Annotated in this window: 54 protein-coding genes and 2 tRNA genes (1 of these 56 running past the window's edge); 20 read left to right on the top strand and 36 right to left on the bottom strand. The window is 66.8% G+C overall.

Annotated elements, in window-relative coordinates; translation table 11 throughout:
* The 7 genes from DIE04_RS07505 to DIE04_RS07475 form a co-directional block, all read right to left on the bottom strand.
* On the bottom strand, positions 1–1,339 hold a 1,339-nt coding region (locus tag DIE04_RS07505; RefSeq protein WP_148091646.1), incomplete at its 3' end, for a sugar ABC transporter ATP-binding protein.
* A 145-nt stretch (positions 1,340–1,484) separates the two neighbouring features.
* On the bottom strand, positions 1,485–2,435 hold the full coding sequence (locus DIE04_RS07500; RefSeq protein WP_044843604.1) for a sugar ABC transporter substrate-binding protein: 951 nt from the start codon (positions 2,433–2,435) through the stop codon (positions 1,485–1,487).
* 519 nt (positions 2,436–2,954) lie between these two features.
* The gene (locus DIE04_RS07495) at positions 2,955–3,881 is read right to left on the bottom strand and encodes a CysB family HTH-type transcriptional regulator (protein ID WP_044843605.1); all 927 of its coding nucleotides are present in this window, start codon (positions 3,879–3,881) and stop codon (positions 2,955–2,957) included.
* 80 nt (positions 3,882–3,961) lie between these two features.
* Entirely contained in the window at positions 3,962–5,020 is a 1,059-nt protein-coding gene (locus tag DIE04_RS07490) for a sulfate/molybdate ABC transporter ATP-binding protein (RefSeq protein WP_044843606.1), read from the bottom strand.
* A 13-nt stretch (positions 5,021–5,033) separates the two neighbouring features.
* Positions 5,034–5,981, bottom strand: coding sequence for a sulfate ABC transporter permease subunit CysW (gene cysW / locus DIE04_RS07485; RefSeq protein ID WP_044843607.1), 948 nt, complete (start codon positions 5,979–5,981; stop codon positions 5,034–5,036).
* Positions 5,978–6,877 (bottom strand): sulfate ABC transporter permease subunit CysT, encoded by a 900-nt coding sequence (gene cysT, locus DIE04_RS07480; protein WP_044843608.1) that lies wholly within the window; start codon positions 6,875–6,877, stop codon positions 5,978–5,980. The genes cysW and cysT overlap by 4 nt, the downstream gene beginning before the upstream one ends.
* 137 nt (positions 6,878–7,014) lie before the next feature.
* Complete coding sequence (locus tag DIE04_RS07475) at positions 7,015–8,052, bottom strand: sulfate ABC transporter substrate-binding protein (RefSeq protein ID WP_124485540.1); 1,038 nt, start codon at positions 8,050–8,052, stop codon at positions 7,015–7,017.
* A gap of 264 nt (positions 8,053–8,316) precedes the next feature.
* On the opposite strand from DIE04_RS07475, the gene lexA reads away from it, so the two are divergent.
* From lexA to DIE04_RS07455, 3 genes are read left to right on the top strand one after another with little or no spacing between them, the layout of a single operon-like run.
* Entirely contained in the window at positions 8,317–8,964 is a 648-nt protein-coding gene (lexA, locus tag DIE04_RS07465; protein WP_006754655.1) for a transcriptional repressor LexA, read from the top strand.
* Between the two features lie 26 nt (positions 8,965–8,990).
* Positions 8,991–9,329 (top strand): hypothetical protein, encoded by a 339-nt coding sequence (locus DIE04_RS07460; protein WP_044843610.1) that lies wholly within the window; start codon positions 8,991–8,993, stop codon positions 9,327–9,329.
* 29 nt (positions 9,330–9,358) lie between these two features.
* On the top strand, positions 9,359–10,051 hold the full coding sequence (locus DIE04_RS07455) for a DUF2939 domain-containing protein (RefSeq protein ID WP_124485541.1): 693 nt from the start codon (positions 9,359–9,361) through the stop codon (positions 10,049–10,051).
* 95 nt (positions 10,052–10,146) lie between these two features.
* Here DIE04_RS07455 and DIE04_RS07450 read toward each other — a convergent pair whose 3' ends face one another.
* The gene (locus DIE04_RS07450; protein ID WP_044843612.1) at positions 10,147–10,644 is read right to left on the bottom strand and encodes a universal stress protein; all 498 of its coding nucleotides are present in this window, start codon (positions 10,642–10,644) and stop codon (positions 10,147–10,149) included.
* On the opposite strand from DIE04_RS07450, the gene DIE04_RS29690 reads away from it, so the two are divergent.
* The 3 genes from DIE04_RS29690 (at position 10,643) to DIE04_RS07440 (ending at position 12,726) form a co-directional block, all read left to right on the top strand.
* On the top strand, positions 10,643–10,807 hold the full coding sequence (locus DIE04_RS29690) for a hypothetical protein (RefSeq protein ID WP_185500322.1): 165 nt from the start codon (positions 10,643–10,645) through the stop codon (positions 10,805–10,807). The two genes, DIE04_RS07450 and DIE04_RS29690, sit on opposite strands and share 2 nt — an antisense overlap.
* Before the next feature lie 164 nt (positions 10,808–10,971).
* Entirely contained in the window at positions 10,972–11,886 is a 915-nt protein-coding gene (nodI, locus tag DIE04_RS07445; protein WP_044843613.1) for a nodulation factor ABC transporter ATP-binding protein NodI, read from the top strand.
* Between the two features lie 6 nt (positions 11,887–11,892).
* A complete protein-coding gene (locus DIE04_RS07440) occupies positions 11,893–12,726 on the top strand; it encodes an ABC transporter permease (RefSeq protein WP_044843614.1) in 834 nt (277 codons plus the stop codon).
* A 50-nt stretch (positions 12,727–12,776) separates the two neighbouring features.
* Here DIE04_RS07440 and DIE04_RS07435 read toward each other — a convergent pair whose 3' ends face one another.
* The 4 genes from DIE04_RS07435 to DIE04_RS07420 all read right to left on the bottom strand — a co-directional run bounded on the left by DIE04_RS07435 (position 12,777) and on the right by DIE04_RS07420 (position 16,624).
* Positions 12,777–13,199: a hypothetical protein gene (locus DIE04_RS07435; RefSeq protein ID WP_044843615.1), complete on the bottom strand. Its 423-nt coding sequence runs from the start codon at positions 13,197–13,199 to the stop codon at positions 12,777–12,779.
* 224 nt (positions 13,200–13,423) lie between these two features.
* A complete protein-coding gene (locus DIE04_RS07430; protein WP_044843616.1) occupies positions 13,424–14,482 on the bottom strand; it encodes a permease in 1,059 nt (352 codons plus the stop codon).
* Positions 14,479–15,606, bottom strand: coding sequence for a tRNA 2-selenouridine(34) synthase MnmH (gene mnmH / locus DIE04_RS07425; protein WP_124522211.1), 1,128 nt, complete (start codon positions 15,604–15,606; stop codon positions 14,479–14,481). The genes DIE04_RS07430 and mnmH overlap by 4 nt, the downstream gene beginning before the upstream one ends.
* 64 nt (positions 15,607–15,670) lie before the next feature.
* Positions 15,671–16,624, bottom strand: a complete 954-nt coding sequence (locus DIE04_RS07420) for a LysR family transcriptional regulator (RefSeq protein WP_124485544.1) — start codon at positions 16,622–16,624, stop codon at positions 15,671–15,673.
* A 164-nt stretch (positions 16,625–16,788) separates the two neighbouring features.
* On the opposite strand from DIE04_RS07420, the gene DIE04_RS07415 reads away from it, so the two are divergent.
* Both DIE04_RS07415 and DIE04_RS07410 read left to right on the top strand, forming a co-directional pair.
* Positions 16,789–18,210 carry a M20 family metallopeptidase gene (locus tag DIE04_RS07415; protein ID WP_124522213.1) on the top strand — a complete coding sequence of 474 codons (1,422 nt, stop codon included), beginning with the start codon at positions 16,789–16,791 and terminating at the stop codon, positions 18,208–18,210.
* Between the two features lie 35 nt (positions 18,211–18,245).
* Positions 18,246–19,532 carry an MFS transporter gene (locus DIE04_RS07410; RefSeq protein WP_124572973.1) on the top strand — a complete coding sequence of 429 codons (1,287 nt, stop codon included), beginning with the start codon at positions 18,246–18,248 and terminating at the stop codon, positions 19,530–19,532.
* Positions 19,533–19,592: 60 nt separating this feature from the next.
* On the opposite strand, the gene DIE04_RS07405 is transcribed toward DIE04_RS07410, so the two are convergent.
* Positions 19,593–20,645 carry an NADP(H)-dependent aldo-keto reductase gene (locus tag DIE04_RS07405; protein WP_044845042.1) on the bottom strand — a complete coding sequence of 351 codons (1,053 nt, stop codon included), beginning with the start codon at positions 20,643–20,645 and terminating at the stop codon, positions 19,593–19,595.
* A 198-nt stretch (positions 20,646–20,843) separates the two neighbouring features.
* Positions 20,844–21,281 carry a PaaI family thioesterase gene (locus DIE04_RS07400; protein WP_124485548.1) on the bottom strand — a complete coding sequence of 146 codons (438 nt, stop codon included), beginning with the start codon at positions 21,279–21,281 and terminating at the stop codon, positions 20,844–20,846.
* 169 nt (positions 21,282–21,450) lie between these two features.
* On the opposite strand from DIE04_RS07400, the gene DIE04_RS07395 reads away from it, so the two are divergent.
* Positions 21,451–21,933, top strand: a complete 483-nt coding sequence (locus tag DIE04_RS07395) for a helix-turn-helix domain-containing protein (protein ID WP_044845044.1) — start codon at positions 21,451–21,453, stop codon at positions 21,931–21,933.
* Positions 21,934–22,351: 418 nt separating this feature from the next.
* Positions 22,352–22,975: a phospholipase D family protein gene (locus DIE04_RS07390; protein WP_124522217.1), complete on the top strand. Its 624-nt coding sequence runs from the start codon at positions 22,352–22,354 to the stop codon at positions 22,973–22,975.
* Positions 22,976–23,153: 178 nt separating this feature from the next.
* Here DIE04_RS07390 and DIE04_RS07385 read toward each other — a convergent pair whose 3' ends face one another.
* From DIE04_RS07385 to DIE04_RS07375, 3 genes are all read right to left on the bottom strand, one after another.
* Positions 23,154–23,372: a hypothetical protein gene (locus DIE04_RS07385; RefSeq protein WP_124485550.1), complete on the bottom strand. Its 219-nt coding sequence runs from the start codon at positions 23,370–23,372 to the stop codon at positions 23,154–23,156.
* A gap of 434 nt (positions 23,373–23,806) precedes the next feature.
* Positions 23,807–24,280, bottom strand: coding sequence for a VOC family protein (locus DIE04_RS07380; protein WP_124522219.1), 474 nt, complete (start codon positions 24,278–24,280; stop codon positions 23,807–23,809).
* Positions 24,281–24,541: 261 nt separating this feature from the next.
* Complete coding sequence (locus DIE04_RS07375; protein ID WP_124522221.1) at positions 24,542–24,850, bottom strand: phosphatidylserine/phosphatidylglycerophosphate/cardiolipin synthase; 309 nt, start codon at positions 24,848–24,850, stop codon at positions 24,542–24,544.
* A 201-nt stretch (positions 24,851–25,051) separates the two neighbouring features.
* On the opposite strand from DIE04_RS07375, the gene DIE04_RS07370 reads away from it, so the two are divergent.
* Positions 25,052–25,795 (top strand): DUF695 domain-containing protein, encoded by a 744-nt coding sequence (locus DIE04_RS07370; protein ID WP_044845048.1) that lies wholly within the window; start codon positions 25,052–25,054, stop codon positions 25,793–25,795.
* Positions 25,796–26,213: 418 nt separating this feature from the next.
* Here DIE04_RS07370 and DIE04_RS07365 read toward each other — a convergent pair whose 3' ends face one another.
* A complete protein-coding gene (locus DIE04_RS07365) occupies positions 26,214–26,834 on the bottom strand; it encodes a hypothetical protein (protein WP_185500320.1) in 621 nt (206 codons plus the stop codon).
* Positions 26,835–27,033: 199 nt separating this feature from the next.
* Complete coding sequence (locus tag DIE04_RS07360) at positions 27,034–27,450, bottom strand: hypothetical protein (protein WP_124522223.1); 417 nt, start codon at positions 27,448–27,450, stop codon at positions 27,034–27,036.
* A 338-nt stretch (positions 27,451–27,788) separates the two neighbouring features.
* On the opposite strand from DIE04_RS07360, the gene DIE04_RS07355 reads away from it, so the two are divergent.
* Entirely contained in the window at positions 27,789–28,253 is a 465-nt protein-coding gene (locus tag DIE04_RS07355; protein ID WP_044845051.1) for a plasmid fertility inhibition factor family protein, read from the top strand.
* 19 nt (positions 28,254–28,272) lie between these two features.
* Here DIE04_RS07355 and DIE04_RS07350 read toward each other — a convergent pair whose 3' ends face one another.
* The 9 genes from DIE04_RS07350 to ssuD all read right to left on the bottom strand — a co-directional run bounded on the left by DIE04_RS07350 (position 28,273) and on the right by ssuD (position 34,522).
* The gene (locus tag DIE04_RS07350) at positions 28,273–28,833 is read right to left on the bottom strand and encodes a GNAT family N-acetyltransferase (RefSeq protein ID WP_124485553.1); all 561 of its coding nucleotides are present in this window, start codon (positions 28,831–28,833) and stop codon (positions 28,273–28,275) included.
* Between the two features lie 576 nt (positions 28,834–29,409).
* A tRNA-His gene (locus DIE04_RS07345) sits at positions 29,410–29,485 on the bottom strand.
* A 59-nt stretch (positions 29,486–29,544) separates the two neighbouring features.
* Positions 29,545–30,531 (bottom strand): tRNA dihydrouridine(20/20a) synthase DusA, encoded by a 987-nt coding sequence (dusA, locus tag DIE04_RS07340; RefSeq protein WP_044845062.1) that lies wholly within the window; start codon positions 30,529–30,531, stop codon positions 29,545–29,547.
* 126 nt (positions 30,532–30,657) lie between these two features.
* Complete coding sequence (locus DIE04_RS07335; protein ID WP_124485687.1) at positions 30,658–30,912, bottom strand: hypothetical protein; 255 nt, start codon at positions 30,910–30,912, stop codon at positions 30,658–30,660.
* Positions 30,913–30,967: 55 nt separating this feature from the next.
* Positions 30,968–31,165 (bottom strand): hypothetical protein, encoded by a 198-nt coding sequence (locus DIE04_RS07330; RefSeq protein WP_044845064.1) that lies wholly within the window; start codon positions 31,163–31,165, stop codon positions 30,968–30,970.
* A gap of 141 nt (positions 31,166–31,306) precedes the next feature.
* On the bottom strand, positions 31,307–31,522 hold the full coding sequence (locus tag DIE04_RS07325; RefSeq protein ID WP_006400187.1) for a molybdopterin-binding protein: 216 nt from the start codon (positions 31,520–31,522) through the stop codon (positions 31,307–31,309).
* Between the two features lie 57 nt (positions 31,523–31,579).
* The gene (locus tag DIE04_RS07320) at positions 31,580–32,539 is read right to left on the bottom strand and encodes an ATP-binding cassette domain-containing protein (RefSeq protein WP_124522225.1); all 960 of its coding nucleotides are present in this window, start codon (positions 32,537–32,539) and stop codon (positions 31,580–31,582) included.
* Entirely contained in the window at positions 32,536–33,348 is an 813-nt protein-coding gene (ssuC, locus tag DIE04_RS07315; RefSeq protein WP_124522233.1) for an aliphatic sulfonate ABC transporter permease SsuC, read from the bottom strand. The genes DIE04_RS07320 and ssuC overlap by 4 nt, the downstream gene beginning before the upstream one ends.
* Before the next feature lie 16 nt (positions 33,349–33,364).
* The gene (gene ssuD, locus DIE04_RS07310) at positions 33,365–34,522 is read right to left on the bottom strand and encodes an FMNH2-dependent alkanesulfonate monooxygenase (protein ID WP_124522235.1); all 1,158 of its coding nucleotides are present in this window, start codon (positions 34,520–34,522) and stop codon (positions 33,365–33,367) included.
* Positions 34,523–34,863: 341 nt separating this feature from the next.
* Here ssuD and DIE04_RS07305 point away from each other — a divergent pair, with 341 nt between their 5' ends.
* A complete protein-coding gene (locus DIE04_RS07305; protein WP_044845068.1) occupies positions 34,864–35,292 on the top strand; it encodes a hypothetical protein in 429 nt (142 codons plus the stop codon).
* A gap of 117 nt (positions 35,293–35,409) precedes the next feature.
* Here the strand turns inward: DIE04_RS07305 and DIE04_RS07300 are convergent, their stop codons facing one another.
* Genes DIE04_RS07300 through DIE04_RS07290 form a run of 3 tightly spaced genes read right to left on the bottom strand, consistent with a single transcriptional unit; the run spans position 35,410 to position 37,429 of the window.
* Complete coding sequence (locus DIE04_RS07300) at positions 35,410–36,558, bottom strand: enoyl-CoA hydratase/isomerase family protein (RefSeq protein ID WP_124522237.1); 1,149 nt, start codon at positions 36,556–36,558, stop codon at positions 35,410–35,412.
* A 31-nt stretch (positions 36,559–36,589) separates the two neighbouring features.
* Entirely contained in the window at positions 36,590–36,928 is a 339-nt protein-coding gene (locus tag DIE04_RS07295) for a multidrug efflux SMR transporter (protein ID WP_044845070.1), read from the bottom strand.
* A gap of 3 nt (positions 36,929–36,931) precedes the next feature.
* Positions 36,932–37,429, bottom strand: coding sequence for a heme-degrading domain-containing protein (locus DIE04_RS07290; RefSeq protein WP_124522239.1), 498 nt, complete (start codon positions 37,427–37,429; stop codon positions 36,932–36,934).
* A gap of 216 nt (positions 37,430–37,645) precedes the next feature.
* On the opposite strand from DIE04_RS07290, the gene DIE04_RS07285 reads away from it, so the two are divergent.
* The 7 genes from DIE04_RS07285 to DIE04_RS07255 all read left to right on the top strand — a co-directional run bounded on the left by DIE04_RS07285 (position 37,646) and on the right by DIE04_RS07255 (position 43,005).
* Positions 37,646–37,722 (top strand) — tRNA-Met (locus tag DIE04_RS07285).
* Positions 37,723–37,894: 172 nt separating this feature from the next.
* Complete coding sequence (locus DIE04_RS07280) at positions 37,895–38,440, top strand: NUDIX hydrolase (RefSeq protein WP_040144100.1); 546 nt, start codon at positions 37,895–37,897, stop codon at positions 38,438–38,440.
* Between the two features lie 11 nt (positions 38,441–38,451).
* On the top strand, positions 38,452–39,216 hold the full coding sequence (gene aat / locus DIE04_RS07275; protein ID WP_124485690.1) for a leucyl/phenylalanyl-tRNA--protein transferase: 765 nt from the start codon (positions 38,452–38,454) through the stop codon (positions 39,214–39,216).
* A gap of 33 nt (positions 39,217–39,249) precedes the next feature.
* Entirely contained in the window at positions 39,250–40,080 is an 831-nt protein-coding gene (locus DIE04_RS07270) for an arginyltransferase (RefSeq protein ID WP_124522241.1), read from the top strand.
* A 178-nt stretch (positions 40,081–40,258) separates the two neighbouring features.
* Positions 40,259–41,296 (top strand): quinone-dependent dihydroorotate dehydrogenase, encoded by a 1,038-nt coding sequence (locus DIE04_RS07265; RefSeq protein WP_124485691.1) that lies wholly within the window; start codon positions 40,259–40,261, stop codon positions 41,294–41,296.
* 102 nt (positions 41,297–41,398) lie between these two features.
* Positions 41,399–42,190 (top strand): cystine ABC transporter substrate-binding protein, encoded by a 792-nt coding sequence (locus DIE04_RS07260; RefSeq protein WP_124485692.1) that lies wholly within the window; start codon positions 41,399–41,401, stop codon positions 42,188–42,190.
* A gap of 122 nt (positions 42,191–42,312) precedes the next feature.
* Positions 42,313–43,005, top strand: coding sequence for an amino acid ABC transporter permease (locus DIE04_RS07255; protein ID WP_044845076.1), 693 nt, complete (start codon positions 42,313–42,315; stop codon positions 43,003–43,005).
* Between the two features lie 55 nt (positions 43,006–43,060).
* On the opposite strand, the gene DIE04_RS07250 is transcribed toward DIE04_RS07255, so the two are convergent.
* The 5 genes from DIE04_RS07250 to rlmB form a co-directional block, all read right to left on the bottom strand.
* Positions 43,061–44,047 (bottom strand): Gfo/Idh/MocA family protein, encoded by a 987-nt coding sequence (locus tag DIE04_RS07250; RefSeq protein WP_124485693.1) that lies wholly within the window; start codon positions 44,045–44,047, stop codon positions 43,061–43,063.
* A 101-nt stretch (positions 44,048–44,148) separates the two neighbouring features.
* On the bottom strand, positions 44,149–44,865 hold the full coding sequence (locus tag DIE04_RS07245; protein ID WP_044845078.1) for a FadR/GntR family transcriptional regulator: 717 nt from the start codon (positions 44,863–44,865) through the stop codon (positions 44,149–44,151).
* A 284-nt stretch (positions 44,866–45,149) separates the two neighbouring features.
* Entirely contained in the window at positions 45,150–45,842 is a 693-nt protein-coding gene (gene rpiA / locus DIE04_RS07240) for a ribose-5-phosphate isomerase RpiA (protein ID WP_044845079.1), read from the bottom strand.
* Positions 45,843–45,957: 115 nt separating this feature from the next.
* Positions 45,958–46,830, bottom strand: a complete 873-nt coding sequence (locus DIE04_RS07235) for an N-acetylmuramoyl-L-alanine amidase (RefSeq protein ID WP_124572971.1) — start codon at positions 46,828–46,830, stop codon at positions 45,958–45,960.
* 104 nt (positions 46,831–46,934) lie between these two features.
* Positions 46,935–47,343, bottom strand: partial view of a 23S rRNA (guanosine(2251)-2'-O)-methyltransferase RlmB gene (gene rlmB, locus DIE04_RS07230; RefSeq protein WP_044845081.1) — the 3' portion only. 335 nt of this gene lie beyond the right edge of the window; the window shows 409 of its 744 coding nt (coding positions 336–744); the start codon falls outside the window, past its right edge — the gene reads right to left on this strand; its stop codon occupies positions 46,935–46,937.

The raw sequence follows: 47,343 nt of genomic DNA, 5'->3' as shown, positions 1-47,343 counted from the left end.
TGTAGATCTCGAATTTGGCGCCGACGTCGATCCCGCGGGTCGGTTCGTCGAACAGCAGCACGCCCATGTCGCGCGCGAGCCAGCGGCCGATCACGACCTTCTGCTGGTTGCCGCCCGACAGTTCGCCGACCGCCTGCGCGGCGCCGTGGGTGCGGATCCGCAGCGCGTCGATCTGCTGCTCGGCGAGCGCCGTCTCGCGCGCCGTATCGACGATGCCGCCGCGCGCGAGCCGGTCGAGCTGGCCGAGCGACACGTTCGACGTGACCGACTGCGACAGCAGCAGCCCTTCGCCCTTGCGGTCCTCGGTGATCAGCGCGATGCCGTGCTTCACCGCGTCGACGGGCGAGCCGATGCGCGCCGGCTTCAGCGGATCGCCGACCGCGATCATCCCGGCGTCCGGCGTGTCCGCGCCGTAGATCAGCCGCAGCAATTCGGTGCGCCCGGCACCGATCAGCCCCGAGATGCCGAAGATTTCGCCCGAGCGCACTTCGAGCGACACGTCCTGCACGGCCGTGCCGCGCGTCATGCCCGACACGACGAGGCGCGGCGCGCCGATGCGGCGCGCGCCGAGGTCGATGTGCTCGCCGACCTCGCGCCCGACCATCAGCGTGACGAGCCCGTCGGACGTCGTCGCGGCCATGTCGCCGACGTGCACGAGCCGGCCGTCGCGCAGCACCGCGACACGCTCGGCGACCCGCGCGAGTTCCTCGAGCCGGTGCGAGATGTAGACGATCGCCACGCCGCGCGCCTTCAGCCGGTCGATCTGCTCGAACAGCAGTTCGACCTCGCGCGCGGTCAGCATCGCGGTCGGTTCGTCGAGGATCAGCACACGGCAGTCGCCGATCAGGTTGCGCGCGATCTCGACCATCTGCTGGTGGCCGATGCCGAGTGCGCCGACCGGCGTATCGGGATCGACCGCGTCGAGCCCGACCTGCGCCATCGCGGCACGCGCATCGTCGCGCAGCCGCGCGCGATCGATGATGCCGAAGCGCCGCGGCAGACGGTTCAGGAACAGGTTCTCGGCGACCGTCAGCGTCGGCAGCAGGTTCAGCTCCTGCATCACCATGCGCACGCCGAGCGCCTCGGCCTGCGTGCGGCTCGCCGGCGCGTAGGCCTGGCCGCCGAGTTGCATCGTGCCGGCGGTCGGGTCGACGAGGCCGCCGATGATCTTCGACAGCGTGCTCTTGCCGGCGCCGTTCTCGCCCGTCAGCGCGAGCGCTTCACCCGGCACGAGCGTCAACGTGACGTCGGCGAGCACCGGTTCGGCGTAGGTCTTGCCCACACCGGAGACGGACAGCACGGGAACGGCTGAACGGGAGGGTTGGAAGGTCGGTTCCATCGCGATCCTGGTTGCGGCCGCGCGCACGCGGCGCGCGGGTGTGACGCTCACAAGTGCATGTGCATGCAGTGGCCGTGATCGCGCTCACTCCGTATAACGGCCGCCGGGCCCGCTTCTTGAGGCCGGCGGCCGCGACGGGGCGGCGTTACTTCGTCACGAGATCCACCGGCGTCTCGACCACGCCGGACATGTCGGCCTGCTTGCGATGCTCGGCGATCGCCTTGAGCGCCGTGTCGATGCCGAACACGGCCTGCTTCGCCGCGTACTGGTCGGCGGTCGCGAGCACGCGGCCGTCCTTCAGCATCGGCCTGATCGCATTGATGTTGTCGTAGCCGACCACGAACACCTTGCCCTGCTTGCCCGCCGCGCGCACGGCCGACACGGCGCCGATCGCCATGTTGTCGTTGCCGCACAGCAACGCGCGCAGGTTCGGGTATTCGTTGAGCATCGCGGACGCGACCGCATTGCCCTTGTCGATCTCCCATTCGCCCGACTGCACCGACACGACCTTCATCCCGCCCGCCTTCATCGCGTCCTCGAAGCCGGCCGTGCGCTGCTGCGCGTTGGTCGTCGTCGACACGCCTTCGAGGATGCCGACCTGGTCGCCCGCCTTCAGCCGCTTCGCGAGGTAGTCGCCGATCTTGCGCGCGCCCTTGCGGTTGTCGGGGCCGACGAACGGCACGTTCAGGTTCTTCGACTTGAGCACGTCCGGGTCGAGCCGGTTGTCGATGTTCACGACGGTGATGCCCGCGTCGACCGCCTTCTTCACGACGGGCACGAGCGCCTTCGAATCGGCCGGCGCGAGCACGATCGCATCGACCTTCGACACGATCATCTGCTCGACGATGCGGATCTGGTTCGCGGTGTCGGTCTCGTCCTTGATGCCGTTCGTGATCAGGTCGAACTGGCCGGCGTTGTGCTTCTGGTATTCCTTCGCGCCGTTTTCCATCGTCAGGAAGAACTCGTTGGCGAGCGACTTCATCACGAGCGCGACCTTCGGCTTGGCCGCGGCCTGCGCATGGACGGCCGGTGCGGCAGCAACCGCGACGGCGGCAAGTGCGGCGGTCAGGAAGCGACGGCGAAAGAGGACATTCATACACATCTCCTGGCGACTGGCCCGACGGGCCAGATTATTGTTTGACTGTTGTTTTAATGAGAGCAAACGTTTGCGCTACACTTCCCGGGCATCGGCCATCGATGCTGCTTGTCGGTACCACGGAATGGAAGCGAGGCAGACGGCCGACTGCCTGGCGCGTGCTGTCGTGACGCGCCACCGCCGGCGGGACGCCGGCGGAGTGGAAGCTATGCTGTACCGTTTCGGTTCGACGCGCAACCCGTCTGATCAATATTTAAGGGTTTATTCGGAGCGCGCGGTTGCACGCGCCGATTGCGGCGCGTTACATGATCGAAGCGAGGCACGCGCATGCGCCCTCTTGTTTTTCTGTTGACCGGCGATTAGTTGACGGCCGCCGCTCACGGCAACCCGGCTTGTGAGCGACAGCTTCGATCGAAGGACCGACGCGTCGGCACGCCCTGAAATGGCGGATGCAGCATCGGCGCCCGATGCAACGCGTCCGAAGGGCGCCTGCCGCGCCCCCGGAACATCGTCCCGCCGTCAGACCGCTTCGCGCAGCAGCCCGGCGATTTCCGCTTCGTTAAGATGCGGCGCGAACATCTCGATCAGCCGGTACGCATACGCGCGCAGGAATGCGCCCTTGCGCAACCCGACCCGCGTCGTGCTCGCCTCGAACAGGTGCTGCGTGTCGAGCGCGACGAGCCCGGTGTCGCGCTGCGGATCGAAGGCCATTGCCGCGACGACGCCGATCCCCATCCCGAGCTCGACGTAGGTCTTGATCACGTCCGCGTCGATTGCAGTCAGCACGACGTCGGGCACGGCGCCGGCCTGCGCGAATGCCTGGTCGATGTGCGAGCGGCCCGTGAAGTCCTGGTCATACGTGATGATCGGGTACTCGGCGATTTCGTCGAGCGTCAGGTTCTCGCGACCGACGAGCGGATGCCCCTTCGGCACGACGACCGTGTGGTGCCACGAATAGCACGGGAACGTGACGATGTCCGGATAGCGATCGAGCGCCTCGGTCGAGATGCCGAGATCGGCTTCGCCGTTCAGGATCATCTGCGCGATCTGCTGCGGGCTGCCCTGGCGCAGCGCGAGATGCACCTTCGGAAACACCTCGGTGAACTGGCGGATCACCTTCGGCAGCGCGTAGCGCGCCTGCGTGTGCGTCGTCGCGACGACGAGGTGGCCGCTGTCCTGGTCCGCGAACTGGCGCGCGACGCGGCGCAGGTTTTCCGCATCCAGCAGCATCCGCTCGATCAGCTGATGCACGGCCTTGCCGGGCTCCGTGAGCCCCGTGAGCCGCTTGCCGCGCCGGATGAAGATATCGACGCCCAGTTCATCCTCGAGATCCTTGATCTGCTTCGACACGCCCGACTGCGACGTGTACAGCACGTTCGCGACTTCCGTCAGGTTCATGTTCTGGCGCACGGCCTCGCGCACGAAACGCAATTGCTGAAAATTCATGGGTATGCCTCTTAGGCTGTCGTTGTTTGAATGTCGATTCGGAGCGGTATCCGCCCTCTTCTCTTTACCGCGGCCGGACGTCAGTGCGCGGGAAACACGCGGACCGCGCGCGGCACGGCCGTCGCGCCGTCGCCCACCTGCAGCGCGAGCGCACGCCACGCGTCGCGATCGAGTTCCGCTTCGAGTGCGCCGCCCGTGCGCGCCTCGAGTTCGACCCGCACCGAGCCGCCGAGCGGGATCACGCGGCGCACGTCGACCGCGATGCCGTCGCGATGGTCGTCGCCGGCCGGCCACAGCTGCAGGTCGTGCGGCCGCACGTATGCGTTCGCGGGACCCGCGAAATCGGCGTCGACCGCGATCGGCGCGGCCGCCCCCTCGGCCACGAAGCCGCGCCCGGCGACCGTGCCCGGCAACCGGTTCGCCGCACCGAGGAATTCGTAGACGAACGCGCTTTGCGGATGATCGTAGACGTCCTGCGGGCTGCCGACCTGCTCCACATGACCGCGGTTCAGCACGACGATCCGGTCGGCCACTTCCAGCGCCTCCTCCTGGTCGTGCGTGACGAAGATCGTCGAGATGTGCAGGTCGTCGTGCAGGCGCCGCAGCCAGCCGCGCAGTTCCTTGCGCACCTTCGCGTCGAGCGCGCCGAACGGCTCGTCGAGCAGCAGCACCTTCGGCTCGACCGCGAGCGCGCGGGCCAGCGCGATCCGCTGACGCTGGCCGCCCGACAGCTCGGACGGGTAGCGCTGCGCAAGCCAGTCGAGCTGCACGAGCTTCAGCAGTTCGTGCACTTTCTCGCGGATCACGGCTTCCGACGGCCGCTCGCGGCGCGGCTTCACGCGCAGCCCGAACGCGACGTTCTCGAACACGGTCATGTGGCGGAACAGCGCGTAATGCTGGAACACGAAACCGACCTGGCGCTCGCGCGCGCCGACCGACGCGACGTCGAGCCCTTGCAGCACGACCTGGCCGGCGTCCGCGTGCTCGAGGCCCGCGATCACGCGCAGCAGCGTGGTCTTGCCGCAACCGGACGGCCCGAGCAGTGCGACGAGCTCGCCCGGCGGAAAGTCGAGCGACACGTTGTCGAGCGCGGTGAAATCGCCGAAGCGCTTCTGAAGGTGACGGACGGTGATACCCATTCTGGTTGCCTCTTTACGATTTCGACGAAATGGCGGCGGCGGGGCCGGCATGAGCGGGAACGTCATCGCGTGCGCCGGCCAGTTCGGCGGCGAGGTGACGCTCGGCGAGCAGCTTCAGCGCGAGCGTGACGAGCGCGAGCAGCGCCAGCACCGACGCCACCGCGAACGCCGCCGCGAAGTTGTATTCGTTGTACAGGATCTCGACGTGCAGCGGCATCGTGTCGGTCACGCCGCGGATGTGGCCGGACACGACCGACACCGCGCCGAACTCGCCCATCGCGCGCGCATTGCACAGGATCACGCCGTACAGCAGGCCCCACTTCACGTTCGGCAGCGTCACGCGCCGGAAGATCTGCCAGCCCGATGCGCCCAGCACGCGCGCGGCCTCCTCCTCGTCGGTGCCCTGCGCCTGCATCAGCGGGATCAGTTCACGCGCGACGAACGGGAACGTGACGAAGATCGTCGCGAGCACGATGCCCGGCACCGCGAAGATGATCTGCACGTCGTGGCCCTGCAGCCACGGCCCGAGCCAGCCCTGCGCACCGAACAGCAGCACGTAGACGAGGCCCGAGATCACTGGCGACACGGAGAACGGCAGGTCGATCAGCGTCGTCAGTAAAGCCTTGCCGCGGAATTCGAACTTCGCGATCGCCCACGACGCGCACACGCCGAACACGAGGTTCAGCGGCACCGCGATCACCGCGACGGTCAGCGTCAGCTTGATCGCCGACCATGCGTCGGGATCCGCGAGCGATTCGAGATAGAAGCCGACGCCCTTGCGCAGCGCCTCAAAAAACACCGCGGCGAGCGGCACGACGAGGAAGAACGCGAGGAACGCCAGCGCGACGCCGATCAGCAGCCAGCGCACGGCGCGCGGCTCGCTGACGGGATCCGGTTGTTTCGCGGCGCGCACGCGCGCGGCGGACGGGTTGTTCAGCACGGCGGTGGACTCCTGGCTCATTGCTGGCCTCCGGCGGCAGTCGCGGCAACGGTGACGGTCGCGGGCGCGGGGCCGCTCGCGCCCTTGCTCGTGCGGCGCTGCAGATACCACTGCAGCGTGTTGATGAGCAGCAGCATCAGGAACGACACGACCAGCATCACGACCGCCAGCGCGGTCGCGCCCGCGTAGTCGTACTGCTCGAGCTTCGTGATGATCAGCAGCGACGTGATCTCGGATTTCATCGGCACGTTGCCGGCGATGAAGATCACCGACCCGTACTCGCCGAGCGCGCGCGCGAACGCCAGTGCGAAGCCGGTGAGCAGCGCGGGCAGCACGGCCGGCAGCACGACGCGGCGGAACGTCAGCCAGCGCGTTGCGCCGAGGCACGCGGCGGCCTCTTCCTGCTCGCGCTCGAAATCCTCGAGCACGGGCTGCACGGTGCGCACGACGAACGGCAGCCCGATGAAGGTCAGCGCCACCAGCACGCCGACCGGCGTGAACGCGATCTTGATGCCGAACGGCGCGAGATACTGGCCCACCCAGCCGTTGGTCGCGTAGACGGCGGCAAGCGAGATGCCGGCGACCGACGTCGGCAGCGCGAACGGCAGGTCGACGATCGCGTCGACGAGCCGCTTGAACGGGAACGTGTAGCGCACCAGCACCCACGCGACGAGAAAACCGAACACGGCATTGATCACCGCACCGCCGAGCGCGGAGGCAAACGTCAGCCGGTACGACGCGAGTACGCGCGGCGACGCGACGGCGGTGACGAACTGGTCCCACGACAGCGTCGCGGTCTTCAGGAACGTGGCGGCGAGCGGAATCAGCACCACGAGGCTCAAATAGGCCACCGTGATGCCGAGCGTCACGCCGAAACCGGGCAGCGCGCTCGGCTTGCGAAAGGTGTACGTCGTCATCGGATGCTCTTGCTGGGTCGTTGCTGCTCACGGGTCCGACGCAAACGCCGGCGCGGGGAGTCGCGCCGGCGGGCCGTCGGGGATGCGGCGCGCTGTCGTGGCGCGCCGCTGTCGTTGTGGTTTGCTGCTGCCTGGTGTTACTGCGGCTTGTAGATCGAGTCGAACACGCCGCCGTCCGCGAAATGCGTCTTCTGCGCGTTCGTCCAGCCGCCGAACGTGTCGTCGACCGTGTACAGCTTCAGCTTCGGAAACTGCTTCGTCAGGTCCGCCGGCACGTTCTTCGAACGCGGACGGTAGTAGTTGCGCGCCGCGATTTCCTGGCCCTGCGGGCTGTACAGGAAATTCAGGTAGGCCTCGGCCAGCTTGCGCGTGCCCTTCTTGTCGACCACCTTGTCGACCACGGCAACGGGCGGCTCGGCCAGGATGCTCACCGACGGCACGACGATCTCGAACTTGTCGGTGCCGAATTCCTTGATCGACAGGAACGCCTCGTTCTCCCACGCGATCAGCACGTCGCCGATCCCGCGCTGCACGAAGCTCGTCGTCGCACCGCGCGCGCCCGAGTCGAGCACGCCCGCATTCTTGTAGAGCTTCGTCACGAATTCCTTCGCGCTCTGCTCGTTGCCGCCCGGCTTGTGGACCGCGTATGCCCATGCGGCCAGGTAGTTCCAGCGCGCCCCGCCCGACGTCTTCGGGTTCGGCGTGACGATCGAGATGCCCGGCTTGGTCAGGTCATCCCAGTCCTTGATCCCTTTCGGGTTGCCCTTGCGCACCAGGAACACGATCGTCGACGTGTACGGCGATGCGTTGTCGGGCAGGCGCTTCTGCCAGTCCTTGTTGACGAGCCCCTTGTTGGCGATCGCGTCGATGTCGTAGGCGAGCGCCAGCGTCACGACGTCGGCCTGCAGGCCGTCGAGCACCGAGCGCGCCTGCGCGCCCGAGCCGCCGTGCGACTGCTTGAAGTTGACCGTCTCGCCCGTCTGCGCCTTCCACGCCTTGCCGAACGCCTGGTTGAAGTCCTGGTACAACTCGCGCGTCGGGTCGTAGGACACGTTCAGGAACGTCGTATCGGCCTGGGCATGCGTCGCGACGCCCAGCGCCGCCGCCGCGCCCAGCGCGAGTGTTGCGATCAGGCGGCCCACTCCGCCCACCAGCCCCGTATTGCGCTTCGCCATCCTTGGTTCTCCAGTGTTGTCGGTATTGCGATGTCGGGCCAGTCTAGCGAACGGGTTACATGATTAAAAATAATCGTTCCTTATTTTTTAATACTCAAAAGTGCTAACGCAGACGGGATGGACGGTTGAGGCAGATGAACCGGCGTCCGGGCGTCGCGAAATCACGTCGGAACCGGCGCGATCGCGTCGAACTTCAAGTAACACTTGAAATTCGCGAAGTACTGTATAAAAATACAGCTCACTGTCTATCCATACAGTTCAGCCATGACCAAACTCACCGCCCGTCAGCAGCAAGTGTTCGACTTGATCCGCCGCGCGATCGAGCGCTCCGGTTTCCCGCCCACACGCGCCGAGATCGCGGCAGAGCTGGGCTTCAGCTCGCCGAATGCGGCCGAGGAACACCTCCGTGCGCTGGCGCGCAAAGGGGTGATCGAGCTGGCCGCCGGCGCGTCGCGCGGCATCCGCCTGCTCGGCATCGACGACGCCCCCCATCAGTTCACGCTGCCGCATGCCGGCCTGATGCAACTGTCGCTGCCGCTCGTCGGCCGGGTGGCGGCCGGTAGCCCGATCCTCGCGCAGGAGCACATCTCGCAGCATTACGCGTGCGATCCCGCGCTGTTCACCAGCAAGCCCGACTACCTGCTGAAGGTGCGCGGCCTGTCGATGCGCGACGCCGGCATTCTCGACGGCGACCTCCTCGCCGTGCAGAAGCGCACGGAAGCGAAGGACGGCCAGATCATCGTCGCGCGGCTTGGCGACGACGTCACGGTCAAGCGCCTGATGCGCCGGCCAGGCGGCCTCGAGCTGATCGCGGAGAACCCGGATTACGAAAACATCTTCGTCAAGGCCGGCAGCGCGGAATTCGCGCTGGAAGGCATCGCCGTCGGGCTGATCCGCTCGGGCGAACTCTGACAATCGGTCTCGCTGAGGAGAACATCATGGAACGCCTTTCCCGTTTGCTGCCTTTCCGTCAATTCGGCCGCCTGCGTCACCTGCGCGGCCGCACGCCCTGCGCGCCGCTGTCCGCCGCGGCGCCCGTGGTGAGCCAAGAAGTCGCAGTTGAACGGCAGGCGTCGCTGCTGCCCTCAGCGCTTCCCGCCTTCGCACGGGTCTCGCTGAACGCCGGCCTGCACCACGCGGAACCGGCGCGCCGTGCGCCCGTGCGCGTTTATCACGGCCGGTCGCGCCTGATCATGGTCGGGACGATCGATGCCGTGTGCCGGATGATCGATCGCTGCATCGACGAGGAACGATCGGCCACGCACGGCGGTCTCTGATTGCGGAACCTGTCCGCACCGGAGGCATCGTGACTGGATCTTCGGGCCGCGCGTGGCGGCTCAAGCCCCTGCTGATCGTCGTGCTGGCCGTCGCCGTTTTGGTGGCGATCGGCTATGCGTACGCATCGCCGTATGTCGCGCTCGGTCGCCTGAAATCGGCGATCGATGCGCGCGATGCGCAATCGGTCAGCGAATATGTCGATTTTCCGTCGCTGCGCATCAGCCTGAAGCAGCAGGTCACGGAAGAGTTGATGCACCGGATCGACGCGGTGAAGAAGGACAACCCGTTCGCGGTGATCGGCGCGCTGATCGGCTCTGCATTGATCGGCCCGCTCGTCGATGCGTATGCGACGCCGGAAGGCGTCGCGGCGCTGATGAGCGGCATTCCCCCGCGCGGTAATCCGGGCGAGCGGCCACCCGAATGGTCGGGCCCGCCGTCAGGCGGTGCGCCTGGCAGCGCATCGGCCGCACCGCCGGCCAATCCGGCGAGCACCCCCGTACCGGGCAGCAATGCCTCGGTCGCGTCCGCGCCGGCCCCCGCATCCGCGCCAGCCGGCCCGGGCGACACGCGCCATCCGCAGCAAACGAGCGCCGGCTACCGGAATATCGATGAATTTGTCGTGACCTACCAGCGCAGTGCCGACGGCACGCGCTATGCGGCGATCTTCCACCGCTTTGGCCTGTTTTCGTGGAAGCTGTCCGCGATCGACCTGCACGCGTGAGCGGTCGCGATCGGGATCGATGCCGCTGCGGCGGCAATGGCGAGCGACCGGCGCGGATCGCAGGACAACCCGGCCGGTCACACGATCTCACTGTGTCACTTGCCGCTCGCGGTGGCCGCTTCGCGTTCGCGCGCGATCTCGGCCTTTTGCTCTTCAGCCGACGAACACGCGACCAGAATGCTGCAGTTCACGCGATCGAGCAGTTGCGTATTGCCCGACCCCATCCACCATCTCGACAATCCGCTGCGGCACCGATGGCCGACCACGACGAGGTCGGCCTTCAACTCGGTCGCGAGATTCGCGATTTCGTCGATCGGATAACCGAACGCAAAATGGCCTTCCGCCTGGACGCCGCGCTCGCGCAGCCAGTTCACGCCTTCCTGCAGGATCTCGCGCGCGGTTTCCTCGAAGCGGCCGCAGGCGACGTCGGTCAGCAGCCCCGCGCTTTGCGCGATGCTCGAGCGCATGTCGACGACCGACAGCAAATGCGTTTCCGCCTTCAGGTCCAGCGCGAGATTCGCACCGCACCGCAAGGCCTTGCGTCCTTCGAGCGTGCCGTCGTAGCACAGCAGAATCTTGTTGTAGCTAGCCATGAGACCTCCCTATCGCGACAACGTGCCCTATGCACTCATCATGGTGCGCCGCAATTCCGGACGCAAGGGATGGAAAACGCTGATTCGCCACGCGGGGCGCGTCGGCGATGATGCGGTGCACGATCCGTGCGCGCATGCACCGTCGCGCGCGTGCGCGCCCTGAAGAGACGCAGCCGATGCACTAGAATGGCCCGTCCGTGTCCTCGACGTGCGTTCGCCCCGGTCATGCCCATGTGACACGCATTCGCCCGATCCGTTCGCCGAGCGGCATGCCCATCCGGCCGGCCGCGAAACGCGTCCGCGCCTGCCTACAACGACAACCTGCCCATGTCCGTTGCACCGATCGATTTCCGGAACGTCGAAAAGCGCTATGGCGACAAGCTCGTCGTCAACGGCCTGTCCTTCCACGTGCAGGCCGGCGAATGCTACGGCCTGCTCGGGCCGAACGGCGCCGGCAAGACCACGACGCTGAAAATGCTGCTCGGCCTCGTGTATCCCGACGCCGGCACCATTTCACTGTGCGGCGAACCGGTTCCGTCGCGCGCGCGGCATGCGCGCCAGCGCGTCGGCGTCGTCCCGCAGTTCGACAACCTCGACCCCGACTTCACGGTCCGCGAAAACCTGCTCGTGTTCAGCCGCTATTTCGGGATGTCGGCGCAGGCTTCACGCGCGCTGGTGCAGCCGCTGCTGGAATTCGCGAAACTGGAGAACAAGGCCGATGCGAAGGTCGGCGAGCTGTCGGGCGGGATGAAGCGCCGCCTGACGCTTGCGCGCGCGCTCGTCAACGATCCGGACGTGCTGGTGCTCGACGAGCCGACGACGGGGCTCGATCCACAGGCGCGGCACCTGATGTGGGAGCGCTTGCGTTCGCTGCTCGCGCGCGGCAAGACGATCCTGATCACCACGCATTTCATGGAGGAAGCCGAGCGCCTGTGCGACCGGCTGTGCGTGATCGAGGAAGGCCGCAAGATCGCCGAAGGCGCGCCGCACGCGCTGATCGAATCGGAGATCGGCTGCGACGTGATCGAGATCTACGGGCCGGACCCGGTCGCGCTGCGCGACGAGCTGACGCCGTTCGCGAAACGCACCGAGATCAGCGGCGAGACGCTGTTCTGCTACGTGAGCGATCCCGAGCCGCTCAGCGCCCGGCTCAAGGGTCGCACGGGATTGCGCTATCTGCATCGTCCGGCCAATCTGGAAGACGTGTTCCTGCGGCTCACGGGCCGCGAAATGCAGGACTGATCGATCATGGACGCACGCAACTATTCCGCCGCCGCGCCGTCCGCACCGCCACGCGAATCACGCTTCGCAGTCGCGCTGCCCGCGAATGCCACCAACTGGATCGCCGTGTGGCGGCGCAACTACCTCGTGTGGCGCAAGCTCGCGCTCGCGTCGCTGTTCGGCAATCTCGCCGATCCGATGATCTACCTGTTCGGGCTGGGATTCGGGCTCGGCCTGATGCTCGGCCACGTCGACGGCGTGTCGTATATCGCGTTCCTCGCGGCCGGCACGGTCGGTTCGAGCGTGATGATGTCCGCGAGCTTCGAGTCGATGTATTCGGGCTTCTCGCGGATGCACGTGCAGCGCACCTGGGAAGCGATCATGCACACGCCGCTCGCGCTGGGCGACATCGTGCTCGGGGAGATCGTCTGGGCGGCGAGCAAGGCGCTGTTGTCGGGCGTCGCGATCATGCTCGTCGCGGGCCTGCTCGGCTATGCGCGCTTTCCGTCGATGCTCGCGGCGCTACCCGTGATCGTGCTCGCCGGCCTCGCGTTCGCGAGCACCGCGATGATCGTCACCGCGCTCGCGCCGTCCTACGACTTCTTCATGTTCTATCAGACGCTCGTGCTGACGCCGATGCTGCTGCTGTCGGGCGTGTTCTTCCCGATCACGCAGTTGCCGCCGATCGCGCAGCATGCCGCGCACGTGCTGCCGCTCGCCAACGCGGTCGAACTGATCCGGCCCGCGATGCTCGGCCGGCCGGCGACGGACGCCGGCCTGCATCTCGCGGTGCTCGCCGGTTATGCGGTCGGCGGATTCATCGTCTCCGCGTGGCTGTTCCGGCGGCGCATGATGCGCTGACGGCCGACGCGCACGGCGCGCCGGCTCGCTGCGACGAAGCGGCGGCGGCGTTACTCGTCGTCGTCGCTCCACGGAATCTCGACGTCGGTCAGGAATGCGACGGTCGCCAGCGGGCCGCCTTCGTGGCGGCCGAGCTTGCCGTCCGCGCGATGCCATTCGACGCGGAACTGCGTACCCGGATCGTCGGCAACCAGATAGACCGCGCGCAGTTCTTCCGCGTCGGCTTCGTCGACCGGACCGTCGAACGACACCAGCATCTTCTGCGGCCATAGGCCGTTCACCGGATCGTAGATGCGGTCGCCCTGCGGAATCTCGATGCTGGCCTCGACGCCGATCGTGGCGGAGGCTTCGATGATCATCGTGCCGAGCGCGTTCAGCACGGCAGTGGCCCGCGCGGAATTGGCCTGGCGGATCGCGAGATCGCCACGCGTCAGCGCCTTTTCGAGTCGAGGATGAATCTTCGGTTGGGTCATGCGTTTTCCTGTTTGCTTCTTGTAAAGGGCACCGCGCGCGTGAGGCGGCGGCGCCGGATGAATACGACGGTCATGCGACGGGACCGGTCGGCGCACGCCGCGGCGGCCATCGCGCAGGGTCCGGTCGCCGGCAGCCGGGCATGTCGTGCCCCGCGCCTCGATCGGCCACGCGAGCCGGACTTGTCCGGCCGTCGCGCCCGCTCGCCGTCCCGTCCGCGAGTCCGTCAGAACCCGAATGCGATCGCGAGCAGCCCGCTCACGATCCCGAACACGACGACGAGGCCCGTGACGATCGCCAGCATGTAAGGCTTGAACGACCGCGCGAGCATCGCGAGCGACGGCACGCTGATCGGCGGCAGCGTCATCAGCAGCGCGGCGGCCGGGCCGACGCCCATGCCGAGCGACAGCATCGCCTGGATGATCGGCACTTCACCGGCCGTCGGGATCACGAACAACGTCCCCGCGACCGCGAACGCGATGATCCAGCCGAGATGGTTGCCGATGTCCGGGCCGATATGCGGGAACAGCCACGCGCGCGCCGCGCCGAGCAGCAGCACGAGCACGATGTATTCGGGCACGAGCCGCACGGCCATGCGTGCGAGCAGCTTCATCCAGCGGACGAACGGATTGCCGGCGGCAGCCTGTTCGGCCACCAGCGCGGCGAGTTGCGCGTCGTCGATACTGCGGTCCTCCGGACGCGCGATGCGGTTCAGCAGATAGCCGATCCCGAACACCATCGCGATGCCGAGCACGAGCCGCAACGCGCTCCAGTGCCAGCCGAGCACGAAGCCCATGAACACCAGCGCGGCCGGATTCAGCACCGTGTTGCCAAGCCAGAACGCGACCGCGCCGCCCGGCGACGCGTGCCGCGCACGCAGGCCCGCGACGACCGGCGCCGCGCAGCACGTGCACATCATGCCCGGCAGCGACAGCAGGCCGCCCGCGGCGACACTGCCGAAGCCCGTGCGGCCGAGCACGCGCGCGACCCAGTGCGCGGGCAGCAGCGCCTGCACGGCCGAACCGAGCAGCAGGCCGAGCACCATGGCCTGCCAGATCGCCTTGCCGTACGCCCATGCGTAGTCGAGCGCCGCCTTCAGCGACGGCTCGGGCGCGCTCGCCGACGTGCCCATCAGGATCGACTGGCCGATCGAATGATGCTCGGCGGCGACGAACGCCTTGTTGTAGTACGGGAACCATTTCACGTAGAACAGTCCCGCGACCGCGATCAGCAGGAAGGTCAGCCAGCCGAGCGCCGGACTGGGTTGGGTGCGTGTGGTCGTCATCGTGCGGTGGTCGTAGGGTTGTTGTCGGTGGCGGCTCGGGCCGCCCCGCCGGCGGCGGGCGAGGCCGGCAGCCCGGCCTGCGCGAGCGCGTCGAGCAGCGCGCGCGCCTGCTCGCGCCCGTCGGCCGCATTCGGCCGGAAAGTAAACGCCAGTGCGCGGTTCGGCTTGTTGTACGTGGCGCGGTAGGTGCGCGCATAGGCGGGATCGTAATGCTTGTCGATCAGTTCGGTGAACAGCTCGGCCCGCGCGTCGGCATCGATCAGCGCATGCCAGTGCGCCACCTCGTCACGGCTGTGCAGGCCGATCAGCCGATTGAGCTGCGCCTTGAACGCGGCCGGCTCGTCGAACAGGTGGGCATAGTCGTCAAGGAGAAACGCGATGCGTTCGTCGTGCGCCGCCTCGACCTGCACCCACGGCCCGGCGTGAAACGCGTCGATCAACGCGATCGGCAGGTGCACGAGCCCGATCCTTCGGCTTTCCGATTCGACGAACACCGGCCATTCGGGGTCGAAACGCCCGAGTGTCTCGACGAGCCCCGAATCGAAGCCCTTCTGCGACGGCTGCGGCTTGCCCGGCAGCGCGCCGAGCAGCGAGCCGCGATGGCGCGCGAGCGCTTCGAGATCGAGCGTCTGCGCCCCTTCGTCGCGTAGCGCGTTCAGCAGCCGCGTCTTGCCGCAGCCGGTATGACCGACGAGCGCGATGTAGCGAAACCGCGTCGGCAGCGTGTCGAGCGTCGCGCACACCGAGTGGCGGTACGCCTTGTAGCCGCCGTCGAGCTGGCGCGCCTGCCAGCCGATCAGGTTGAACCAGGTCGTCATCGAACCCGAGCGCTTGCCGCCGCGCCAGCAGTAGATCAGCGGCCGCCAGTTGCGCGGACGGTCTGCAAACGTGGTGTCGAGATGGCGCGCGATGTTGCGTGCGACCATCGCCGCGCCGACGCGCGTCGCCTCATACGGCGACACCTGACGGTACATCGTGCCGACGATCACGCGCTCCTCGTTGCTGAGCACGGGCGCGTTCAGCGCGCCGGGGATGTGATCCTCGGCGAACTCGAGCGGCGTGCGCACGTCGATGATCTCGTCGAACTCGCCGGCGCGATCGAGGGTGACAATCAGGTTCTTCAATTTGGCGTCGAACAGGGGCGATGCGGCTCGGCGAGCCGCACGGGCACGGAAGGCGGATTCGCGATTATCTCACGCCCGGGCGTCCCGGGCCGCGCGCGGCAACCGGCGGCGGCGACGCGGCGCTCATCACGTCGATCAGATGGTCGCGAAACGCGCGCACCGACGCGGGCAGATCGCGCCCCGCCATGGTCTGCACCTGGATGCTGCGCTCGCGCAGCTGGGGGTTCGTGACGGGCACGACGACGAAGCCGTCCGCGTCGAAGCGGTCCCGCACCGATAGCAGCCCGGTGAACATGACCGCACCGGTACGCTGCGCGTAGCGGTACATCACCGCGGTGTTGTTGCTGGTCAGTTCCGGCTCGAGCATGAGCCCGTCGAGCACGCACGCGATGTCGATCAGCTGGCGCACCGTCGTGCCGGCCTCGGGCAGCACATGCGGGTGCCGGGCGACATCGGCGAGCGACACCGAATCGCGTGCCGCGAGCGGATGGTCGCGCCGCACGAGCGCGAAGACCGGCGCACGCTCCGTGTGTTCGACGCGTACGCCCTGCTCCGGCGCCAGGCTGAACGTCAGCCCGATGTCGGCATCGCCGTCGCGCACGCGCCGCGTCGCCTCCGCCGGCGACACGACCCACACCGAGAAATCGACGCCCGGGTGGCGCGCCTTGAAGCCCGCGAGCGCACCCGGCAGGAAATCGATCGCGAACCCTTCCGAGCAGGCGACCTTCAGCAGGCTGCCGTGCAGCGCCTCCAGCCCGCCGATTTCCTTCATCACGTGCTCGGCCTCCAGCAGGCTGCGCTGCGCGAAGCCCAGCAACCGTTCGCCGGCCTCCGACAGCGCCATCCCGCGCGGCCGGCGCTCGAACAGCGGCGCGCCGAGTTCGCTCTCGAGCTTCGCGATCTGCCGGCTGATCGCCGAGACGGCCACGTGCAGCCGCGCCGATGCGTCGCTGATCGAGCCGGTGCGCGCGACTTCGACGAAATACCGCAGCGCAAGACCATGCAGGAAAGCCGCCATCGTTCTGTCCCCGGGCCCGTCGCCCAGGCCGCTCCGCTTTGCCTTTTCGGCAAAGAAATGTTCGAAATTCGATCATTGTGACAAAAAAAACCGCTTCCTAGAATCGATCGCACTCCCGGTCGTGCGCGCCGCGCCCGCCGGAAAACCGATACAGGAGACCCGTCTTGAGCCGTACCGCCGCCATCCAGCACGCGCTGAACCAGTTCGAATCGGGCGCGCTCTTCACGACCCTGAGCCGCCGCGTCAGCCTGCGCACCGAAAGCCAGGACAGCGGCTCGGGCGCCGCGCTGCGCGCCTACCTGACCGACGAGATCGTACCGGAGGCCGCGCGCCTCGGCTTCACGTCGCGGATCGTCGAGAATCCGGCCGACGGCGGCGGCCCGTTCCTGCTGGCCTCGCGCCACGAGGACGACGCACTGCCGACCGTGCTGATCTACGGCCACGGCGACGTCGTGCGCGGCTACGACGCGCAATGGCGCGCGCCGCTGTCGCCGTGGACGCTGACCGTCGACGGCGATCGCTGGTACGGCCGCGGCAGTGCCGACAACAAGGGGCAGCACACGATCAACCTGGCCGCGCTGGCGAGCGTGCTCGCCGCGCGCGGCGGCCGGCTCGGCTTCAACGCGAAACTGCTGATCGAGATGGGCGAGGAAACGGGGTCGCCGGGCCTCGACGCACTGTGCCGCCAGGAGCGCGACACGCTCGCGGCCGACGTGCTGATCGCGTCCGACGGGCCGCGCCTCACCGCCGAACGCCCCACCGTGTTCCTCGGCTCGCGCGGCTCCGTCAACTTCAAGCTCAGCCTGCGCGCCCGCGACGGCGGCCATCACTCGGGCAACTGGGGCGGCCTGCTGCGCAACCCGGCGACCGTGCTCGCGAATGCGCTCGCAAGCCTCGTCGACGCGCGCGGCGCGATCCGCGTCGCGGGGCTGCGCCCGCCGCCGATCCCGGCCGCCGTGCGCGCCGCGCTCGCCGACCTGTCCGTCGGTGGCGGCCCCGGCGACCCAGCGCTCGACGCCGACTGGGGTGAGCCGGGCCTCTCTGCCGCCGAGCGCGTGTTCGGCTGGAATACGTTCGAGATCCTCGCGTTCAAGGCCGGTAATCCCGACCATCCGGTCAATGCTATTCCACCCGTCGCGTATGCCCATTGCCAGCTGCGTTTCGTGGTCGGCACCGACTGGGAGGCGCTGCATGCGCACCTGCGCGCGCATCTGGATGCGCACGGCTTCGCCGACATCGAGATCGACGTCGAACGCGGCGCACCGGCGACGCGTCTGCCGCCGGACGATCCGTGGGTCCGCTGGGCCGTCGCGTCGCTCGCGCGCACGACCGGCAAGAAGCCCGCGATCCTGCCGAACCTCGGCGGCACGCTGCCGAACGAAGTGTTCGCCGACACGCTCGGGCTGCCGACCCTGTGGGTGCCGCACTCGTATCCGGCGTGCTCGCAGCACGCGCCCGACGAGCACCTGCTCGCGAGCGTCGTGCGGGAAGGACTGCAGATGATGGCCGGCCTCTTCTGGGATCTCGGCGACGCCGCGCCGCCCGTTCGCCGCGCGGCACCCGCCGCGGCCGGCGCCGCCCTGTAACGCGCTTCGCCCCCTTTCTCGGGACTGCTCACACGATGAATACGACCACCCTGACCTCGCAGGACGCCGCGCGCCCCAGCACCGCGAAGATCCGCCGCATCATCTTCGCCGCGTCGATCGGCAACGCGCTCGAATGGTTCGACCTGATCGTCTACGGCTTTTTCGCGGTGACGATCGCCAAGCTGTTCTTCCCCGCGACGAGCGAGGCGACCTCGCTGCTGCTCACGCTCGGCACGTTCGGGCTGTCCTACCTGATCCGGCCGATCGGCGGCTTCGTGCTCGGCGCCTACGCGGACCGCGCGGGCCGCAAGGCGTCGCTGCTGCTGTCGATCGCGATGATGATGGCCGGCACGCTGCTGATCGCGCTGATGCCGACCTATGCGTCGATCGGCATCCTCGCGCCGCTCGGGATCATGCTGTCGCGGCTGATGCAGGGTTTTTCCGCCGGCGGCGAATTCGCGAGCTCGACCGCGTTCCTCGTCGAACACGCGCCGCAGCGGCGCGGCTTCATGTCGAGCTGGCAGTTCGCGAGCCAGGGTCTCGCGACGCTGCTCGCATCGGGCTTCGGTGCACTGCTGACGTCGACGCTGAGCACCACGCAACTCGAAAGCTGGGGCTGGCGCGTGCCGTTCCTGTTCGGCCTCGCGATCGGCCCGGTCGGGCTCTACATCCGCCGCTACGTCGACGAAGGCATCGAGTTCAAGACGCAGGCGCGCTCGGAAGCGCCCGTGCGCGAACTGTTCGCGGACCAGAAGATGCGCGTGCTGCTGTCGATCGGCGTGCTCGTGATCTCGACCGCGATCAACTACATGGTGCTGTACATGCCGACGTACGCGATCAAGCAGCTCGGGCTGCCGGCATCGACGGGCTTCGCGGCGACGCTCGCGACCGGTTTCGTGCTGACGCTCGTCACGCCGCTCGTCGGCCACCTGTCCGATCGCACCGGACGGATCCGCGTGATGGCGGCAGCCGCCGTGCTGATGCTCGTCACCGTCTGGCCGACGTTCGCGTGGCTCACGCATCACGCGTCGTTCGCGACGATGCTCGCCGCGCTGATCTGGATCGGCCTGCTGAAGGCGACGTACTGCGGCGCGCTGCCGGCGCTGATGGCCGAGCTGTTTCCGTCGCAGACCCGTGCGACCGGTCTCGCCGTCAGCTACAACACGGGCGTCACGCTGTTCGGCGGCTTCGCGCCGTTCGTGATCACGTGGCTGATCAGCGCGACCGGCAACCGGCTGTCGCCGGCGCTGTACCTGATCGGTTGCGCCGTGTTGAGTCTCATCGCACTGCTGGTCGCGCGCACGCGGCTCGGGATGCGCTGACCGCGCTCGCGAACAAAACGACGGCGCGGCATCCGTGCCGCGCGCCATTTACCGTGACGTTTACGGCGCCGGATTCGGCTGCAGCTCGTGCAGCGCGTCGATCTCGGCGAGGATCTCGTCGGACAGCTTCACGCCGATGCTGCCGATGTTCTCCTTCAGTTGCGCGAGCGATGTCGCCCCGACCAGGTTGCTGCGCACGAACGGCCGGCTGTTGACGAACGCGAGCGCGAGCTGCGCGGGCGACAGCCCGTGGCGCTGCGCAAGCGCGACGTAGCGTGACGTCGCTTCGACCGCCTGCGGCTTGCTGTAACGCTGGAAGCGCTCGAACAGCGTGATGCGCGCGCCGGCCGGACGCGCGCCGTTCTCGTACTTGCCGGACAGCCAGCCGAACGCGAGCGGCGAATACGCGAGCAGGCCGATGCCGTCGCGATGCGTGAATTCGGACAGGCCGTTCTCGAACGTGCGGTTCAGCAGGCTGTACGGATTCTGGATGCTCGCGATGCGCGGCAGCCCGAGCTTCTCGGCCGCGCGCAGGAACTGCGCGACGCCCCACGGCGTTTCGTTCGACACGCCGATCGCGCGGATCTTGCCGGCCTTCACGAATTCCGCGAGCACGCCGAGCGTTTCCTCGATCGGCACCGTATACGCGTCGTCGACCCACGGATACGCGGGGCGGCCGAACGTCGTCGTGCTGCGATCGGGCCAATGCAGCTGGTACAGGTCGACATAATCGGTCTGCAGGCGCTTGAGGCTGCCGTCGAGCGCCTCCGTCAGGTTCTTGCGGTCGAACTGGTTGCCTTCGCCGCGAATATGGCGCGGATTGTGCGGCTGCCGCGCCGGGCCCGCGATCTTCGTCGCGAGCACGATCCGGTCGCGCTGCGCACGATGCTGCGCGAGCCAGGTGCCGATGTACTGCTCGGTGCGGCCCTGGGTATCGGGCTTCGGGGGAACCGGATACATTTCCGCGGCATCGATCAGCGTGACGCCCTGCCCGAGCGCGTAATCGATCTGCTCGTGCGCGTCGCGCTCCGAATTCTGCTCGCCCCACGTCATCGTGCCGAGACCGATCAGGCTGACCTCGATGCCCGAATCGCCGAGTGTGCGGTATTCCATGCTGTTCCTGTCGCGTCAGTGGAAAGCAGAAACGCTATCACACTGAAGCGAATGCTTCAGATGGCCGATGCGTTCACTTACAGGCGGCCTTCGATGTGCGTTCAGCCCTCGCCGATACGGATACGGCCGCCTTCGCGCGCGTCGTCCGGTGGATGGCGCCGGACGACCGCGCCGGGCGTAACGACGCCACGCCTCCCGTTACTGCGGCCGCTGAATGAAGCAGGTCGCCGATGCATGCGCGACGATCTTGTCGTCCGGCGTTTTCAGCGTGCCTTCGGCGACACCCAGCGAACGCGACAGGTGAATCACGCGCCCTTCCGCGATCAGGTCGACGTCGCGCGGCACGGGACGCAGCATTTTCACGTGCAGGTCGACCGTGCCGTAGCCGACGCCCGCGTCGAGCATCGAATGCACCGCGCAGCCCGTGACCGAGTCGAGCACCGTCGCGGCGAATCCGCCGTGCACGCCGCCGAGCGGATTCAGGTGCCGGCCGTCCGCCCGCGCGGAAAACTTCACGTAACCGAGCTCGACGCCCAGCGGCCGCATCGGCATCGTCTCCGAGATCGACGCGAGCGGCACGTCGCCTGCCGCCGCCGCGCGCAGCAGTTCGAGACCGGACAGGGAAAGCGGATTCATCGGGTTGTCTCCTGATTGAACGCGCGTCGCCGCGCGAGTAAGTTCCAAATTGGAACTGATTATTGACAAGCGCGCCAGGCTTGTCAATGCAGCCGGCGCCCGGTGCAACCGAAGCTCAGTTCTATAATCGAACCCGCTCCTTCGCTGAACTGCCGCACGAGACTCGATCATGAAATGGGATGACATCGGTACGCTGAACTGCTCGGTCGCGCGCACGCTTGCCGTGCTCGGCGATCGCTGGACCATGCTGATCCTGCGCAACGCCTTTCTCGGCTGCCGCCGCTTCGATGCATTCCAGACGCAGCTGGGCCTCACGCGTCACGTACTGGCCGAGCGGCTCGCGCGCCTCGTCGACGAAGGCGTACTGGTCAAGCGCGCGTATCAGGAACGCCCGCCGCGCTTCGAATACCGGTTGACCGAAAAAGGCCTCGACCTGTACCCGGCCCTGCTCGCGCTGATGACCTGGGGCGATCGCTGGAAGGACGACGGCCAGGGGCCGCCGGTGCAATTGCGCCATCGCACCTGTGGCCAGCTGATGCATGCGGTCGCGGTGTGCTCGGCGTGCGGTGAGCCGCTCGACCCGCGCCACGTGCAGCCGGAACCCGGGCCCGGCTGGGTCGCGCACGAGGTGGCCGGAACGCACGATGCCTGACGCGTCGCGCTGAGCGCCGGTCGTACGAACATGGGTACGCCCATGACAGCGCGGCGCGGCCATCATGCGTGCGCGTGTTGCATGCGTCTTCGTTCGACGCGTATCGTTCGTGTTGCCGCGCCCTGTCTGCCGTTCCCGTCTCGTCGATCGCACGCCGCATTGCCCCTGCGCCCGCACGTGCGTGCCGTTCGTCACGCAGGGACCGTGCCGTCTGCGCACATGCGCACACCGCATCGACTTCGGTCACCCGGCACGACTGCCGAGCCGATTCAGGCGCCGCGCGGCATGATGAACATCGCCACGTCGGGCGTTGCAGACAGCCATCCAGCTGTCGTCCATTCGCATCCGGGCGTGACCGCGCCGCCGTGTCTGCGTTACACTCACGGCCCGCTGTCTCAAAAAAGATTCGCTGTCCAAGATGTTGTCGCGCAAACGCCTCGCCGCCGCCTGCCTCGCTGCTTCCCTCATCGCCACACCCTTCGCCGCCTTCGGCAAGACGCACAATGAATCGCTGCTGCAGCAGGCGTTCGACTTCATCGCGCAACTGCTGCCGACCCCGACCCATGAAGCGCCCGCCACGCAGTCCGTCGAATCGGCGTTCTCGCCCGATGGCGGTGCGGAGGTGCTCGTGCTGAAGGCAATCGGCGCCGCGCGCACCTCGATTCGCGTGGCCGCCTACTCGTTCACGTCGCCGCCCGTCACGCGCGCGCTGCTCGCCGCGAAGCGACGCGGCGTGAACGTCGCGGTCGTCGTGGACGACAAGGGCAATCGCGCGAAGAGCAGCAAGCAGGCGCTGAACCTGCTCGTCAACGCGGGCATTCCGACGCGCACGATCGACGCCTATGCGATCCACCACGACAAGTACCTCGTGATCGATGCCGAACATGTCGAGACGGGCTCGTTCAACTACAGCGCTTCGGCAGCCAGCCGCAATTCCGAAAACGTCGTCGTGGTCTGGAACAATCCGCAACTCGCGTCGCGCTACCTCGCGCATTGGCAAAGCCGCTTCGACCAGGGCACGCCGTACCGCTCGTCGTACTGACGCTTCGCCGCGCGCGATTGCTGGCGTCGTTCGCGTGCGACGCAGCCGACGCGCGCCGTCGTCGCACATCCGCGCCGTGATGGCGTCGATGATCGGCGCGCATTGCATGGCGATCAACCTGGCCGAATGGCCTGCACACCGTGCATGACGGCGCCGCGATCGCTGGAATCAGTTGAAATCAGTGGATGTCGGGCGAGCGCTCGGCGATCTGCGTGGCCGCGACGCACCGGCCGGCATGCGCACGCGCATCGCTTGCCGAAGGCTTCGGCCGATCCCGCGTACCGCCAGGCAACGCGTCGAGTACGCAGTCGGCACTGAAGGTCAACGTGTTCTGGACCATCGGATAGAGCAGATACAGCGCCAACGCGAGATACCCCGCGTACAGAATTCGAACCATGGTGCGTTAGATGAACGATTGATCTTGCCCTGTTTACGGCATCACGTCGGACAGCTTGAGCATCGGGCGTCGAATTGCATGGCCGGCAGCAACGCACGACGCGTGAAGCGTCCGTATCGCATCGACACGGCTACAACGCGTGGTGGCAGCACGATGGAGAATGCGTGATGCTGCTCGACGGGCGCTCGTCGAGCGTTGCGGTATCGACAGAAGCGAAGCACGCCGCCCGGCTTGCGCGAGCGCCGAGCGACACACGATCCCGCGCGGCATCGCGCGGTCGCCGACCGGCTCGGATCGGCCGATCGGCACAGGTACGAATCCGCGGACAAGCGGCGAAGCAACGCCGCCGGCATCTGAGCGCGGACGAGCCGCGCGCCGATACGCGCGGCCAAGAGCCACGTTCAGTCGCGTTCAACCGGATTCGCCCGGCCCGGTCAGGCTCCGCACGGCGGCGCGCTCGCCATCGCTTCCGCGATCTGCTCGGGCGTCAGGTCGCGCTGGTGGGTCGCGATCGACCAGCGATGGCCGAACGGATCCTCCACTTGCCCATAGCGATCGCCCCAGAACATGTCGGCGGCCGGCATCGTGACTGTCGCGCCGGCCGCGACGGCCTGCGCGATCGCCGCATCGGTGTCCGGCACGAACAGGTGCAGGCAGACCGGCGTGCCTTTCAGCGTCTTCGGCCCGAGTGCGCCGTGCTCCGGCATTTCATCCACGAGCATCAGCGTCGAATCGCCGATGGCGAGGCATGCGTGCGCGAGCCGGCCGTCCGGGGTCGGCAGGCGGAACCGTTCGGTCGCGTTGAACGCGCGCTTGTAGAAGTCGATGGCTGCGGCGGCGCCGGCGCAGATCAGATGCGGCGTCAGCGTGCGCATCCCCTCCGGGATCGGTTTGACGGATGTGGCCATGGGTGTCGCTCCTTCAGTCGGTTGTCGTGTCGAAAATCGGGACGGACGCACGATGCGCACGCCTCCGATGCTACGACGGACGGACTCGACGGAAATCGACACGCCGGACGACATTTTTTTGTTCGCGACAGGCGCCGGAACAGGTTCGGCCCGACAACGCGCGAGCATCAGGCCGCGTGCGACCTCCAATGGGGCGATCGCGCATCCGGGCATGGCCTCGTGCGCGATGGCACGGCTCGCGGAACACGCGCCGATCGCCGCTCAGATCTGCGGAAGGTCGCGCAACGTGCGCGACTCGCTCGTCGCATCGATGTCGAGTTCGATCCCCTCCGACGCGTCGCGATACAGCACGCGCTTCAGCCTCGGCCCCACCGCTGTGCCGTCCGCTTCGTCAAATACGGCACGAACGTCGTTGCCGGCCGCAAGCGCACGTGCCACTTCCGCCACCGACGCCTCGCTCGGCGTCGCCGCCCACGACCGGTCCGCCGGATTGACGGCCGCCCAGCGCACGTGCGTCACGCGCGCACTGAGCACATCGATTCGGACACCATTCACCGCGAACATCGACATCGGAATCTCCTTCGAAACGGTTGCGGCCGGGCGAACGCCCGACGATGGAAACCGGCGATGGCGCGACAGCACGCGTTCGATCGCCACCGGACCCGCCGGACGCGCGATCACCCAGGCACGCAGCTTCGGCCAACGCGATTTTCGATGATACATTGGGACGCTTTGCAACCGTCAACAGACAATCGTGCACGGGAGAAACACATGACCGACGCCTGGGGAACCTTCCCTGCCAGAATGGGCGACCATCAGGCCTTCATCAGCTTCAATCACGGCTTCGCGGAAATCGCCGAAAGCGACCCGCGCACGTCGCTGCTCAGCGTGCGCGTCACCCTTGCGCATCCGACGCCCGACGGCCTGCCGAGCGGTGACGAATTCGCCGATCTCACGAAGATCGAGGATCTGCTGGACGCCGCGGTGACCGCGAAAAACGGCGTGCAGGTCGGCCGCATCACGGTCGACGGCAACCAGGATTTCCTGTTCTACGTGCCGTTCGACGAAGCCGCCGCGGGCGAGATCGTCGACTCGCTGGCCGAACAGACGACCTACGCACTTCAGTACGCCTATCAGGACGATCCGGACAAGGAAACGTACTGGCGCACGCTCTACCCGACCGACGACGACTGGCAACTGATGCGCGACATGCGCGTGCTCGAGGCGCTGCGGCAGAAAGGCGACGTGAGCGACGTGAGCCGGCGCGTGATGCACTGGGCCTACTTCCCGGACCCCAGCGACGCGCACCAGTTCGCCGACTGGGCCGAGTCGAAAGGCTATCTGGTCGAATCGGTCGCGCCCACCGAGGACGGCAAATCGGCCGTGCGGTTCGCGCACGAAGGTACGACGGTGCTGGCCGACATCACGCACCATACACTCGAGATCAATCGCGAGGTGCACTCGCTCGGCGGCGAATACGACGGCTGGGAAACCAGCGTCGAGCAGGCAGGCTGATTGCGCTGACACGCGCGTGACGCGCGATCGGACCGTGGAGGGTTCGGGATCAAAAGCATCCCGGCGGCGCGACCGCGTACCGCCGGGATCCAGGCATTGCCGGCCGCAACCGGCGATCGGCCCCAAGCGATCGCTCACGCACGAGGAATGCGATTCATGCGGATCAGGCGAACGGATGCCGGGACGCGAAACGTCGTCTGCCGAACGCCTGTCCGGTTCCGCCGACGCGGCTTGCATGCGTCGTGCGGCCAAAAAGCCCCCGCTCCTGCGCGAGCGAGCGGGGTAACGGTTGACCGGGCCGGGGTAGAACGGTCAACCGGCCAGATTGTCATCGTGGCCCGTGCGACCGTCTGTGCGGCAACTCACCCTTTCAACCGGAAAGCCCGCACGCGCCGGCACCGCATGCGGCACGTCGCGGTCAGCGCGCGACGCCGGCGAGTGGCGCGGCGACCGCGACGATCACCGGGAACAACACGACGGCCCCGATCATCATCACGCCGTCGGCCGCCAGCGTGACCGGCGTCGCGAGCACGCGAACGGCCTTGTCGCCCTTCGTCAGGCGATCGTCGACCTCGATCGTGTAGGTATGGGAAAACGACGACCACGTCTTGCCCTGCTCAAACCCGTCGGCCCGATAGCGCGAACCGTTCAGCGCGCCTTCCATGCTCAGCTCGCCTTGACGGGACGTCGTAAAGCCGTCCGCCTGCGCACGCGCCCAATCGTCGTCCATCATGCCGGCGCGTGAAAGCACGAGCCGGTATTCGCCCGAGATCTTGCTGCCCTGTGCGACGAATCCATGGAGCGCCGCCTCGATCGACTTCCGGTAGGACGAGGCCAGCACGGCGCCGAGATGCGCGGGCATGTCGAAGATGTAGTGATACTGGTTGCCCAGCACGACGAATTTCTTGCCGTCCTCGCTGACGAGGAATCGATCGACCGTCTCTTCGTATCGGCCGTTTTCGAACAGCATCGCGGTACATCCTGCCAGACCGGTGGCAGCGACGATCGTGCCGGCGATCAGCAGCGTTCTTCTTTTCATGTTTCGAGTCCGGATTTTTTTGATTTATATCGGCGATTTTTAAATCGCGCCAGTCTCCGGTATCGCGCATGCATCGTCAAAGCAGCGTGATGCCGCTTTCCGTGAATCCGCGCTTTTCTTTCCGGATTTTCGTGAAACGACGTTTCACGACCTAACCCACTTTTTCTGGATTTCTGGATGGAGCGGCGCGAACCCGACGCTACGCCGGGCCGTCCGTGAACCATTCCGCAATCATGTCGATCCAGTCGAGATCGCTGGCGATTTCGACGACGACGTCGCTGATGGTTTCTTCGACTGAAGAATCGCTGGCGACCGCACTGGCGGTACCAGCGGCAGCACCTGCTGCGACCGCCTTCGCGGCTGGGATTTTGACGAGCGGCGCGCCTCGCGGGCTGACCAGTTGCTCCAGCCAGTCGACGATACTGGCGCGCGCGTCGTCCTCGTCGGCGAAGTCGTTGCGCTTCAGAAAACGGTCGAACACGACCCACGCGAGCGTCTTGCTTCGGGAAACGGAATCCAGTTGCCATTCGGTCACGGCGACCCGCCCCGTTTCCCGGGTTTCGAGCGTCGCTGTGAAGCGGTAATCGAGATATTCGATCTCAAGTTCAGGCGACATGATTTTCTGCGGCCACTCCGCTCTCTCGGTTCTTATCGATGTGCCGCGCCAGTCCGGTTTCACGCGCCGCGTGAATCTTGTGTGAATTCCGGACCGCGCGTCATGCAGACAGGCAGTATCGCGATATTCTCGCAAGCTGTCGACCGCGACTGAAAATGCATGGCCGCACCCGTCCAGTAACCGATACCCGTTGCGTGATCGATTCCGTGCCGCATTCTTTCGCGCATGATTGCGCCGGCTCGATTCCGGGTATCCGCGTGCTCCGCGGCCGCGGCCGCAGCCGCAGCCGCGCTGTTACACTCCCGCCACAAAAAACGCTTGCCCCACCCAAGGAAACAATGACAGTCGCTCGGGCACAACATGACGGCGTCGATGTCTGGATCATCCAGCTTCCGGGACACCCCGCCTATGCCTATACACATCTCAAACGGGTATTCGCGTCCGACGACTCGCGGCATCGCGTCGTGACGGTCGACCTGGCGAAGCTGCTCGCGTGCGCCGATCGCGACACGACCGACTATGTGCTGCCGTCGGTTCAATACTGGGCGCCCGGCAAGGCCGCCGGCATCCGCGATTTCCTCGATCCGGCCGAAGCCCGGATTCCCGACATGCCCTTCATCACGTTTCGCGAGACGAGAACGCGGACGCTGCTTGGCCTTCCGGGCCTGTCGAAAGTCGGCATCGCGTCGTTCCGGAACGGTCAGCATCGCGCGCGCTATCTGGCGTTTGCAGGGGCAACGAGCCTGCCTGTCGAAGTGCATGAAACCGAGGCGGATTTGCTCGTGCGGTATTGCGGCGAGTAACGGACGCGCCGCCTCATCTTCAGCGGCATCGGTCGTGCAGCGTGCCGCCTTGGCGTTCGGTGCCGGCATCGATCACGTAGATCCGGTCGGCGACCTCCGTGCGGCCGATGAAGCTGGTTTCGACGCCCGCCAACCGCCAGCCGTTGTGCTCGTAGAAGCCGATCGCGCGGACGTTGCCGTCGAGTACCGAAAGATGAACCTTGTCCTCGCCGATATGGCGGGCCCATGCGCGAACGGCTTCGATCATGCGCTTGCCGGTACCGCTTCCGTGATGCGCGGGATGCACATGAAGGCAATCGAGCAGGACGCCGCGCGCCGGATCGACCGGCCTTTCGGCGCTGACGAAACCGACCGGCGCCCCGTCGGACTCGGCGATCAGCACGAGGCCCCACTCCGCTTCGGCGCGGTCGAAATAGTTTCGCCACCGCGTCGCGTGCTCCGTCGGCACCTCATCGGCGAGATAGGCCGCCGGCAGGATATGGCTATAGGCGTTCTGCCAGCTCAGCGTGTGCAAGCGAGCGATGTGTTCCGCGTCGTGTGGTGTCGCGTTGCGCAGCGTGATGGTGCGGTTTTCCGGCATGCGAGGGTCGCTCTCGTTGTGCGATGGAGGCAGGGAAAGTGTAGCAATCGCGATGTTTCAACGGCGGGTTGCACAGGGAGTCGCGTGCGGCAGTGCGCGTCATGCCGTGGTCATCGCTTAATGCACCGTGACGCCTGCCGCTTTCTCCAATTCCTCGACAGCAGCGCCGCCCAAAAAAATGTCCCGACGCCTTCCGGGGCGTCGGGACCGAACGGCCCTGCAAAGCTAAGGGCACGAGGAATCGATACATTACATGAATGTAAGACTATTAAGCATTGGCGGCTCGTGCCAAGTCATTGGTTTAATCCGCCAATCTGCGAGACGATGAGCGAAGCCGGTCGCCGCTTCGCTTCGCGGGGCTCATGAGCAGCGGCCGCTCGATGAATCGAGCCACGCGCGAGTGACGTGACTCGGCGCGCAGTCTCAATATCGAAACGGCTTTCGTCGGCTGACGCGAAATGGATGAATGGCGAGCAGAACGCTCTGGAAATGGCGCGGCTCGAATCGATGCAATCGCATCGAATTTTCCGCACAAAACAAAACAGGCGCCGAAGCGCCTGTTTTGTTTGAGAATTTTGGGGTGGCTGATGGGACTCGAACCCACGACAACAGGAATCACAATCCTGGACTCTACCAACTGAGCTACAGCCACCACTGATACTGCTTTGTTTCTTCGCTGTTTCGTTTCGTGTTCAGCAGCGAAGAACAAGATTATACGAAGACTTTTCCGTCTTGCAAAGCATTTTTTTCAAAAATTTCTTCGGCATCGTTCAGATGCGTGCGCGCCTCGTCGAACACGGCCAGATCGCCGCGCGCGAGCTTCTTGTTGTCGGACAGCACACGACGCCAGCCGCGCGCACCCGCGACGCCACGATAGAGCCCGAGAGCATGCCGCACGATCGCGCCGAGATACGTGCCGCGCTTCAGTTCCGCCGCGCAGTATTCGATCAGTTTCGCCTCGGCCTCTTCGCGCGTCGGCACCGCCGCAGTCGACCCGTAGAAGCGCGCATCGACACCCGCGAGCACATACGGGTTGTGATAAGCCTCGCGGCCGAGCATCACGCCGTCCACGTGCTCGAGATGCTGCGCGACTTCGTCGAGCGTCTTGATCCCGCCGTTGATCACGATCTCCAGCGACGGGAAATCGCGCTTCAGCTGATACGCATAGTCGTACTTGAGCGGCGGGATCTCGCGGTTCTCCTTCGGCGAGAGCCCCTTCAGGATCGCATTGCGCGCGTGCACCACGAACGTTTCGCAGCCGGCCTCCGCCACCGTGCCGACGAAGTCCCGCACGAACGCATAATCCTCGACCGCGTCGACACCGATCCGGTGCTTGACCGTGACCGGCACCGACACCGCATCGCGCATCGCCTTCACGCAGTCGGCAACGAGTTGCGGCTCGTTCATCAGGCACGCGCCGAACGCACCGCGCTGCACGCGCTCGGACGGGCAGCCGCAATTCAGGTTGATCTCGTCGTAGCCCCACTGCTCGCCGAGTTTCGCGGCGCGCGCGAGATCGTCCCGTTCGCTGCCGCCCAGTTGCAGCGCGACCGGCGATTCGTTCGGCGTGAACGCGAGATGCCGCTGGGCGTCGCCGAACAGCAGCGCGCCCGTCGTGATCATTTCCGTATACAGCCACGTGTCGCGCGTCAGCGTGCGATGGAACGACCGGCAATGACGGTCGGTCCAGTCGAGCATCGGGGCCACGGAAACGCGGCGGGGAGGAAGCGAGGACGGTACGGACATGGAATTCGGGGCAGCAAGCGGCGCGGGAAACAACCCGACATTTTACCGCAACGCGACCAAGCCGGCCCGGCAGCCTGACTAGACCGGCCCGCCATCGCCCAGTTCGACGTCGACGGCCCGCCGCGCCTCGTCGAGCACGCGCTCGATCACGCGCCGTTCGGTCAGCAGCATCCCGTCGACTTTCACGAGCCGCCAGTCGATCCGCACGGCCGAACCCTGCAGCACGCGGTAGTGCGCATGCTCGCCGTCCCACACCTGCTCGGTCTTCACCTCGATCTCGTAGCCGCGGTACGGCTCGCTGAAATCGCCGAGATCGCTGCCTCTCGGTTCCATCGCTCGCTCCGTGGCGACACGGCGCCAGGCCGCCGCGGCGGCCGGCGCCGTGTGCTCAATCGTATTCGTTGGACAAAACGGATTTGCCATCGGCGGTCAGGTCGACACGGTCGGCCGCCGCCTGGTAGATCAGCCCTTCGTTCAGCAACGCATAGACGACGTCGTCGAACGCGGCAGGGACCGGCCGGCTGTCGCCGAACTGGTCGATCCACTTCAGCGCCACGATGGCTTCGGGAGAAAGGATGGGGGTCATGCGTTGGCCTCCGGCGTCGGTGTCGTTCCATCCTAGCACTTCGTCCTGACGCCGAATACCGAGGCAAACGCTCGACCATGAAACAGGGGCGCCGCGGACGGCCAGACGGCCCGCCCGCGGCGCCCTGCACCGGAAACGCGCTCAAAGGCGCGCGATCGACACCTCGGTGGATTTCACGAGCGCGACGACTTCCGCGCCGACCTTCAGTTCGAGTTCGTCGACCGAGCGCGTCGTGATCACCGACGTGACGATGCCGAACGGCGTCTCGACGTCGACCTCGGACACCACGGGCCCGCGAATGATCTCCTTCACCTTGCCTTTGAACTGGTTACGCACGTTAATTGCAGTGATGCTCATCGGGTTGATCGCTCCGAAGAAAAAAGTCTGAGAACGGGCGGCCGGTGCCGCCCGGATTTAAACGGCCCAGCGAATCTGCCCGACCGGTCGTACGTGCTCCACCTCAGGCACCGCACCCTGCTCGCCCCCGCCCGGCCCGCCGGCGAGTACGCGTTGCAGCACACGGTCTTCCAGCGCCGCGAATGCGGCCGACGCGCGCGCACGCGGCCGGTCGAGCGGAACGGACTGATCGAGGGCGACACGCCCTTGCTCGATCAACAGGATCCGGTCGCCGAGCGCGACGGCTTCCTGCACGTCGTGCGTGACGAGCAGCGCGGTGAACCGATGCTCGCGCCACAAGCGCTCGATCAGCGCATGCATCTCGATGCGGGTCAGCGCGTCGAGCGCACCGAGCGGCTCGTCGAGCAGCAGCAATTGTGGCCGGTGCACGAGCGCGCGGGCGAGCGCGACGCGCTGCCGCTGGCCGCCCGACAGCTGGGCGGGCCAGTCATTCGCGCGCTCGAGCAGCCCGACTTCGTCGAGCACCGCGCGCGCCTGATCGCGTGCCCCGCGGCCCAGGCCCAGCATCACGTTCTGCAGCACGGTCTTCCACGGCAGCAGTCGCGCATCCTGGTACATGATCCGGGTGTCGAGCGTGCCGCCACCCTCGCCGCGCGTCACGAGCGCACCGCTGCTCGGCGCCTCGAGCCCCGCGACGAGACGCAGCAGCGTGGATTTTCCGCAGCCGCTGCGGCCGACGATCGCGACGAAGCTGCCGCGCGCGATGCCGAGTTCGACGTTGTCGAGCACGGTGCGCGTGCCGAAGCGCTTGCTGACGCCCGACAGCGTCACCGCGTCGTCGGCTGCCGGGCTGCCCGCGCGCCGCCGCGCGAGCGGAACGACGGATGCACCGCCGTCCCGATCGACGATCGCCGCATCGCGTGCGTCGTCGTCCGTCACGCGCGCCTGTACCAGTTCGGCCTCGAGGTCTGCGCCGGCGAGCGGGCCGTAGGCGGCCGCCGAAGTCGTCGCATTCATGCCTTTGCTCCTGATTGATAAGCGGGGTGCCAGCGCAGCGTCACGCGCTCGATCCATTTCGCCAGCACATCGGCCAGCTTGCCGAGCACCGCATACAGCAGGATGCCGACCACCACCACATCGGTTTGCAGGAATTCGCGCGCGTTCATCGTCATGTAGCCGATGCCCGATTGCGCGGAGATCGTTTCCGCGACGATCAGCATCACCCACATCAGCCCGAGCGCGAAGCGCACGCCGACGAGAATCGACGGCAATGCGCCGGGCAGGATCACGTCGCGATACAGCGCGAAGCCGCGCACGCCATAGCTCTTCGCCATCTCGATCAGGTTCGCGTCGACCGAGCGGATCCCGTGATACGTGTTGATGTAAACCGGGAAGAACACGCCAAGCGAAACAAGGAACAGCTTCGCCTTCTCGTCGATGCCGAACCACAGGATCACGAGCGGAATCATCGCGAGCGCGGGGATGTTGCGGATCATCTGGATCGTCGAATCGAGCGCGACCTCCGCCGCTTTCGACAGGCCGGTTGCGAGCCCGAGCGCGAGACCCACGCCGCCGCCGATCGCGAAGCCGAACAGCGCGCGCCAGGTACTGACCTTCACGTTCGCCCACATCTCGCCCGACGTCACGAGCGACCACGCGGCACGCACGACCGCCAGCGGCTCAGGCAGCACGCGGGTCGACAGCCAGCCGACGCGCGCGCCGACCTCCCATACGGCCAGCAGCGCGAGCGGCACGAGCCACGGCGCGATGCCGCGCCAGGCGCGGGCGGCCACGGCGGCGCCCGTCGTCGACGTTTTCGTTGTCATTGCAGGCCTCCTTCGTTCAGCTCTGGCTCGCCTTCGGCAGATAGTTGTTGCCGACGATCTCGCCGAACGGCCCTGACAGCGGGCCGGACGGACGCGCCGCGCCCTTGCCCTTGATCAGCGGGAACACGAGCTCGGCGAAGCGGTACGACTCCTCGAGGTGCGGATAGCCGGACAGGATGAACGTCTCGATGCCGAGATCCGCGTATTCGCGCATGCGTTCCGCGACCTGCTCGGGGTTGCCGACGAGCGCGGTACCCGCGCCGCCGCGCACGAGACCGACACCGGCCCACAGGTTCGGATACACCTCGAGCGCCTCGCGGCCGCCGCGCTTGCCACCGTGCAGCGCGGCCATCCGGCGCTGGCCTTCCGAATCCATGTTCGCGAATGCCTGCTGCGCGCGGGCGATCGTCTCGTCGTCGAGACGGCTGATCAGGCGGTCGGCATCGCGCCACGCCTCGTCCTCGGTCTCGCGCACGATCACGTGCAGGCGGATGCCGAACTTGATCTTGCGGCCACGCGCCTCGGCGCGGGCGCGGATGTCTGCGATCTTCTTCGCGACGGCCTCGGGCGGCTCGCCCCAGGTCAGGTAGGTGTCGATGTGATCCGCGGCGATCGCGTGCGCGGCCGGCGACGATCCGCCGAACCACAGCGGCGGATGCGGGCGCTGCACGGGCGGATACAGCGCCTTGCCGCCCTTCGACTGAAGGTGCTTGCCGATGTAGTCGAAGCCGCCGTTATCGTGCGAGGCGGACAGCAGTCCGCGCCAGATGTTCAGGAAGTCGTCGGTGATCTCGTAGCGCGTATCGTGATCCGCGAACAGCCCGTCGCCTTCGAGTTCGGCGGCGTCGCCGCCCGTCACGACGTTGATCAGCAGGCGGCCGCCCGACAGGCGGTCGAACGTCGCGGCCATCCGCGCCGCGAAACCGGGCGATGCGATGCCGGGACGCACGGCGACCAGGAACTTCAGACGCTGCGTCGCCGGAATCAGGCTCGACGCAACGACCCACGCATCCTCGCAGGAACGGCCGGTCGGCAGCAGCACGCCTTCGTAGCCGAGCGTGTCGGCCGCGACGGCGATCTGCTTGAAATAATCGTAATCCGCGGCGCGCGCGCCTTCGGCGGTGCCGAGATAACGGCTGTCGCCGTGCGTGGGAATAAACCAGAAAACATTCATCTGCTGCTCCTGCTTGACTGTCCTTGCCGGAATCTGGATAAAACGAAGCCCTGCTCGCGTCGCGAATCAGCGACGCATGCATGGTGTGCATTCGAATCGGGATGGCTCGCCGGTCAGGCCGTGCCGCGGACGAGTACGCGATTGCACGGCTGTTTCTGGGAAATCAGTCTATGGATCGGTGCAGGGCTTTGGAACGATTTTTTTGAGCTTAGGTTTTCCGCTTTCGTGATTAGCGCGACGCTCCAGCGAATATCGCATCGGCCGGGCCCTATAATGACGCACCTATCCGAACAACTTCGCGCGGACGGCCCCGGCCGGCCGCGCCTGCAATACGCTCACCGATGCAGAAAGTCATCCTGCCGTTCCTGTCCGGCTTCCTGGCCGCCCTCTTCTTTCGCGAAGCGACGCTCGCGCTCCTGCATACGGCCGACCTGATCGCCGCAGCCGGATTCTCCACGCAACCTTTCGCGCCGCTCGGCATTCCTGAATTTGTCGCGAACGCGCTGATCAGCGCGTGCTGCGCGATCCCGATGGCGTGGCTGCTGCGCGTGTCGCCGGAGCGCGAAGCGCCGTGGATCGGCGCGCTGGTGTTCGGCGGCATCGTGCTGACGGCCGCCCGCGTGTTCGCGATCGATCCGCTGCGCGGGATCTGGCCGTCGGGCAACATGATGCCGGTGCTCGCCGCCGGTTTCGCGGCAAACGCGGTGTGGGGTTTCGGTGCGCTGGTGTTCATGCGCGCGTTCATGTCGGACGACGCCGGCGACGAATAACGCACGGCTTGCGGCGAGGCCCCGGCCCTGTCGCCGAGCCGGATCGGCATCCGCAAACGGAAAGGCCGCCTGCACATGCAAGCGGCCTTTTTGCTTTTCGCTTCGATACCGCGCGCGTCAGTCCTTCAGGTTGCGCAGCGGATGCGTGTCAGGCGTCCACGGGCTGTCGAACATCGCGAGCACGTCGGCCCGGTCGATATCGGCCGTCGACTTGAAACGCCAGACCGGCTGTTGATCCTTGTCGACGATCAGCGCGCGCACGCCTTCGATCACGTCGCCGTGCGCGAACGTCGAACGCGTGAGGTCGAGATCGCGCCGCAGGCAATCGGCCATCGTCGCGCCGCGCGCGCGCTCGACGACTTCGAGCGACACGGCCATCGACAGCGGCGACAACTGGCTGCGCATCGCGTGGGTCGCCTTCTCGACCCATCCGTCGATGGCCGCGCAATCCTGCTCGGCGTCGAGCGACGCCAGGATCGCGCCGATATCGGGCTGCGCGAAATGCCGGTCGATCCCGGCGCGCGCGTCGGCCAGCGCCGACGTGTCGGGCGTCGGCACGACCTTGTGCGCGGCAGCTGCGTCGGCCACGCACGCGACGGCCTGCGCGCCGCTGTCGATCCGCGCGCCGTGCAGCGTATCGAGCAGCGCCGGCAGCGCGGCGTCAGGCAGGTATACGTCGGCGAGCTGCGCATACAGTGCGCCGGCCGCGTCGAGCGTCGCGCCGGTCACCGCGAGATAGCGGCCGAGCGCGCCCGGCGTGCGCGCGAGGAACCAGCTCATCCCGACGTCCGGGAACAGCCCGATGCGCGTTTCGGGCATCGCCATCTTCGTCGAATCGGTGACCACACGCAGGCCGCCCGTATGTCGCGCCGCCTGCGAAATGCCCATGCCGCCGCCCATCACGACGCCGTGCATCAACGCGATGTACGGTTTCGGATAGGTGAACATCGTATGGTTGAGCGTGTATTCCTCGATGAAGAACGTGTCGACCGCATCGCGATCGCCGCGCTGCCACGCAGCGTGGAAGAAGCGCACGTCGCCGCCCGCGCAGAACGCGCGCGGATGCGGGCTGTGCACGACGACGGCCGTCACCTCCGCGTCGTCGCGCCATGCATCGAGCGCCTGCTGCATCAGTCGGATCATCCCCACCGACAGCGCATTCAGCGCCTTCGGCCGGTTCAGTTCGAGATAGCCGATGCGGTTCGCGACATACGCGCGCACGTCGGGCTGGGCGGCTTCGGCGGAAGCGGCAGTGGAATCGGTCATGTGAGCCATCCGGCGTATCGCGGGCGCACGCTCAGTGCGCCTGCATCTTCGAGAACAGGTTCAGCACCACGACGCCCGAGACGATCAGCCCGAGGCCGATCACGGCCGGCAGGTCCGGCACCTGGCGATAGAGCAGCATCGCGACGAGCGTGATCAGCACGATGCCGGCCCCCGACCACACCGCATAGATGATGCCGACGGGCATCGTGCGCAGCGTGAGCGACAGACAGTAGAACGCGATGCCGTAACCGGCCACGACGAGCGCCGACGGCCAGAAGCGCGTGAAGCCGTCCGCCGCGCGCAGCGCGGACGTGCCGACCACTTCCGCGACGATCGCGATCGCGAGCCATGCGTAACCCGGAATCTGCATCGCTCAGCTCCTTGCAAGTGCCAGCACGGCATAGTCCTGCCCGAGCTCGGCGCACAGGGCTTCGACGACGAACTCGTGATCCGCGCGCTGCGGCAGCCCCGATGCGGTGATCGAGCCGATCACGCCGGCCCCCGCGACGGTCAGCGGAAACGCGCCGCCGTGCGGCGAATAGTCGGAGATCGGCAGCCCGTGCTTGTCGGCGAGCGTGGCGCCGGCCTGCTGCATGCGCAGGCCGACCGCATACGAACTGCGGCGGAAGTGCGCGACGACGTTGCGCTTGCGGCGTACCCAGTCGGCGTTGTCGGGCGTCGCGCCGGCGAGCGCCGCATAGAACAGCGGCTGGCCGAACGTGACTATGTCGATCGCGATCGCATGGCCGCGCGACGTCGCGAGCGCATGCATCCGGTTGCCGAGCGCCCAGGCACGAGCCGGGTCGAAATGGGGAAACACGAGCGCCTGTTCCTGCGCGCCGATCGATTGCAGATCGTGAGCGATGTCCATGAATCCGTCGATGCTGTAGTGAGTGTTGCAACGGCACCGACGCGATCGCGCGCGACTCTCCGCTGCAGGCGTGAACGACACAAGCAAACCGCTCGATTCTAGCGCACGCGCCTGCCGTACCGGCCCTGCCGGCGTCCCGCCGGCGACTGAAACGCGATTGTCAGAAAGTGCTTGCAAGCATTCGGGTTAGCCCATATAATTCATTTCTTCGACGGACGCGGGGTGGAGCAGTCTGGCAGCTCGTCGGGCTCATAACCCGAAGGTCGTAGGTTCAAATCCTACCCCCGCAACCAACGTCCCGATTCATGCAAAAAGCCCGGCTCCACGCCGGGCTTTTTGTTTTCCGGCGCGCGATTGCGCGCCTCGCACGTTGCGCTTCGCGCCGCACGCCGCGCACATGCGCTCGCGTTCGAGAATGCCCCGCCCCGGTGATACACTCGCATCACCTCGTCCCTTCCACTCGACATGAAATTCTGCTCCGTCTGCGGTCACGAAGTCATCGCGCGCATTCCTCCGGGCGACAACCGCGAGCGCTTCATTTGCGATCACTGCGGCACGATCCATTACCAGAATCCGCGCAACGTGGTCGGCACGGTGCCGGTCTGGGGCGATCAGGTGCTGCTGTGCCGCCGTGCGATCGAACCGCGCTACGGTTTCTGGACGCTGCCGGCAGGCTTCATGGAAATGGGCGAGACGACGGCCGAGGCCGCCGCGCGCGAAACGCTCGAGGAAGCCGGCGCACGCGTCGAGGTTCAGAACCTGTTCACGCTGCTCAACGTGCCGCACGTGCACCAGGTCCATCTGTTCTATCTGGCGCGGCTCGTCGATCCGGCTTACGAGGCCGGCGAGGAAAGCCTCGAAGTCAAGCTGTTCGACGAAGCCGACATTCCGTGGGACGAGATCGCGTTCCCGACCGTCAGCCAGACGCTGCGTTTCTTCTTCGCCGATCGCGCCGCCGGCGACTACGGCGTCCATACCGGCGATATCTTCCGCTCGCTGCGCAACGGCTGAGCCCGCGCCCCATGGTCCCCTGGCTCGGCCCGGACGATCCATTCCCGCCCGTCGAACGCGCGCTCGGCTCCGCGACCGGCGCGCCGGGGCTGCTCGCCGCGAGCGCCGACCTGCTGCCGTCCCGCCTGATCGAGGCCTACCTGCGCGGCATCTTCCCGTGGTATTCGGACGGCCAGCCCGTGCTGTGGTGGAGCCCCGACCCGCGGATGATCCTCGCGCCGGCCGAATTCAAGGTGTCCCCGTCGCTGCGCAAGACGCTCAAGCGCGTGCTGCGCGACTCCGCGTGGGAAGTGCGCGTCGACCATGACTTTCCGGGCGTGATGCGCGCGTGCGCGCAAGCGCCGCGCCGCGGGCAGCGCGGTACCTGGATCACGGCCGAGATCATCGACGCGTATTCGTCGCTCTACCGTTCCGGCAACGCGCACAGCATCGAGGCGTGGCACGACGGGCGACGCGTGGGCGGCCTCTACGGCGTCGCGTTCGGGCGGATGTTTTTCGGCGAATCGATGTATGCGGATGTCACCGATGCGTCGAAGATCGCGCTGGCGACACTCGTCGCCCACCTTCGCGAGCAGGGGCTGGAGATGATAGACTGCCAGCAGAATACGTCGCATCTAGCGTCGCTCGGTGGCCGCGAGATCGCACGCAAGGCCTTTGTCGCTCACGTGCGCCGCGCGGTAGCCGAACCGCCGATTCCGTGGCAGTTCGACAAGCGTGTGCTCGCCATGCTGACGAGCCCTGCCGAACCGGCCGCCCCCTCCGGGATCGAGCGCTAGCGCGGCACTCCCTCCCTGCATCGAGAGCTGCCCATGACTCACCCGACTGAGCTGCCGCTTTCACCGCTTTCGGCGCTGCAATTCTATGCAACGGCGCCCTATCCGTGCAGCTATCTGGACGGCCGCGTCGCGCGCTCGCAAGTCGCGACGCCGAGCCACCTGATCAATTCCGACATCTATACCGAGCTCGTGAAGGCCGGCTTCCGGCGCTCGGGCGTGTTCACCTATCGCCCGTACTGCGACGGCTGCCGTGCCTGCGTGCCGGTGCGCGTGCCGGTCGGCGCGTTCACGCCGTCGCGCACCCAGCGCCGGATGTGGAAGCGGCACCGCGCGCTCGTCGCGACGGTCTCGCCGCTGCACTACGACGAGGAGCACTACGCGCTCTACATGCGCTACCAGTCGGCGCGCCACGCGGGCGGCGGCATGGATCGCGACAGCCGCGACCAGTACGAGCAGTTCCTGCTGCAGAGCCGGATCAATTCGCGCCTCGTCGAATTCCGCGACCTCGACGCGCCGGGCGGCGAGCCCGGCAAGCTGCGCATGGTCAGCATGATCGACATCCTCGGCGACGGACTGTCGTCGGTCTATACGTTCTTCGAGCCGGACGAGCAGCATACGAGCTACGGCACGTACAACATCCTGTGGCAGATCGAGCAGGCGAAGAGCCTCGGCCTGCCGTACGTGTATCTCGGCTACTGGATCCGCGAGAGCCCGAAGATGGCCTACAAAGCCAATTTCCATCCGCTCGAAGGGTTGCTCGACGGCCGCTGGAAAATACTCGATCCGGATCGTGTCGACCTGCCGCCGGTCGACGCGGCACTTGCCCGCGCACCGCTGCCGGGCGGACATTCCGGGTCGGGCTGACGGGCCATCCCGCGGCGCGGCGGCGCGCCTGCAACGGGCACCCTGCGGCCCTTGCACGCGTTGCCGCGCGGCACAAGCGGTGCCACCGGCCGCGCATGCGAAGCGAAGCCCGCCCTTGCCGCGCAACTCCCGGTAAAATAGCGGGTTGTCATTCATTCCGGCCGTCCGCCCAATTCCCGTGTTCAGTTCCCTCTATCCGCTGGCCCGCGCATCCCTGTTCAAGATGGATGCGGAAGACGCTCACCACCTCACGCTGCGCGCGCTCGGCGCGGCCGGCCGCACGGGCCTCGCCTGCGCGCTGTCGGCCCGCGTGCCCGATGCGCCGCGCACCGTGATGGGACTCACGTTCCGCAACCCGGTCGGCCTCGCCGCCGGCCTCGACAAGGACGGCGCGGCCATCGACGGCCTCGCGGCGCTCGGCTTCGGCTTCATCGAGGTCGGCACGGTCACGCCGCGCCCGCAGCCGGGCAATCCGCGCCCGCGGATGTTCCGCCTGCCGCAGGCGGAAGCGCTGATCAACCGGATGGGCTTCAACAACCACGGCGTCGATCAGTTCGTGAAGAACGTCCAGGCGGCCCGCTATCGCGGCATCCTCGGCCTGAACATCGGCAAGAACGCCGACACGCCGATCGAACGCGCCGCGGAAGACTATCTCTACTGCCTCGAGCGCGTGTATCCGTTCGCAAGCTACGTGACGATCAACATTTCGTCGCCGAACACGAAGAACCTGCGCCAGCTGCAGGGCGCGGGCGAACTCGACGCGCTGCTCGCGGCGCTGAAGGACAAGCAGCAACGCCTCGCCGACCTGCACGGCAAGCTCGTGCCGCTCGCGCTGAAGATCGCGCCCGATCTCGACGACGAACAGGTCAAGGAAATCGCCGACACGCTGCTGCGCCACAAGATCGAGGCGGTCATCGCCACCAACACGACGCTGTCGCGTGCGGCCGTGCAGGGCCTGCCGCACGCCGACGAAGCCGGCGGCCTGTCGGGCCGTCCGGTGTTCGATGCGTCCAACGAAGTGATCCGCAAACTGCATGCCGAAGTCGGCAGCGCGGTGCCGATCATCGGCGTCGGCGGCATCTTCTCGGGCGAGGACGCGCGCGCGAAGCTCGCGGCCGGCGCGTCGCTCGTCCAGCTGTACACGGGCTTCATCTATCGCGGCCCCGCGCTCGTCGCCGAGTGCGTGAAGGCGATCGCGCGTGACCGCGCCGTGTAATATAGCCATAAACAAACGATATTTAATGGTCGATTGTATTTTTGCTATGATCGACCCCACAGTCAGAATCAAGCGCCCCGCTGGGGCAAGGAAGCTCACACGATGAAAATTTCGCTGCTGAAGAAGCTGCTGGTCGCCGGCCTGATCGGCACGTCGTTCGCCGCCGCCGCGCAGGCGGCCGACCTCCTCGACCAGGTGAAACAACGCGGCACGCTGCGCGTCGGCCTCGAAGGCACGTTCCCGCCGTTCAACTCGAAGAACCCGCAAGGCGAACTCGTCGGCTTCGACGTCGACATCGCGAATGCCGTCGCCGCGAAGCTCGGCGTGAAGGCCGAGTTCGTCACGACCGAATGGAGCGGCATCATCGCGGGCCTGCAGGCCGGCAAGTTCGACGTGATCGCCAACCAGGTCGGCATCACCGACAAGCGCAAGGAAACGCTCGACTTCTCGCCCGCGTACACGTATTCGTCCGCCCAGTTGATCCAGCGCAAGGACGACACGCGCCAGTTCAAGTCGCTCGACGACCTGAAGGGCAAGAAGCTCGGCGTCGCGCTCGGCACGAACTATATGGACATGGCGAAGTCGGTGCCCGGCATCGACGTGAAGACCTACCCGGGCGCGCCCGAGTACCTGCGCGACCTCGCGGCCGGCCGTCTCGATGCAGCGCTCAACGACCGCCTGATGCTCGCGTACCTGACGAAGAACTCGCAACTGCCGCTGCGCCCGGGCGCGAACGTCGGCTCGGCGAATCCGTCGGGGATCCCGTTCAAGAAGGGCAACCCGAAGTTCCAGAAGGCGATCGACGACGCGATGGCGCAACTCGAGGCCGACGGCACGTTCACAAAGATCTCGGACAAGTGGTTCGGCATCGACGTGACGAAGCCGGTCAAGTAAGCACGCCTCTGCTTCCCGCCTGACGGCGGGCCGGAAAGGGCGGCATCCGAAGCGATGCCGCCCTTTGTTTTATCGGTCCGGTTTATGATTGCGCTTTCGCGCACGCATTCGATTCGTATTCCATGTCGACAACGTCCCTGCTCGTCCAATCGCTGCCGGTGCTCGCCCAGGGTGCCGTACTGACCGTCAAGTTCGCCGTGCTGTCGATGGTGTTCGGCCTGCTCGGCGCCGTCGTGCTCGCGATGATGGGCATCCGGCAAAGCGAACCGCTCGACGGCTTCGAACGCATCTGGGTCAACGCGCTCGCGGGGCTCGCACGCGCCTACGTGAGCCTGATGCGCGGCACGCCGCTGCTCGTGCAGATCTTCGTCATCTATTACGGACTGCCGAGCCTCGGCATCTCGCTCGACCCGACACCGGCCGGCGTGATCGCGCTCTCCGCGAATGTCGCCGCTTACATGTCCGAAAGCATGCGCGGTGCGATCAACGGAATCGCGCGCGGCCAATGGCTGGCCGCCTACAGCCTCGGGCTGTCGTGGGGGCAGACGCTGCGCTACGTGATCGGCCCGCAGGCGCTGCGCATCGCGGTGCCGAGCCTGTCGAACAGCCTGATCAGCCTGATCAAGGACACGTCGCTCGTGTCCGTCATCACCGTGACCGAACTGCTGCGCAGCGCGCAGGAAGTGATCGCGGCGACCTACCAGCCGTTGCCGCTGTACCTGGCCGCCGCCGCGATCTACTGGGTGCTGTGCCAGATCCTCGAATGGGTCCAGCGCTGGTACGAAAAGCGCCTGTCGCTGCCCGCGCGGCACTGAGCATGTCGCCTCTCGCGCCGGGCCGCGGATGCGCGCCCGGCCCCCGCCTTCCCGCCTACTCGCCCGAATAGCGCACGCCGAGCGCCGCGCGTGCGGCATCGGTCATCGCGATCATGCGCCGCGAATGGTCGTGCGTCATGATCGGGCTCTCGAGTTCGCCCGCGCGCAGCAGGTCGCAGAAATGCGCGGTCTCGTAGTTCAGGCCGCCGCCGTCGACCGGCGCGTCGAGTTCGACCGTGCGCCCGTCCGCATAGCGGATCGTCGCCCGCGCGGGGTTCCACCACTTTTCGTGAATCGTCACGTGCCCGCCTGCTGCAGCGATCAGCGCATCGCCGCGTCCCATCACGTCGAGCCCGCAAAAGAGCTGCGCAATGCCGCCGTTCGCGTGACGGCTGTTCAGGCTCGCGAACACGTCGACACCCGTCGCGCCGATGCGGCCGAGCGTCTGCACGTCGACTGCCGCGCCGAGCCAGTCGACCGCGAGAAACGCTTCGTAGATCCCGATGTCGAGCAGCGCGCCGCCGGCGCGGTCGAGCCGATAGACGGAATGATCGTCCGGCACCGACGACGACGCGCAGCCCGCGCGCACGAGCCTGATCTCGCCGATCGGATCGTCATGCAGATGCGCGCGCAACCGACGATACAACGGAAAGAACGGCGGCTTCATCGCTTCCATGAAGAGCCGGCCGGCCGTGCGTGCCGCATCCAGCACGGCATCGAGCTGCGTCGCGTTCAGCGTCGCGGGTTTTTCGCACAGCACGGCCTTGCCGGCGGCGAGCGCCGCTTGCGCGTAGTGCGCGTGACTGTCGTGGAGGGTCGCGATATAGATCGCGTCGATGTCGCTCGCGAGGAGCGCGTCGAGGCTGGCGGCAGGCTTGCCGCCGCAGCTGTCGCAGAAAGCGGTTGCCGCATCGGCGCGGCGGGCCCACACGCCGGCGAGCGTGGCACCCGGCACGTGCGCGAGGCTTTGCGCGAAACGGCGTGCGATGCTGCCTGCGCCGACGATGCCGAAGCGCACCGGGCGGTTGTCGAATTCGTTCATCCGGATCTTCCGTGTCGGTCGTATGACGGTGGCCGGCACGCTGCCGGCCGGCCGTCATGATAAACGGCTCGCCGGCACAGGGATAAGCGACCCGCGCCGATTCAGGCGCGCACGGGCACGTCGACGGAGAAATCGCGCGAGATCTCGTCGGCGCTGAAATCGATCAGGGCAAGCGACGCCGCCTCGGCTTCGCGCGGATCGCGGCGTTCGATCGCATCGACGACGCGCGCATGCGCCTTCACCGCGATGTCGTGCGCACCGTCCTTCTGCGCGACGCGCGGATTCACGAGCCGCACAGCGCCGCGCACGATCGCCGCCATCTGCTGGAAAAACTGGTTGCCGCTCGCCTGGACGATTCGCGTGTGCAGCAGCTCGTCCGCCGTGTCATAACCGGGGTCGCCCGGTTGCAACACCTTGAACGCTTCGAACGCCTCGCGGATGCCCGCGATGTCGGCCGCCGTCGCACGGACCGCCGCCTGTGCGGTCGCGCGCGGTTCGATCAGCATCCGGAATTCGATGACGTCGCGCATGAACTGCGGATCCGGCTTCGCACGAAACCGCCAGCTCACCACGTCTTCATCGATCATGCGCCAGTCGCGCATCGGCCGAACGCGCGTACCGACTTTCGGACGCACGTCGAGCATGTCGCGCGCGAGCAACATCGACAATGCTTCGCGCATCACCGTGCGACTCACGTCGAACTCTTTCGACAGCACATCCTGCGGCGGCAGAATGCCGCCGTACTTGTCCTCGACGATACCTGCGACAAGCCCATCCATCACTTTGGCGACCAGTGACCGGTCTTTGCCCTGCTCCATGACACCTCCCCGTGCGTCGATTTGCGAACACCTGCTCCGCAGTTCCGCCGGCCCTGGTTACGACTGTTCTTATGATCTATAAGTTGATGAGTTCGGGGATATTTCGCTATCTGGTAAACACCTGACAGGGTTATCCCTCTTTTTGATGCGGTTGATTTATAAGGCTTCAAAAAAAGCCCGGAAAGCGCGCTGCGCTTGCCGGGCCGGGCTTTCCACGAACTTTGAACATGCAATCCATTACGGCATCCGGATGCCATTACGGACTGCTTCTCATTCAGTTTCGATTAATCGGGATAAACGATCGTTTCAACGCCGTTTGCCGTGCCGAGCAGGCACAGATTCGCGCCGCGCGCGGCGAACAGGCCGACCGTCACGACGCCCGGCCATGCGTTGACCTGCGCCTCGAAACCGCGCGGATCGGTGATTTGCAGCCCCTTGACGTCGATGATCTCGTTGCCGTTGTCGGTGATGTACGGCGCGCCGTCCTTCGTCACGCGCAGCACCGGCACGCCGCCCAGCGCGGTCACGCGCCGGCCGATCGCCGTGCGTGCCATCGGCACGACCTCGATCGGCAGCGGAAATGCGCCGAGCACCGGCACGCGCTTGCTGCCGTCCGCGATGCAGACGAAGGTATCGGCCACCGACGCGACGATCTTTTCGCGCGTCAATGCGCCACCGCCGCCCTTGATCATTGCACCGCTTGCGTCGATCTCGTCGGCACCGTCGACGTACACCTGCAGCGATTCGACCTCGTTCAGGTCGAACACCTTGATGCCGTGCGATTTCAGGCGTTCGGTGGTCGCGATGGAGCTCGACACGGCGCCGCGATAGCGCGACTTGACGGCCGCGAGCGCGTCGATGAAGCAGTTGGCGGTCGAGCCGGTGCCGACGCCGATCACGGCGCCTTCCGGCACGTTCTGGATCACATAATCGGCGGCCGCCTGGCCGACCAGGCGTTTGAGTTCGTCTTGAGTCATGGGGGTGGGAATACAGCGGGATTGCGGAAAACCGCCAGTTTACCGGACTCGGGAGACGACCCGGGCATTTTCGGTGGGGTGCCGGCGCTGCGATCAGCGCCGGGCACGCCGGCGATCACGGCGCGCCGGTGGCGGATGCGTCGCCCGCCGGCGGCGTGGCGGAGAAATACTTGTCGAGCAGCGCCTGTGCGATCGCATCGGTTTCGGCGTCCGGATTGCCCGCATAGTCGACCGGCCGGAAATGCATCTGGAACGCCGCGAATACGCGTCGCGTGCGGGTGTCGAGCACGCCGTCGGCCGGCACGTCGTAGCCGTAGCGCGCGAGCTTCAGCTGCAGTTCGCGCACGTCGACGAGCGCGTGCGGATCGCGGCCGCCGAGCCGGGCGGCCACGGTCGCATCGTCCGGCCCCGCGCCGACACCGGCTTGCGCGAGCGCATGCCACGGGAACAGCGGCCCCGGATCGATCTTGCGTTGCGGCGCGATGTCGCTGTGCCCGACCACGCGCGTCGGCGGAATCCGGTAGCGCGCGACGACATCTTTCGACAGACGGATCAGCGCATCGACCTGTTCGGGCGGATACGGCTGCCACGTGCGGTTTTGCGGATCGAGCGGGCCGCGATTCACGTTCTCGATGCCGATCGACGCTGCGTTGAGCTCGGTCGTGCCCTGCCATTCGCTGATGCCCGCCTGCCATGCGCGTTCCGATTCGGGCACGAGCTGGTAGACCACCGGCATCCTGCGTTCGATGCGCGGTTGCGGCGGCACCACGTAGTGCGCGCTGACCGAATCGCCCGTCAGCGTGCGCAGCGATTTCGCTTCGTCGCTTTCGGTGTAATGCATCACGAGAAAGCGGATCCGCGAATCGGCGCCGCGTGCGTGCAAGCTCGTGTCGGCGTAGTAAGTGCCGCGCCCGACCAGTGACGGCGACGTGCAGGCGGCCAGCAGGCCGAGGATGGCGCACGATGCGCCGAGGCGAAACAGGGTCATGTTCGCGAGTTCCGGGAGGCGCGTGCCGCGCGCAGTCGCGGCACGCGTCGTGCGGGTCGTGACGGCCCGCGCAGCGCGCGAGACCGCGCGCGTCAGCCCGTGTATCAGCCCTTCACGCGCCGCTGCCGCACCGCTTCATACAGGCACACGCCGCTCGCGACCGACACGTTCAGGCTTTCCACGCTGCCGGCCATCGGGATGCTCATCACTTCGTCGCAGGTGTCGCGCGTGAGCCGGCGCATGCCTTCGCCTTCCGCACCCATCACGATGGCGACGGGACCGTCGAGCTTCGTGTCGTACAGCGTGCCCGACGCCTCGTCCGACGTACCGATGACCCACACGCCCGCGTCCTTCAGCTCGCGCAGCGCGCGGGCGAGGTTCGTGACCGTGATGTACGGCACCGTGTCGGCCGCGCCACTCGCGACCTTCGCCGCGGTCGCGTTCAGGCCGACCGCGCGGTCGCGCGGCGCGATCACCGCATGCGCGCCGGCCGAATCGGCGACACGCAGGCAT

Source organism: Burkholderia sp. Bp8994 (assembly GCF_003853805.1).
Taxonomy (GTDB): Bacteria; Pseudomonadota; Gammaproteobacteria; order Burkholderiales; family Burkholderiaceae; genus Burkholderia.
This window is presented reverse-complemented; position numbering and strand designations above follow the sequence as displayed.

Excerpts from the sequence above, each read along its gene's own strand:
- DIE04_RS07475 (WP_124485540.1), bottom strand. The coding sequence starts at position 8,052 with ATGGCGAAGCGCAATACGGGGCTGGTGGGCGGAGTGGGCCGCCTGATC.
- aat (WP_124485690.1), top strand. The coding sequence starts at position 38,452 with ATGGTCCCCTGGCTCGGCCCGGACGATCCATTCCCGCCCGTCGAACGC.
- DIE04_RS07360 (WP_124522223.1), bottom strand. The coding sequence starts at position 27,450 with ATGTCGCCTGAACTTGAGATCGAATATCTCGATTACCGCTTCACAGCG.
- DIE04_RS07335 (WP_124485687.1), bottom strand. The coding sequence starts at position 30,912 with ATGGAACCGAGAGGCAGCGATCTCGGCGATTTCAGCGAGCCGTACCGC.
- DIE04_RS07495 (WP_044843605.1), bottom strand. The coding sequence starts at position 3,881 with ATGAATTTTCAGCAATTGCGTTTCGTGCGCGAGGCCGTGCGCCAGAAC.
- DIE04_RS07375 (WP_124522221.1), bottom strand. The coding sequence starts at position 24,850 with ATGTCGATGTTCGCGGTGAATGGTGTCCGAATCGATGTGCTCAGTGCG.
- cysT (WP_044843608.1), bottom strand. The coding sequence starts at position 6,877 with ATGACGACGTACACCTTTCGCAAGCCGAGCGCGCTGCCCGGTTTCGGC.
- DIE04_RS07380 (WP_124522219.1), bottom strand. The coding sequence starts at position 24,280 with ATGGCCACATCCGTCAAACCGATCCCGGAGGGGATGCGCACGCTGACG.
- DIE04_RS07420 (WP_124485544.1), bottom strand. The coding sequence starts at position 16,624 with ATGGCGGCTTTCCTGCATGGTCTTGCGCTGCGGTATTTCGTCGAAGTC.
- DIE04_RS07300 (WP_124522237.1), bottom strand. The coding sequence starts at position 36,558 with ATGACCGATTCCACTGCCGCTTCCGCCGAAGCCGCCCAGCCCGACGTG.
- ssuD (WP_124522235.1), bottom strand. The coding sequence starts at position 34,522 with ATGAATGTTTTCTGGTTTATTCCCACGCACGGCGACAGCCGTTATCTC.
- DIE04_RS07305 (WP_044845068.1), top strand. The coding sequence starts at position 34,864 with ATGCAGAAAGTCATCCTGCCGTTCCTGTCCGGCTTCCTGGCCGCCCTC.
- DIE04_RS07385 (WP_124485550.1), bottom strand. The coding sequence starts at position 23,372 with ATGGTTCGAATTCTGTACGCGGGGTATCTCGCGTTGGCGCTGTATCTG.
- DIE04_RS07355 (WP_044845051.1), top strand. The coding sequence starts at position 27,789 with ATGACAGTCGCTCGGGCACAACATGACGGCGTCGATGTCTGGATCATC.
- DIE04_RS07250 (WP_124485693.1), bottom strand. The coding sequence starts at position 44,047 with ATGAACGAATTCGACAACCGCCCGGTGCGCTTCGGCATCGTCGGCGCA.
- DIE04_RS07390 (WP_124522217.1), top strand. The coding sequence starts at position 22,352 with ATGTTGTCGCGCAAACGCCTCGCCGCCGCCTGCCTCGCTGCTTCCCTC.
- DIE04_RS07430 (WP_044843616.1), bottom strand. The coding sequence starts at position 14,482 with ATGACGACCACACGCACCCAACCCAGTCCGGCGCTCGGCTGGCTGACC.
- nodI (WP_044843613.1), top strand. The coding sequence starts at position 10,972 with ATGTCCGTTGCACCGATCGATTTCCGGAACGTCGAAAAGCGCTATGGC.
- DIE04_RS07330 (WP_044845064.1), bottom strand. The coding sequence starts at position 31,165 with ATGACCCCCATCCTTTCTCCCGAAGCCATCGTGGCGCTGAAGTGGATC.
- DIE04_RS07280 (WP_040144100.1), top strand. The coding sequence starts at position 37,895 with ATGAAATTCTGCTCCGTCTGCGGTCACGAAGTCATCGCGCGCATTCCT.
- DIE04_RS07235 (WP_124572971.1), bottom strand. The coding sequence starts at position 46,830 with ATGACCCTGTTTCGCCTCGGCGCATCGTGCGCCATCCTCGGCCTGCTG.
- rpiA (WP_044845079.1), bottom strand. The coding sequence starts at position 45,842 with ATGACTCAAGACGAACTCAAACGCCTGGTCGGCCAGGCGGCCGCCGAT.
- dusA (WP_044845062.1), bottom strand. The coding sequence starts at position 30,531 with ATGCTCGACTGGACCGACCGTCATTGCCGGTCGTTCCATCGCACGCTG.
- DIE04_RS07245 (WP_044845078.1), bottom strand. The coding sequence starts at position 44,865 with ATGGAGCAGGGCAAAGACCGGTCACTGGTCGCCAAAGTGATGGATGGG.
- DIE04_RS07270 (WP_124522241.1), top strand. The coding sequence starts at position 39,250 with ATGACTCACCCGACTGAGCTGCCGCTTTCACCGCTTTCGGCGCTGCAA.
- lexA (WP_006754655.1), top strand. The coding sequence starts at position 8,317 with ATGACCAAACTCACCGCCCGTCAGCAGCAAGTGTTCGACTTGATCCGC.
- ssuC (WP_124522233.1), bottom strand. The coding sequence starts at position 33,348 with ATGACAACGAAAACGTCGACGACGGGCGCCGCCGTGGCCGCCCGCGCC.
- DIE04_RS07405 (WP_044845042.1), bottom strand. The coding sequence starts at position 20,645 with ATGGAATACCGCACACTCGGCGATTCGGGCATCGAGGTCAGCCTGATC.
- DIE04_RS07395 (WP_044845044.1), top strand. The coding sequence starts at position 21,451 with ATGAAATGGGATGACATCGGTACGCTGAACTGCTCGGTCGCGCGCACG.
- DIE04_RS07410 (WP_124572973.1), top strand. The coding sequence starts at position 18,246 with ATGAATACGACCACCCTGACCTCGCAGGACGCCGCGCGCCCCAGCACC.
- DIE04_RS07450 (WP_044843612.1), bottom strand. The coding sequence starts at position 10,644 with ATGGCTAGCTACAACAAGATTCTGCTGTGCTACGACGGCACGCTCGAA.
- DIE04_RS07500 (WP_044843604.1), bottom strand. The coding sequence starts at position 2,435 with ATGAATGTCCTCTTTCGCCGTCGCTTCCTGACCGCCGCACTTGCCGCC.
- DIE04_RS07400 (WP_124485548.1), bottom strand. The coding sequence starts at position 21,281 with ATGAATCCGCTTTCCCTGTCCGGTCTCGAACTGCTGCGCGCGGCGGCG.
- DIE04_RS07255 (WP_044845076.1), top strand. The coding sequence starts at position 42,313 with ATGTCGACAACGTCCCTGCTCGTCCAATCGCTGCCGGTGCTCGCCCAG.
- DIE04_RS07320 (WP_124522225.1), bottom strand. The coding sequence starts at position 32,539 with ATGAATGCGACGACTTCGGCGGCCGCCTACGGCCCGCTCGCCGGCGCA.
- DIE04_RS07365 (WP_185500320.1), bottom strand. The coding sequence starts at position 26,834 with ATGAAAAGAAGAACGCTGCTGATCGCCGGCACGATCGTCGCTGCCACC.
- DIE04_RS07440 (WP_044843614.1), top strand. The coding sequence starts at position 11,893 with ATGGACGCACGCAACTATTCCGCCGCCGCGCCGTCCGCACCGCCACGC.
- DIE04_RS07435 (WP_044843615.1), bottom strand. The coding sequence starts at position 13,199 with ATGACCCAACCGAAGATTCATCCTCGACTCGAAAAGGCGCTGACGCGT.
- cysW (WP_044843607.1), bottom strand. The coding sequence starts at position 5,981 with ATGAGCCAGGAGTCCACCGCCGTGCTGAACAACCCGTCCGCCGCGCGC.
- DIE04_RS07260 (WP_124485692.1), top strand. The coding sequence starts at position 41,399 with ATGAAAATTTCGCTGCTGAAGAAGCTGCTGGTCGCCGGCCTGATCGGC.
- DIE04_RS07290 (WP_124522239.1), bottom strand. The coding sequence starts at position 37,429 with ATGGACATCGCTCACGATCTGCAATCGATCGGCGCGCAGGAACAGGCG.
- DIE04_RS07460 (WP_044843610.1), top strand. The coding sequence starts at position 8,991 with ATGGAACGCCTTTCCCGTTTGCTGCCTTTCCGTCAATTCGGCCGCCTG.
- DIE04_RS07325 (WP_006400187.1), bottom strand. The coding sequence starts at position 31,522 with ATGAGCATCACTGCAATTAACGTGCGTAACCAGTTCAAAGGCAAGGTG.
- DIE04_RS07370 (WP_044845048.1), top strand. The coding sequence starts at position 25,052 with ATGACCGACGCCTGGGGAACCTTCCCTGCCAGAATGGGCGACCATCAG.
- DIE04_RS07350 (WP_124485553.1), bottom strand. The coding sequence starts at position 28,833 with ATGCCGGAAAACCGCACCATCACGCTGCGCAACGCGACACCACACGAC.
- DIE04_RS07295 (WP_044845070.1), bottom strand. The coding sequence starts at position 36,928 with ATGCAGATTCCGGGTTACGCATGGCTCGCGATCGCGATCGTCGCGGAA.
- DIE04_RS29690 (WP_185500322.1), top strand. The coding sequence starts at position 10,643 with ATGAGACCTCCCTATCGCGACAACGTGCCCTATGCACTCATCATGGTG.
- DIE04_RS07490 (WP_044843606.1), bottom strand. The coding sequence starts at position 5,020 with ATGGGTATCACCGTCCGTCACCTTCAGAAGCGCTTCGGCGATTTCACC.